Origin of the sequence: Flavobacterium sp. Root186 (genome assembly GCF_001428525.1) — a bacterium.
GTDB lineage: Bacteria > Bacteroidota > Bacteroidia > Flavobacteriales > Flavobacteriaceae > Flavobacterium.
Genome location: NZ_LMHW01000013.1, coordinates 173,015 through 230,685, shown reverse-complemented (window position 1 = coordinate 230,685; position 57,671 = coordinate 173,015). Strand labels below are relative to the sequence as shown.

Annotated in this window: 56 protein-coding genes (2 of these 56 running past the window's edge); 25 read left to right on the top strand and 31 right to left on the bottom strand. The window is 34.5% G+C overall.

What is annotated here, in order from left to right; all coding sequences use genetic code 11:
* The 4 genes from ASD98_RS14245 to ASD98_RS14230 all read right to left on the bottom strand — a co-directional run.
* Nucleotides 1–835, bottom strand: the 5' portion of a protein-coding gene (locus ASD98_RS14245; RefSeq protein ID WP_056205760.1) for a class I SAM-dependent methyltransferase. It extends 773 nt beyond the left edge of the window; 835 of the gene's 1,608 nt are visible here — the first part of the coding sequence; its start codon is at nt 833–835; its stop codon lies beyond the left edge, outside the window.
* A 118-nt stretch (nt 836–953) separates the two neighbouring features.
* Entirely contained in the window at nt 954–4,169 is a 3,216-nt protein-coding gene (locus ASD98_RS14240; RefSeq protein WP_056205759.1) for a TonB-dependent receptor, read from the bottom strand.
* A gap of 693 nt (nt 4,170–4,862) precedes the next feature.
* Entirely contained in the window at nt 4,863–6,230 is a 1,368-nt protein-coding gene (locus ASD98_RS14235; protein WP_082577863.1) for a HAMP domain-containing sensor histidine kinase, read from the bottom strand.
* The gene (locus ASD98_RS14230) at nt 6,220–6,912 is read right to left on the bottom strand and encodes a response regulator transcription factor (RefSeq protein ID WP_056205758.1); all 693 of its coding nucleotides are present in this window, start codon (nt 6,910–6,912) and stop codon (nt 6,220–6,222) included. Before ASD98_RS14230 ends, ASD98_RS14235 begins: the two co-directional genes overlap by 11 nt.
* A gap of 614 nt (nt 6,913–7,526) precedes the next feature.
* On the opposite strand from ASD98_RS14230, the gene ASD98_RS14220 reads away from it, so the two are divergent.
* The 3 genes from ASD98_RS14220 (at nt 7,527) to ASD98_RS14210 (ending at nt 13,124) form a co-directional block, all read left to right on the top strand.
* Nucleotides 7,527–10,709 carry a SusC/RagA family TonB-linked outer membrane protein gene (locus ASD98_RS14220; protein ID WP_056205756.1) on the top strand — a complete coding sequence of 1,061 codons (3,183 nt, stop codon included), beginning with the start codon at nt 7,527–7,529 and terminating at the stop codon, nt 10,707–10,709.
* A 12-nt stretch (nt 10,710–10,721) separates the two neighbouring features.
* A complete protein-coding gene (locus ASD98_RS14215; protein ID WP_056205755.1) occupies nt 10,722–12,146 on the top strand; it encodes a SusD/RagB family nutrient-binding outer membrane lipoprotein in 1,425 nt (474 codons plus the stop codon).
* Between the two features lie 375 nt (nt 12,147–12,521).
* Nucleotides 12,522–13,124 (top strand): murein L,D-transpeptidase catalytic domain-containing protein, encoded by a 603-nt coding sequence (locus ASD98_RS14210; RefSeq protein ID WP_056205754.1) that lies wholly within the window; start codon nt 12,522–12,524, stop codon nt 13,122–13,124.
* A gap of 98 nt (nt 13,125–13,222) precedes the next feature.
* On the opposite strand, the gene ASD98_RS14205 is transcribed toward ASD98_RS14210, so the two are convergent.
* The 5 genes from ASD98_RS14205 to ASD98_RS14185 all read right to left on the bottom strand — a co-directional run bounded on the left by ASD98_RS14205 (nt 13,223) and on the right by ASD98_RS14185 (nt 17,410).
* Entirely contained in the window at nt 13,223–13,759 is a 537-nt protein-coding gene (locus ASD98_RS14205; RefSeq protein ID WP_056205753.1) for a carboxymuconolactone decarboxylase family protein, read from the bottom strand.
* A 41-nt stretch (nt 13,760–13,800) separates the two neighbouring features.
* Nucleotides 13,801–14,376, bottom strand: a complete 576-nt coding sequence (locus tag ASD98_RS14200) for a DUF417 family protein (RefSeq protein ID WP_056206503.1) — start codon at nt 14,374–14,376, stop codon at nt 13,801–13,803.
* A gap of 71 nt (nt 14,377–14,447) precedes the next feature.
* Entirely contained in the window at nt 14,448–15,305 is an 858-nt protein-coding gene (locus ASD98_RS14195) for an AraC family transcriptional regulator (protein WP_056205752.1), read from the bottom strand.
* A 951-nt stretch (nt 15,306–16,256) separates the two neighbouring features.
* The gene (locus ASD98_RS14190) at nt 16,257–16,577 is read right to left on the bottom strand and encodes a hypothetical protein (protein WP_056205751.1); all 321 of its coding nucleotides are present in this window, start codon (nt 16,575–16,577) and stop codon (nt 16,257–16,259) included.
* A gap of 38 nt (nt 16,578–16,615) precedes the next feature.
* A complete protein-coding gene (locus ASD98_RS14185; RefSeq protein ID WP_056205750.1) occupies nt 16,616–17,410 on the bottom strand; it encodes an SDR family oxidoreductase in 795 nt (264 codons plus the stop codon).
* Nucleotides 17,411–17,533: 123 nt separating this feature from the next.
* Between ASD98_RS14185 and ASD98_RS14180 the strand changes: the two genes are divergently transcribed.
* Complete coding sequence (locus tag ASD98_RS14180; protein WP_056205749.1) at nt 17,534–17,914, top strand: helix-turn-helix domain-containing protein; 381 nt, start codon at nt 17,534–17,536, stop codon at nt 17,912–17,914.
* A gap of 31 nt (nt 17,915–17,945) precedes the next feature.
* Here the strand turns inward: ASD98_RS14180 and ASD98_RS14175 are convergent, their stop codons facing one another.
* Nucleotides 17,946–18,416, bottom strand: a complete 471-nt coding sequence (locus ASD98_RS14175; protein WP_056205748.1) for a hypothetical protein — start codon at nt 18,414–18,416, stop codon at nt 17,946–17,948.
* A gap of 2 nt (nt 18,417–18,418) precedes the next feature.
* Nucleotides 18,419–19,399, bottom strand: a complete 981-nt coding sequence (locus tag ASD98_RS14170) for a cytochrome P460 family protein (RefSeq protein WP_056205747.1) — start codon at nt 19,397–19,399, stop codon at nt 18,419–18,421.
* A gap of 190 nt (nt 19,400–19,589) precedes the next feature.
* On the opposite strand from ASD98_RS14170, the gene ASD98_RS14165 reads away from it, so the two are divergent.
* Complete coding sequence (locus ASD98_RS14165; protein WP_056205746.1) at nt 19,590–20,714, top strand: LytTR family DNA-binding domain-containing protein; 1,125 nt, start codon at nt 19,590–19,592, stop codon at nt 20,712–20,714.
* A 28-nt stretch (nt 20,715–20,742) separates the two neighbouring features.
* On the opposite strand, the gene ASD98_RS14160 is transcribed toward ASD98_RS14165, so the two are convergent.
* The 4 genes from ASD98_RS14160 to ASD98_RS14145 form a co-directional block, all read right to left on the bottom strand.
* Entirely contained in the window at nt 20,743–21,267 is a 525-nt protein-coding gene (locus ASD98_RS14160) for a DUF4442 domain-containing protein (protein WP_056205745.1), read from the bottom strand.
* A 31-nt stretch (nt 21,268–21,298) separates the two neighbouring features.
* Nucleotides 21,299–23,668 (bottom strand): FdhF/YdeP family oxidoreductase, encoded by a 2,370-nt coding sequence (locus ASD98_RS14155; protein ID WP_056205744.1) that lies wholly within the window; start codon nt 23,666–23,668, stop codon nt 21,299–21,301.
* A gap of 80 nt (nt 23,669–23,748) precedes the next feature.
* A complete protein-coding gene (gene fdhD / locus ASD98_RS14150; protein ID WP_056205743.1) occupies nt 23,749–24,630 on the bottom strand; it encodes a formate dehydrogenase accessory sulfurtransferase FdhD in 882 nt (293 codons plus the stop codon).
* A gap of 199 nt (nt 24,631–24,829) precedes the next feature.
* Nucleotides 24,830–25,216: a hypothetical protein gene (locus ASD98_RS14145; RefSeq protein WP_056205742.1), complete on the bottom strand. Its 387-nt coding sequence runs from the start codon at nt 25,214–25,216 to the stop codon at nt 24,830–24,832.
* A gap of 441 nt (nt 25,217–25,657) precedes the next feature.
* Here ASD98_RS14145 and ASD98_RS14140 point away from each other — a divergent pair, with 441 nt between their 5' ends.
* The gene (locus ASD98_RS14140; protein WP_056205741.1) at nt 25,658–25,972 is read left to right on the top strand and encodes a hypothetical protein; all 315 of its coding nucleotides are present in this window, start codon (nt 25,658–25,660) and stop codon (nt 25,970–25,972) included.
* 109 nt (nt 25,973–26,081) lie between these two features.
* Here ASD98_RS14140 and msrA read toward each other — a convergent pair whose 3' ends face one another.
* From msrA to ASD98_RS14115, 5 genes are all read right to left on the bottom strand, one after another.
* Nucleotides 26,082–26,573, bottom strand: a complete 492-nt coding sequence (gene msrA / locus ASD98_RS14135; RefSeq protein ID WP_056205740.1) for a peptide-methionine (S)-S-oxide reductase MsrA — start codon at nt 26,571–26,573, stop codon at nt 26,082–26,084.
* Between the two features lie 212 nt (nt 26,574–26,785).
* Entirely contained in the window at nt 26,786–28,078 is a 1,293-nt protein-coding gene (locus ASD98_RS14130) for an epoxide hydrolase family protein (protein ID WP_056205739.1), read from the bottom strand.
* A gap of 342 nt (nt 28,079–28,420) precedes the next feature.
* Nucleotides 28,421–29,302 carry an AraC family transcriptional regulator gene (locus ASD98_RS14125; RefSeq protein ID WP_056205738.1) on the bottom strand — a complete coding sequence of 294 codons (882 nt, stop codon included), beginning with the start codon at nt 29,300–29,302 and terminating at the stop codon, nt 28,421–28,423.
* Between the two features lie 5 nt (nt 29,303–29,307).
* On the bottom strand, nt 29,308–29,775 hold the full coding sequence (locus tag ASD98_RS14120; protein WP_082577862.1) for a nucleoside deaminase: 468 nt from the start codon (nt 29,773–29,775) through the stop codon (nt 29,308–29,310).
* Nucleotides 29,776–29,963: 188 nt separating this feature from the next.
* The gene (locus ASD98_RS14115; RefSeq protein ID WP_056205737.1) at nt 29,964–30,329 is read right to left on the bottom strand and encodes a DsrE family protein; all 366 of its coding nucleotides are present in this window, start codon (nt 30,327–30,329) and stop codon (nt 29,964–29,966) included.
* 260 nt (nt 30,330–30,589) lie between these two features.
* On the opposite strand from ASD98_RS14115, the gene ASD98_RS14110 reads away from it, so the two are divergent.
* From ASD98_RS14110 to ASD98_RS14095, 4 genes are all read left to right on the top strand, one after another.
* Complete coding sequence (locus ASD98_RS14110) at nt 30,590–31,678, top strand: NADH:flavin oxidoreductase (protein WP_082577861.1); 1,089 nt, start codon at nt 30,590–30,592, stop codon at nt 31,676–31,678.
* 507 nt (nt 31,679–32,185) lie between these two features.
* A complete protein-coding gene (locus ASD98_RS14105; RefSeq protein ID WP_056205736.1) occupies nt 32,186–32,776 on the top strand; it encodes a TetR/AcrR family transcriptional regulator in 591 nt (196 codons plus the stop codon).
* Nucleotides 32,777–32,907: 131 nt separating this feature from the next.
* On the top strand, nt 32,908–33,687 hold the full coding sequence (locus ASD98_RS14100; RefSeq protein ID WP_056205735.1) for an SDR family oxidoreductase: 780 nt from the start codon (nt 32,908–32,910) through the stop codon (nt 33,685–33,687).
* 10 nt (nt 33,688–33,697) lie between these two features.
* Nucleotides 33,698–34,699: an NADP-dependent oxidoreductase gene (locus tag ASD98_RS14095; protein WP_056205734.1), complete on the top strand. Its 1,002-nt coding sequence runs from the start codon at nt 33,698–33,700 to the stop codon at nt 34,697–34,699.
* A 317-nt stretch (nt 34,700–35,016) separates the two neighbouring features.
* Here ASD98_RS14095 and ASD98_RS14090 read toward each other — a convergent pair whose 3' ends face one another.
* From ASD98_RS14090 to ASD98_RS14080, 3 genes are read right to left on the bottom strand one after another with little or no spacing between them, the layout of a single operon-like run.
* A complete protein-coding gene (locus ASD98_RS14090; protein WP_056205733.1) occupies nt 35,017–35,463 on the bottom strand; it encodes a carboxymuconolactone decarboxylase family protein in 447 nt (148 codons plus the stop codon).
* A gap of 11 nt (nt 35,464–35,474) precedes the next feature.
* The gene (locus tag ASD98_RS14085; RefSeq protein ID WP_056205732.1) at nt 35,475–35,891 is read right to left on the bottom strand and encodes a hypothetical protein; all 417 of its coding nucleotides are present in this window, start codon (nt 35,889–35,891) and stop codon (nt 35,475–35,477) included.
* 17 nt (nt 35,892–35,908) lie between these two features.
* Nucleotides 35,909–36,232 (bottom strand): hypothetical protein, encoded by a 324-nt coding sequence (locus ASD98_RS14080; RefSeq protein WP_056205731.1) that lies wholly within the window; start codon nt 36,230–36,232, stop codon nt 35,909–35,911.
* 194 nt (nt 36,233–36,426) lie between these two features.
* Between ASD98_RS14080 and ASD98_RS14075 the strand changes: the two genes are divergently transcribed.
* The 3 genes from ASD98_RS14075 (at nt 36,427) to ASD98_RS14065 (ending at nt 39,187) form a co-directional block, all read left to right on the top strand.
* The gene (locus ASD98_RS14075) at nt 36,427–37,899 is read left to right on the top strand and encodes a PLP-dependent aminotransferase family protein (protein ID WP_056205730.1); all 1,473 of its coding nucleotides are present in this window, start codon (nt 36,427–36,429) and stop codon (nt 37,897–37,899) included.
* A gap of 119 nt (nt 37,900–38,018) precedes the next feature.
* Entirely contained in the window at nt 38,019–38,453 is a 435-nt protein-coding gene (locus ASD98_RS14070) for a GNAT family N-acetyltransferase (protein WP_056205729.1), read from the top strand.
* Nucleotides 38,454–38,545: 92 nt separating this feature from the next.
* Complete coding sequence (locus ASD98_RS14065; RefSeq protein WP_056205728.1) at nt 38,546–39,187, top strand: FMN-dependent NADH-azoreductase; 642 nt, start codon at nt 38,546–38,548, stop codon at nt 39,185–39,187.
* Here the strand turns inward: ASD98_RS14065 and ASD98_RS14060 are convergent.
* The gene (locus ASD98_RS14060) at nt 39,179–39,763 is read right to left on the bottom strand and encodes a Crp/Fnr family transcriptional regulator (RefSeq protein WP_056205727.1); all 585 of its coding nucleotides are present in this window, start codon (nt 39,761–39,763) and stop codon (nt 39,179–39,181) included. The two genes, ASD98_RS14065 and ASD98_RS14060, sit on opposite strands and share 9 nt — an antisense overlap.
* Nucleotides 39,764–39,909: 146 nt before the next feature.
* On the opposite strand from ASD98_RS14060, the gene ASD98_RS14055 reads away from it, so the two are divergent.
* A complete protein-coding gene (locus tag ASD98_RS14055; RefSeq protein WP_056205726.1) occupies nt 39,910–40,353 on the top strand; it encodes a carboxymuconolactone decarboxylase family protein in 444 nt (147 codons plus the stop codon).
* A 73-nt stretch (nt 40,354–40,426) separates the two neighbouring features.
* Here the strand turns inward: ASD98_RS14055 and ASD98_RS14050 are convergent, their stop codons facing one another.
* Together ASD98_RS14050 and ASD98_RS14045 are read right to left on the bottom strand one after the other, a co-directional pair.
* The gene (locus tag ASD98_RS14050; protein WP_056205725.1) at nt 40,427–40,876 is read right to left on the bottom strand and encodes a carboxymuconolactone decarboxylase family protein; all 450 of its coding nucleotides are present in this window, start codon (nt 40,874–40,876) and stop codon (nt 40,427–40,429) included.
* 5 nt (nt 40,877–40,881) lie between these two features.
* The gene (locus ASD98_RS14045) at nt 40,882–41,325 is read right to left on the bottom strand and encodes a DoxX family protein (RefSeq protein WP_056205724.1); all 444 of its coding nucleotides are present in this window, start codon (nt 41,323–41,325) and stop codon (nt 40,882–40,884) included.
* Nucleotides 41,326–41,547: 222 nt separating this feature from the next.
* Here ASD98_RS14045 and ASD98_RS14040 point away from each other — a divergent pair, with 222 nt between their 5' ends.
* Entirely contained in the window at nt 41,548–42,228 is a 681-nt protein-coding gene (locus tag ASD98_RS14040; RefSeq protein WP_056205723.1) for a DUF1080 domain-containing protein, read from the top strand.
* Between the two features lie 46 nt (nt 42,229–42,274).
* Nucleotides 42,275–42,715 (top strand): energy transducer TonB, encoded by a 441-nt coding sequence (locus ASD98_RS14035; RefSeq protein ID WP_056205722.1) that lies wholly within the window; start codon nt 42,275–42,277, stop codon nt 42,713–42,715.
* Between the two features lie 29 nt (nt 42,716–42,744).
* On the opposite strand, the gene ASD98_RS14030 is transcribed toward ASD98_RS14035, so the two are convergent.
* Nucleotides 42,745–43,113 (bottom strand): helix-turn-helix domain-containing protein, encoded by a 369-nt coding sequence (locus ASD98_RS14030; protein ID WP_056205721.1) that lies wholly within the window; start codon nt 43,111–43,113, stop codon nt 42,745–42,747.
* A gap of 142 nt (nt 43,114–43,255) precedes the next feature.
* Between ASD98_RS14030 and ASD98_RS14025 the strand changes: the two genes are divergently transcribed.
* The 7 genes from ASD98_RS14025 (at nt 43,256) to ASD98_RS13995 (ending at nt 52,244) form a co-directional block, all read left to right on the top strand.
* Nucleotides 43,256–44,233: a Gfo/Idh/MocA family protein gene (locus tag ASD98_RS14025; protein WP_056205720.1), complete on the top strand. Its 978-nt coding sequence runs from the start codon at nt 43,256–43,258 to the stop codon at nt 44,231–44,233.
* A 374-nt stretch (nt 44,234–44,607) separates the two neighbouring features.
* On the top strand, nt 44,608–46,326 hold the full coding sequence (locus ASD98_RS14020) for an alpha-keto acid decarboxylase family protein (RefSeq protein ID WP_056206499.1): 1,719 nt from the start codon (nt 44,608–44,610) through the stop codon (nt 46,324–46,326).
* Nucleotides 46,327–46,357: 31 nt separating this feature from the next.
* A complete protein-coding gene (locus tag ASD98_RS14015; RefSeq protein WP_056206497.1) occupies nt 46,358–48,352 on the top strand; it encodes a hypothetical protein in 1,995 nt (664 codons plus the stop codon).
* Between the two features lie 20 nt (nt 48,353–48,372).
* A complete protein-coding gene (locus ASD98_RS14010; RefSeq protein ID WP_056205719.1) occupies nt 48,373–49,887 on the top strand; it encodes a ferritin-like domain-containing protein in 1,515 nt (504 codons plus the stop codon).
* Nucleotides 49,888–49,903: 16 nt separating this feature from the next.
* Nucleotides 49,904–50,491: a hypothetical protein gene (locus ASD98_RS14005; protein ID WP_128414845.1), complete on the top strand. Its 588-nt coding sequence runs from the start codon at nt 49,904–49,906 to the stop codon at nt 50,489–50,491.
* A complete protein-coding gene (locus tag ASD98_RS14000; RefSeq protein WP_056205717.1) occupies nt 50,481–51,395 on the top strand; it encodes a DUF692 domain-containing protein in 915 nt (304 codons plus the stop codon). Before ASD98_RS14005 ends, ASD98_RS14000 begins: the two co-directional genes overlap by 11 nt.
* Nucleotides 51,396–51,404: 9 nt before the next feature.
* Complete coding sequence (locus ASD98_RS13995) at nt 51,405–52,244, top strand: DNA-binding domain-containing protein (protein ID WP_056205716.1); 840 nt, start codon at nt 51,405–51,407, stop codon at nt 52,242–52,244.
* Nucleotides 52,245–52,335: 91 nt separating this feature from the next.
* Here the strand turns inward: ASD98_RS13995 and ASD98_RS13990 are convergent, their stop codons facing one another.
* Nucleotides 52,336–53,130 carry an alpha/beta hydrolase gene (locus ASD98_RS13990; RefSeq protein ID WP_056206496.1) on the bottom strand — a complete coding sequence of 265 codons (795 nt, stop codon included), beginning with the start codon at nt 53,128–53,130 and terminating at the stop codon, nt 52,336–52,338.
* Between the two features lie 468 nt (nt 53,131–53,598).
* Between ASD98_RS13990 and ASD98_RS13985 the strand changes: the two genes are divergently transcribed.
* On the top strand, nt 53,599–54,735 hold the full coding sequence (locus ASD98_RS13985; protein ID WP_082577860.1) for an AraC family transcriptional regulator: 1,137 nt from the start codon (nt 53,599–53,601) through the stop codon (nt 54,733–54,735).
* Between the two features lie 68 nt (nt 54,736–54,803).
* On the top strand, nt 54,804–55,862 hold the full coding sequence (locus ASD98_RS13980; RefSeq protein ID WP_056205714.1) for a hypothetical protein: 1,059 nt from the start codon (nt 54,804–54,806) through the stop codon (nt 55,860–55,862).
* Between the two features lie 14 nt (nt 55,863–55,876).
* On the opposite strand, the gene ilvN is transcribed toward ASD98_RS13980, so the two are convergent.
* From ilvN to ASD98_RS13965, 3 genes are all read right to left on the bottom strand, one after another.
* On the bottom strand, nt 55,877–56,374 hold the full coding sequence (gene ilvN / locus ASD98_RS13975) for an acetolactate synthase small subunit (protein ID WP_056205713.1): 498 nt from the start codon (nt 56,372–56,374) through the stop codon (nt 55,877–55,879).
* A 399-nt stretch (nt 56,375–56,773) separates the two neighbouring features.
* Nucleotides 56,774–57,541: a LytTR family DNA-binding domain-containing protein gene (locus tag ASD98_RS13970; protein ID WP_056205712.1), complete on the bottom strand. Its 768-nt coding sequence runs from the start codon at nt 57,539–57,541 to the stop codon at nt 56,774–56,776.
* Nucleotides 57,538–57,671: the 3' end of a sensor histidine kinase gene (locus ASD98_RS13965; RefSeq protein ID WP_128414844.1), read on the bottom strand. The gene runs 970 nt beyond the window's last position; the window shows 134 of its 1,104 coding nt (coding positions 971–1,104); the start codon falls outside the window, past its right edge; the stop codon is at nt 57,538–57,540. The genes ASD98_RS13970 and ASD98_RS13965 overlap by 4 nt, the downstream gene beginning before the upstream one ends.

The window sequence follows — 57,671 nt, the reverse complement described above, 5'->3', positions numbered from 1 at the left end:
CGCTTCCCCATACATTCATTTCACGATCCACATGAATTTCGTTTTCGCCATCGGCTATCATCCTTAAAACGGCCGGATCGCCAAAAATTAATTCCTCAATTTTGGCAAATGTCGGAAGGTAAGAAACCGTAACGCCGTAAGCGCTGGCTCGCTTTGCAAAAAATAAACCCGTTTCTGTAAATTGGTAATTGCCGTTTTTTTCCAAAAACCATCCAAGATGCACGAAAAAGTCTAGTATTTTTTTGAAATTTTCAGGAGATTTATGAAACTCTTCGGGTCTGAAAGAAGTTTCCATAAAATATTTATGAAACATTCCGTTCATGGCTAAACGCACAATTGTAGGACCAATTAAATAACCTTCAACATGTTTTAAAATTTGTTCCTGAATACTATTTTTCCACGGAGCATCAGAAGGTTCGATTCCGTAATTCTTTTTATATTTTTCAAAAATAAGATTGAGTTTTTCAAACGGAACATCTTCAAAAAGACGTGGATGAAACTGAATTGAAAACTGAAGCAGATCGACAACATCTTCATAAAGATAAAACAGCGAAAAAGCAGCTTTGGTTTTTTCATTTACAGCAATTGTAATTTCCTGAGTTTTATTATCAACATCATAATCTATAAATCCCTGAGAAGCCAGAATTCTCAAACCCACATTCAAATACCCTTCATTTGCCTTAAAAACAGTTACAAGTTCTGATAATTGAACTTGTTTTTTGTTTAAGATAAATTCTAAAACTGCATGATTTTTTAGTGCTATTGCAACGGGAGCGACAGCCAAGCCGTCGAGATGTCTGAAAATGGAGCTTCGAAGTTGTGATTTATCGATCATAGTACAAGAGTAAATGTGTATTAAAAATAGTGATTTTTTTTAACTGTATAATAATGAAAATCCCCCAGTTTCAAATTCCTTGAAACTGGGGGATAGTAAAAAAAATAAAACACAATCTTTAGAACGAATACCTTACGCCAAGTTGTCCTTGGAATCTTGAAGCTAATTGATCTATAGTATAAGGTGCAGTTGTAGGTTTTTGGAAAGTGTAAGTAGGGTCGCCAGTAGCAACTCCGCCTAGGTTTCCTGATTTTGTTAAACCTAGATTTGCTGTTGAATTGTAGGTGTTTGGAACAAAATAACTTCTTCCCCAATCTTTATTGATAAGGTTTCCGATATTTGCCATGCTGAATGAAACCTGGAATGTACCAACGTGTGCCACATTAATTTCGTCCATTAATTTTAAATCGGCCTGAATGTTCCAAGGCGTAGTATCGCCATTTCTTTCTGTGAAGTTTCCTCTTCTGCTTTTTAAATAAGAATTTCCGTTGATGAAAGCTTCGTAATCAGCTACTTGCTGCGATGCTGTAGCCGATGGAACTCCTGCTGCATTTACTCCGATATATTTCGCCGCTTCTGCAGCATCTTTAAAGATATAAGCTAATCCTGCTGCTTGACCTGTTCCTGCAATTGTTGAGTTTACAAATCCCCATGAAAACGGATTTCCTGATTGTGCATTAAAATACACATTGGCAGAGAAAGTATTATTATCAGCCAGTTTTACTGCATATCCTACATTAGAAACGATTCTGTGTTTGATATTAAAGTTAGAAGTTGCCAATTGAGGATCATTTGGTGTTAAGGATTGGTTCATTTGGAAGTTACTTTCCATAGAGTTACGAATTCCGTTTGTAACATCACGAGAATCTCCATACGTATAAGCTACCATAAAGTTGAATCCAAAATCATATGTTTTTGAGATCATTTCTGTTATGCTGTATCTGTATCCTTTATTCGTGTTTGATAACAAATAAGCATTTGAAAACGCTGAATTAATATTAGCCGCGTAAATTGGCATTTGATGATTGGTATCGTAAGAGAAGTAAGTAGGATTATCTGTTTTATTTACTTGTTGAAATTCAAGATCACGAATTACTTTTGTATAAATACCTTCGGTCGTAAATTTATATCCATCGATGATTTTATCAATAGCCAATGAGTTTCTTAAAACAGCCGGCATTTTAAATTTATTATCCACTAAATCGGCTTGTACTTTTGGTGTTGCATCATGATATCCGTTTAATCCGTTGTTTGCCAAAGGATCGCCGGCAGCTGCAACCTGCGCCGGAGTTAAGTTGTTTTTATCATAACTTCCGTAACCTACCCCATCATTGTAGTATGCATATCCTAACCAAGCAAATGGAATTCTACCTGTAAATACTCCAGATCCACCTCTTAAAACAAGCGTTTTATCTTCGTCTACATTATAAGTAAATCCTATTCTTGGAGAAACTAAAGCAGTACTGAAAAAGTTATTTCTTATTTGGTTTAAAGGCGTGTAAGTATATGTTGTTCCGTAATTTGGATCTGCTGGAGAATTTTGAACTTGCGGGCTTAAGTTTGGTTTTGTTGGCAAATCAGTATAATCAACTCTCACACCAGGCGTAACTTTCAATTTGTTTCCAATTCTAATTTCGTCCTGTGCATAAACGCTGTAAAGGTTTACTTTGAATTGTGCATACGGATTATTGAAAATCTCATCTCTTGTAGAACCATCAAAAGGATACGTTCCTCGAACACGAGTAGGAAGTTTATTGTAGAAATCAGCAAGAGATTTATACGCAACTCTTCCGTTAAGAGCATTTACAAAACCGTAATTAATGTCGTAGAATTCGTTGTGTGTACCAAACAATAAAGTATGATTTCCTGTTTTGTAGGTAAGGTTGTCTGTAATTTCAGCTGTATTCTGTTTCATATTAAAAACAGTTGCTTCACGATCATTTCCTAAGAAAATAGTTCCTCCGTTATAACCAATTTCTGTTTGGGGAAACATGACATTGCTTGATTTTGGATCACGATAATCTTTAATGGCAGAATAACTGGCAATAAATGAGTTAGACCACTGGCTGTTAAAATGACTTTTTAACTCTAAAACGGTACTGATAGATTGGTTTTTTTGCGTAAAATCCATACTTGAAAACCTGAAATTTGCAGCATCGCGCTCCAAATTTGAAGCTTGTGAAATAACAGTGTTGTTTCTTAACGAAAGAGAATGTTTGTCATTAATTTTCCAATCTAATTTATTGAAGAATTTTTGACTTTTTGAAAAGTTGTTATACGAACCATAGCTTCCCGGATCAAATCCGTAGTTGGTTTTTACGAAATTCGAAATTTGTTCTGCCGTAGCATTATCTACTAATGAAGTTAATTTTCCAGCAGAATTAGTTTCTCCTGCATTGTAAAATAAAGGATCAGTTCGTTCCGCATATTCCATATTGGTAAAAAAGAATAATTTGTCTTTTACAATTGGTAATCCCAATCTGAAACCTACTTGATAATCACCAAAAGAACTTGGCATTTTAGAACCATCACCAGCATTATTAGGACCTGTAATAGCCGCATTTCTTCCGTAGCTGTATATAGATCCGCTTACTGTATTTGTACCGCTGCGAGTTACAGCATTTACACTTCCTCCTAAAAAGTTTCCTAATTTAATATCATAAGGAGCAATATAAACCTGAATATCTTGTATTGCATCTAAACTGATAGAATTAGATCGCGTACTGCTTCCCGGCATTCCTGAAGTTCCGGATTGACCGCCTAAAGAAGGGCTGAAACCAATGGCATCATTGTTTATAGAACCATCAATTGTTACGTTATTGTATCGAAAATTGGTTCCTGCAAAAGAGTTGTTTGAACTCTGCGGAACTAGTTTTGTAACATCCTGAATTCCTCTGTTGATTAACGGAAGACCATTTACTTGTTTCTCGTTAATATTAGTTCCGTTGTTTTTAGAAGATGGCTTAGAACTTGTAATTACTACTTCTTCTAATACAGTATTATCGGTTTTGCCAACCACAATTGTTGGTAAATCATTGTCACCAAGCGCTAAATGTATTTGTGCATTAGAATAATCTTTAGTGTCTGCACTTTTAATTTCGAGTTCATAAGGACCGCCTGCATTTAAATTTTCGAAACTAAACCTACCTTGTTTATCTGTTACAGCTCTGTAAACAGCATTGGTTGGTAAATGTGTTAAGGTAACTTCTGCATTAGTAACCGGGCTTGTACCATCACTAATTTTGGCAGATAATGAAGAGGTTGTAATTTGAGCAAAAATGTTCCCCATAACAAGAAGCATAAATGCCGAAAAAAAGAGTTTGAGTTTTGTCATGTTGTTTTTAGTTTTTATTTGACAAAGTAACTCGGTTTGTTTCGATCAGATTTAACGCTTTTGTTAACTTAAAATCATAAAACAATTCATTGTTAAGGAACAATTACGAACGTGTTATTTTCTTAAAAATGATTTAGCGCTTTAAAATCAATTGTTTATGTAAAACTCTCTAAAATAGTGGATTAGAAACGGATTTAAAGTAGATTAGAAAAAGATTAGAGTGTTAAGCAATTGTTACGGATTGGGAAAAGCGCGTTTTTATTTTCACGCAGATTTGGCAGATTTATGCAGATTTAAATTGATTTTTTTATTTAATTAAATTTAAACTTTGATCTGATAAAATTTCTTAATCGAATTTACACTTGTACCGTTAGGTACTAAATATCGGTAGAAAAAAGTTACCATGTTAAGTTTGTGCCGTTAGGTACAAAATTATAACGAAAATAAATATAGCGTGTCTTCTTTGTGGCGTACCTACGGCACGCTATCGAAATCTAAAATTAAATGCTACCGATATTTTGTACCTAACGGTACAAGTTTTTTTCACGCAGATTTGGCAGATTTTTTTTGTCTGATTGGATTTATAAAATCTAAAATTAATCTGCTGATTTGCAAAATCTGCGAGAGAAAAATTCAACACATATTAAAAAATAAAATCAATTTAAATCTGCCAAATCTGCGTGAAAAAACATTTTAAGGAAATACCAAAGAAAACGAAGTACCTGTTCCGAGTTCAGAATCTACAATTAATTCAATATTATGAAGTTTGAGAATCTGCATAGTTATAAAAAGCCCTAATCCTTGTCCTTGAATATGACGCGTATTGTCACTTCTAAAAAAGAGATCAAAAATAGATTCTTTATCAGCATCTGAAATTCCGGGGCCTTGATCTGTAATTTTGATTATAAGTTTATTATTTTTTGAAAGTGCAAAGACATCAACTTGTGCAGGAAATGAAAATTTTACAGCATTATCTAAAATATTATATAGCGCAATAAAAAGCATATGTTTATTGGCGTAAACAGAAAGTAAATCTTCATAATCTGCAATGGCGTCCAGATTTACGGCAATTTTAGATTCAGGATATTCAATGGCTTTCTTTTCTAGAACATTCCACAGAATTTCATCAATTCTGACCGTTTCCATTTGCTGCGGTTCAGAAAGTTCTAATCCCGATAATACCAAAAGCCCTTCGAGAGTCGCTTTAAGATGCAATGTGTCTTTTCGGAGGGATTTTAATATTTCTTCGTATTGTTCGTTTGTTCTGGGGTGCTGTAGCGAAACATCAATATCACCAATAATAATAGTAAGCGGTGTTTTTAATTCGTGGGAAGCATTTTTTAGAAAATTATTCTGAATCATGATACCGCTTTCCAACCTTTCGAGAAGATAATTAAAAGTAGTAACCAATTCTTTAATCTCATCTTTACTTTTAGTCTGCGGAACTTCTAATCTCGAATGAAGATTTTCGGTTGTTATCGTATTTACTTTGGCAATAACTTCTGCAAAAGGGCGAAAAGTCTGCTTAGCTAAAAATGTTCCTAAAAGATAGTTTAACGGAATTCCGGCCAAATAAAACAGAATAAACATTAAGCCCAGAATTTCTAATTGATGATTCCCGGCACGATCAATTCCGGAAACTACAATGATAAAATCTCCCTGATTATCTTTATAAAATAAGCCAACAAACTGCCTGTTGTTTATTGTAAAATGTTCTATTTTATTTTTTTTTATTGTATTTAAATATTGATCACTTAAATTAATATCAATATTATCTTGTATAAAAAGCTTTTTGGTTTTAACATTATAAACCCGTATAGATTCATTGTTAATCCTGTTGTATTGAATTTCAATCTGGCGATAGCGTTCGCTGTTAATTGCATTGATTTCGTCTTTTTCAAAATAAAATAAAGCCGATGTCATGGCATGATCTTCAAGATTATCAAAATAAAGATCTTTCATGTGACTTTTGAACAAAAGAAAAGAGCCAGCCATAAGAAGCCCAACTATAAAAGCAAATAATAAGGTAGAATTAACCGCTAGTTTATTTTTAAGATTCATGACTCTTTTGTTTGAGCATATAACCAGTTCCTTTTACCGTATGAATCAATGGAGTAGGGAAGTTTTTATCTAATTTATTTCGCAGATAATTAATATAAACATCGACTGTATTTGAGGTAGTATCAAAATCAATATTCCAAACTGCCTGTGCAATTGCAATTCGTGATAAAGCCCTTTCTCTGTTTTTCATAAAAAAGATCAAAAGCTTTAATTCTCTTGAAGACAAATTCAATTCTTTTCCGTCTCTTGATACGCTTTGTTCTTTCATATTAATTTCGACTCCGGCATAGGATTGAAAATCCAGAATCCCGGAACTGAATTCTGTGCGACGCAGCTGCGCATTTATTCTTGCCAGTAATTCTTCAAACAAAAAAGGTTTAGCCAAATAATCATCGGCTCCGGCTTGTAATCCTTTTACTTTTTCCTGTGGTGTATCGAGTGCACTCAAAATAAGAATGGGCACTATTATTTTTCGGCTTCTTAAAACTTCACAAACTTCAAAACCTGTAATGTCCGGAAGCATAATATCGAGAATAATAATATTATATTCATTCTCCATAACTTCTTTTATGGCATCAAAACCTTTTGTAATCGTTTTAACTTCATAAAGATGCTCCTCAAGTCCTCTTGTAATAAAAGAAGCAACTCTTGGATCGTCTTCCACTAATAATATTTTATTCATATAAATTGATGTGCTTACCTATGTCATAAAAGTAATAAAATAATGAATCACGCAAAACAGCATTGGGTTTTTATTACTATTTGACTTTTTGGTAAAACGTTTTAGGTATTTCAGAATTAAAAAACGCCATAATGTAAATAAAGTTCACATTAATTTAGAAAAAATCTTACACGGTAAAAAAATACGGATAACTATTAACTGTCTTGTTTTTAGGTGTTTAAAAATATGTAAAAATTTAATTAACATTTTTTTTGCAAAAAGAACAGTTAAAATTTTTGATTTAAAATTTTTAATTTACTTTTGTTCTATCGAATTAGTAGAGTTTATTGTATTTGCTGATGTTGTAAATATTTTTAACTCAAATCAGCATAAAATTTCTATAAGATGAAATCTAAAAGGTTGAAGCAAAATACTATACAGGCCAATTAAAATAATAATTAATCAAAAAAAAATAAAAATAAAAATGAAAAAACGAATGCGCTGCAGATAAAAAAAACCATCTCTGTTGCAGCAGAAATGGTGAAGCTTAAAGAAATTGTACATCTCTATAAGGAAAGCGAAAGTGGAATAAATCTGTTTTCGGCTCGCCTTATTTTTTAAACCAAAACAAAGTAATGAAAAAAAAATTAAATAGATATACATGGATATGTATTTTGTTGATTTCCATAGGGATTAAGGCTCAAGAAACGAAACCTTTAATCCAGTCAAAACTTGAAGGAACAGTAATAGATGCTGTTACAAAGGAGCCTGTTATCGGGGCTTCGGTAAATATTAAAGGAACTACACACGGTGTTTTGACAGATTTTGATGGGAAGTTTTTTTTCCAGACCGGACAAAAATTCCCTTATACATTAGTAGTAAGTTTCCTTGGATATAAAAAAGCAGAAACTGTAGTTACTCAAAACGTAGTTGTGATTGGTCTGGAACAGGAACAAAATCAATTATCAGAAGTTGTAGTAACTGCACTTGGTATTTCTAAAGAAAAGAAATCTTTAGGATATACTACTCAATCACTTAAAAACAAGGAAATTGTAGATACTAAAGAAACTAATTTTTTAAATAACCTTACAGGTAAACTGGCAGGTGTTCGTATCACGAATTCACAGGGAGATATGGGATCTTCACGTATTATTATTCGTGGAGAAACTTCTATTGCAGGAAATAACCAGCCATTATTTGTGGTAGATGGAGTTCCGGTAGATAACTCTCAGTTAGGAAGTGTTGGTGGAGCTACACGTGATTTTAAAAATGCAATTGCCGATTTAAATCCACAGGATATTGAAACATTAACTGTTTTGAAAGGACCAAATGCTGCTGCTCTATACGGATCGCGTGCGGCGCATGGTGTGGTGCTTATCACAACAAAATCTGGTAAAAATCAAAAAGGACTTGGCATCAGTTTTAGTACTGGTATAACGATTTCTCAGGTTACTACTTTACCTCGTTTTCAAAATACATTTGGACAAGGTTCAAACGGAAAATTCAGTTTTGTAGATGGTAAAGGAGGCGGAATTAATGATGGTGTTGATGAAAGCTGGGGCCCTAAAATGGACGGACGTCTTATTCCTCAATTTTATTCTAATGGAGAAGCAGTGCCATTTGTTTCTCATCCAGATAACGTTAAAGATTTCTTTAATACTGGTGTTACTTACGATAACAGTATTTCGGTAGCTAAATCAGATGAAAAATCAGATTTTCGTTTAGGAGTAAACAATCAAAAACAATTAGGAACAGTACCTAATAGCGAAGTAAACAAAACAAACGTTAGTATTAATTCTAATTACCAAATTTCTAAAAATATTAAAGTAGGAGTAACGGGTAACTACATTGTTACAGATGCTCCGGCTTTGCCGGGTGGTCCATCTGGTAATCGTGCTGCGGGTGTAATGCTGCAGTTTCTTTGGTTCGGACGTCAGGTTGATATCAATCAGCTCCAAAATAACAGAAACGTTAACTGGAATAACAGTTACTACAGCAACCCATACTGGAATGCTTATTATAATACTACAAGTCAGCAGCGTAATCGTTTAATTGGAGATATCCATTTAGATGCAAAGCTTGCTGAAGGACTTAACTTTAGATTCCGTACCGGAATTGACTACTATAACGATCGTAGAAAATACACGATTAAATATGGTACAAACGGAACTCCTTTCGGATCGTATGCTGAAGATGCGTATACTGTAAGCGAACAAAATACGGAAGGTATTTTTACTTATGCTAAAAAACTAAGTGATGATTTTAGTTTAGACGCTCTTGGAGGATTCAATATTCGTACCCACAGCGATGCAAACAACTATCAAAAAGCACCACGTTTAGCGGTACCGGATTTATATACTTTAACGAATTCAAGAGATCCGTTGACTTCATCAAACTCCTATTCAAGATTGAAAGTATATAGTGCTTATGCTTCGGCGCAGTTTGGTTATAAAAACTATGCTTATTTAAACCTTACAGCTCGTAATGACTGGTCATCTACATTACCAAGCAGTAACCGTTCTTATTTTTATCCTTCTGTTAACGGAAGTTTGATTTTATCTGAGGCTTTAAATTTAAAAAGCAATACGCTTGATTTCTTAAAAGTACGCGGAGGCTGGTCTGAAGTGGGTAACGACGCAGATCCGTACCAATTGTCTACAGTTTACAATTTCCAAACTGCATTTGACGGAAACCCGATTCAAACTTCTTCTCAGAAAAAATTGAATGAAAACCTGAAACCGGAAACTACTCGTTCTACTGAGGTAGGTTTAGAAGCTTCTTTCTGGAAAAACAGACTTCATTTTGATGCGGCTTATTATAACACCAATAGTTTCGACCAGATTTTGGAGATCAAAACAACAGCTTCAAGCGGTTATAATTCACAGTTAATCAATGCAGGAAAAATAAACAACCGTGGTATCGAAATTCAATTGGATGGAAATCCTGTTCAAACTGAAAATTTCAAATGGAATGTGGCTTTAAATTATTCTAAAAATGAAAGTGAAGTTAAGATTTTGGATTATGACAGACAGATTCAAAATTACACCATTGGTACCTCTGGAGGTGTTGATGTATTAGCTTCTGTAGGACAAGCTTATGGTGCGCTTTACGGTACTGCTTACCTGCGTGACGATAACGGAAATATTGTAGTTGGTGCAAACGGTTTGCCAAAAGCTGATCCGCAAAAGAAAGTATTAGGACATTATACTCCAGACTGGATTGGTGGTATTACAAATACAATAACCTATAAAAATCTTGAATTATCTTTCTTAGTTGATGCAAGTGTAGGAGGAGAGCTTTTCTCAGGAACAAACAGAACGGGTAATTATACAGGAGTATTAGCTCAAACGCTTCCGGGACGTGATGCTGCAAATGGCGGATTAAATTACTATTTAGCAGGTACTACGAAAACTTTATTGCCGGCAGGTGTAACTGCGCCAGGTGGAGCTGCGGTATACGATGATGGTATGATCTTTAACGGTGTATATGCTGATGGAACTCCAAATACTCAGGTACTTAGTGCACAGGAATATTATAAAGCATCCTACAATATCAGTGAAGCATACATTTACAGCTCAACTTTTGTAAAACTAAGAGAAGTAAAACTTACTTATAATGTTGATAAGAAACTGGCTAGAAAAATTGGATTTGATGGAGCAAGTATTACTGCTGCAGGTCGTAACCTGTTCTTTATTTACAAAGACGCCCCAAATATTGATCCTGAAACGGCTTTCAATACAGGAAATGCTCAGGGATTGGAAAGTTTAGCACTGCCAACAACCAGAAATTTCAGCCTTAATTTAAATCTTAAATTTTAAAAACACGAAATCATGCTAAAAAGAATAGCTTATATAACCCTATTTGCATTGACACTGACCTCGTGCAGTGATAATTTGGATGAGATTAATAAAAATCCAAATGCAACAGAAACTCCACTGGCACCTTACCTTTTAACAGGAACATTAAAACAGGGAGCTGACTTATACTGGGGATCAACAAATAACTTTGATTCGTCTTTGTTATTTGTGCAGCATTGGGCTAAAATCCAATATACAGAACCAGACAGATTTGATGTATCTAATGCTTCTTTCACTACTTTGTGGAATACAGGATATGCAACTTTAATTACAGATTTGAACACCATTTTGAATTTCCCGGCAGATCAGGCAAATTCAAATTATAAAGGAATTGCTCTAACGTTACGTTCATGGACGTTTTTATTGTTGACAGATGCTTACGGAAGTATTCCTTATAAAGAAGCAGGTCAAAAAGTAACTCCGGCATATGATACCCAAAAAGAGGTTTATACAGGATTACTAGAAGATTTGAAACAAGCACAGACTTTGCTAAATACTGCAAACGGTACCGTAACTGGAGATTTAGTTTACAAAGGCGACATTACAAAATGGAAAAAACTGGTAAATTCACTTCGTTTGCGTATTGCCTTGAGAATTTCAGACAGAGAGCCTGCTTTAGCAAAACAAACTGCAATTGATGCCACAAGCGATGCTGCGGGAGTATTAAGCAGCAATAGTGATACTTTTAAGTTTACTTATACTAGTTCGCCTCAGCAAAATCCAGCATCGGCTTGGTTTGAAACTCGTGATGATTATCGTATTTCGAAAACATTGGTTGATAAATTAAATGAATTAGCCGATCCGCGTTTACCAGTTTATGCGCAATTGCCGTCAGATGCAACTGTAGGTAAATATGTTGGTGGAGCTAACGGATTATCAAATAGTGATGCTAATAGTCAGGGTTTTGCTAAAACATCAAAACCGGGAACTTACTTCCTGACTTCATCATCGCCGGCTGTAATCGCTTCTTATTCTGAAACATTGTTCAACCTTGCAGAAGCTGTAGCTCGTGGTTATATTTCTGGAAATGCAGAACAGCTTTATAATGATGCCATTACAGCATCGTTCAATCAGTTTGGTATTACAAATGCAGCCACTATTTCTACTTACCTTAATCAGGCAGTTGTAAAGTATGATGCATCAAACTATGCTAAATCGATAGGTACACAAAAATGGATTGCGTTCTACGGACAAGGTCTTGATGCTTTTACAGAGTGGAGAAGATTGGATTTCCCAGTATTAACTGCTGGTCCGGCTACAGTTTTAGATGGAAAAATACCTTCTCGTTTTTTCTATCCGGGAACAGAACAATCGTTGAATGGTACTAGTTACCAGGCTGCAATTGCTGTACAAGGAAAAGACTTGCTTACTACGAAACTTTGGTTTGATGTAAAATAAGCTGAATGAATTACGGAAAGTGATTCTCTAAAAATAAATTTTTCAATAAAAATTGAAAAAAAGTAAAACGGTTGTAAAGTTTTTCTTTACAACCGTTTTTTATTTTTTGGTAATATAAAAAAGCAATAAAAACCAATAAAACAGGAAGGTTTAAAAAAAATAATTTGTTAAAATGTTACTTTGAGGAATTATTCTTCTCAAATATTTTATGATAAGTATCATTATTTCAGATATTTATAATATATTTAACATTCGAAACATGGGAATTATATAAAATTTGTACATAATTTTGCAAAGTCAAAGATCAAAAGGAAAAATATAATTTTTGACAACTCAAATCCCAAATTTGCTGTTAAACTAATTTTATTGCTATCTATGAGAATATTTTTTATGGCACTTCTTCTTTCTCTAAGTTCCTTTACTACCTACAACGTAACGGATAAGAAAGACTTTTTAAGTGAGCTTGAGCTGGTAAGGCTTAATGAGCACGTAAGCGAAGTTAAATCTTTTACAGCTTCAAACCACGGTTACAGCAGGAAAATAGCTTTTCTTGTTGACATGAAAATCAAATCCGGAAAAAACCGTTTTTTTGTTTACGATCTTGAAAACGAAAGAATCATTGATCAGGGGCTTGTTGCACACGGTTCTGGTTCAGAAACCGGAATTAAAGGCGATATACTGCAATTTAGTAATGCGCCAAATTCTAACTGTACTTCACTTGGACGCTATTCTATAGAGAAGTCTTATAAAGGCGTTTTTGGAAAAGCCTTTAGACTTGCCGGTTTAGATCAGACTAACAATAACGCCTTAAAAAGAGCGATTGTACTGCACTGCTATAAAGAAGTTCCGGATGAAGAAAAAGAATATTACATTATAAACAGCCACGGTTGCCCAATGGTTAGCGAAGTCTTCTTTAAAAGACTTGAGAAAATAATAGACAGTTCTGATTCTAAAATCATGCTTTCTGTTTATTATTAATCAAAGAATTCAAAAGAACTTAGCTGAATACTGTAGTGCGTTAAGAAACGATATAAAAAAAGAGCTTTAAAGCTCTTTTTTTATTACCTGGCTGTAAATTAAAGCGCAGGAGCAGCAGGAAAATCAATCGGGATTTCTGTCAAAGCATATACATAATTGGTAAAAGTACGGACGGTTATAATACCAACAAGATCAATCAGAGCAGCTTCGGTATAACCAGCATCAAAAAATCTTTCTTTTAAAGCTGGATCTGCAGCACCTTTATTTTCTGCAATTGATTTTGCAAGTTGTAAGGCAGTTTGAAATTTACTATTGGCAGAAAAACCTTTTCTCAATTCTATAATATCTTCATTGCTAATTCCTTTAAGGCCGGCAAGCATAGTATGAGCGGCAAGACAGTAATCACAGTTATTAACCTGAGAAACTAACAGATTTATGCCTTCACGTTCTTTTGCTGTAAAAGGACTGTGAGCAAAGGCTTCATCGAATTCTAATATTCCTTTAAGGGCATTAGCAGAATAACCTATCGTGGCATACAGGTTAGGTACTTTACCCATTTTTGCAGTTATAGCTTCAAATATTTGTTGAGATTGTTCACTTACCTGATTTTTTGATGGTACATTAATTGTTTTCATGATGTAATATTTTTTTAAGATTTATATTTTAAATGTTATAATTAGAGATGAGGACGATTAGCATTCTTTAAATAGATTTGTGCTGTTTGGCTCAAGGTTATTAAAGCCCCGCCCAGAATTACTATATCTTTTAGAACAAGTCTGCCGCGGCCGGATAAAAAAGGAAAACCATAATCAGAATCGCCAAGATTGGGCACCCAGCTTTCGGGCGTTGTTATCAGAAAAGAAAGGGTTCCTAGGGACATAATAACGATCAGAATACTTCCCGCCATACTCCATAAAGGCGCAGCTTTATACAATGCTAAAAGAATACCGAGAGCAATTAAAAAAGCACCTAAACCTTCTGAAAATCCGTAAGTATTGTTTTGAACATGCCATTCGTAGTTGGCTGCGATTAATTCACCTTCCTTATTTTGGTGTGTTTTATACGCATTTGGAGTATTGTAAAAGAAGCTCATAAACGGACTATTGGCTACAAAAGGCGTAATTCCGTCTGCTTCATAAGTGAAGAATTTTAGCGTCCCTATCCAGATAAAGACTACTACAATACCAAAACGGGTTATAGTTTTGGCTAAATTTTCTAATTGTGCAAACTGCTGAATGATTGAATGTTTCATGATGTAATTTGTTTTTTGTTGAGACAAAGTTACATCTGGCATGGAAGCCGAAACATGGATAAAAAAGGATATTACCTGTACAAATCTGCTACGATAGAAATTCCTGTTTTATCTCTGAAAGATTGTGGAGATTCATTCGTGAATTTTTTAAAGACTCGGCTAAAATAGAACTCATCTTTAAAATTAAGTGCAAAAGCAATTTCTTTAATACTCTTTCGGGTTAAGTGCAATTGCTTTTTTGCTTCCAGCATTATTCTTTCAGTAATAAGCTGCGAAGGTGTTTTTTTGAAGTATTTAGAGCATCGTTTAGTAAGATTATTGGTTGACATTCTCAAAAGATCTGCATAATCAGATGGTTTGTGAAGTGTCAGGAAATTATTGTCAAGTAAATTTTTGAAACGTTCCATTTCATCATCCCGAATCTGAGAGTCTGTATTTTTCTCTAGTTCGCGTATTTTAATTTGACTGGATTTTGCTAAAAAAAGCTGTAGTAATGATTTTAAAACAATATCTGAGGGAGCAGGATTAGAGAGTTCCTCTGTAATTTGATCGTTGAGATTGGCAAATATAGCCTGATCAATAAGTTCTAATTTAAGAGATGGTTCTATATAGACATTATTAAAAAGCAAACCATTGCAGGCAACTTCTTCACGGTGATATTCTATGCAGTAAAAATCACCGTGAAATTGCAATATATCATATTGAATCGCATTAATTTCTTTAATATAAATCAATTGCAGAGGAGTTGCAAAAAGCATCATCGGTCCTTTAAACGGAAATGTTCCAAAATCTGAATAAAAGATTCCTTCGCCTTCTTTTATGACAATTATAGTATATTCACTAAATTGTACAGGCGTGCTTAAAATGTTTTGCTGTACTTTTTGGAGACTTATTAAGTTAGTGCCTGATTGCGATTTTAATTGTGTCATAAAAATGTCTGTTGTTTTCCTGAAGACAGATTTTTTTAGATTTTAAAATTATATATTTTATCAATACTAAAGGTCGGATCGTATAAAATTTCCAGTCCTTCTGCATGTTCGGGATAATTAGCATATGTTGGATTTTCATTGCTTCCTACTAAATAATCAACCTGAGTATTTTACGCCGGGATGTACTCGAAATAGATATCTTCCATTCCCCAAAAACATCCTCCTGCGATATAGGCTTTTTTTTAATTTTCCATATTTTATATATTAAATAAAGTATTATTAGTGTGCGGTTATTTTTCTTCAAAAATAAAGCTAAAAATAAGATTGATACTAAAGTTGAAAACTAAAAGGCTAAAATTTATGTAAAGTGTGGTACGAAGGGATTAAAATAAGATTTGAGATATACCAATTTTACTATTTGTATTTAATCAGGAAGCCCTCGGTTAAAATCTACATATGCCTGTAAAATTGCGACGATATTCAAAATCATCTTCTTTTAATTTAATGAGTTTGTTCTAAGAGTTATTATGTCTTTCATTTTGGATGGTTGACCATATCATTTTGATAAGTATTTATAAAGGATATAATAATTCTGTTATTGCATTTGATTCTCAGCCAATACTTTGAGGTTTTTTTAATGTTTTGGCATATCGTTTGTTTTATTGTTCTCGTGACTGTCATAATAACAATAACATTGAAATAAAACATTTTTAATTTAAAACAAATATGAAAGCAAATAAAACAAGAGAAAAGGAGATTACGAAACTATATATGTCAAATAAATCTTTGCAGAATAAAGATAGGGTAATAAACTTAATGGTGTTTACTATTGTTTTCTTTATTGCTCTTTTGCTGATCTCTCAAATAGTTTAAATCATATTAAATTTTGAGTATACAATAAATGATAAAATTTTATCATTTATTGTATAAAACTTGAAAAAGCATAATAAACTAGTTGATTTTCAACGATCCAATATATCCTCCATCAAACTCAAAATCATAAGTAAGAACCAAAGGGCTGCCTGGAAAAGTTCCTGAAACTTCTGCTTTTAACTCACCTTTTTCAGCATCACCTTCAAAACTTAGAGCCTTCATTTTTGCATTATATTCCTTGGTGGCTTTTTCTATCCAGCTTTTTATTTCTGTTTTACCTTTATGGTTTTTGCCCTCATCAAATACAATTGCAGTTTCTGAAAAGCAATTGGTATAAGCTGAGCTGTCAAAATTGTTCTGTGCGTTTACTAAGTCTTTTATTACTTCTGGTAAGTTCATAATTTATCTGTTTTATTGTTCCTAATTCTTTTGAGAAATTAAATTGTTGGAATTGTTCCTCCATCAATTATATATTCGGTTCCTGTTAAATAACCCGCTCTGGGCGAAACAAGAAATCCAACAAGTTCCGCAACTTCTTCCGGCATTGCAGGTCTTCCGTAAGGTATTCCGCCTAAGGCATGCATTACGCTTTTCTCCGCTTCTTCAACAGATATGTTGCTGCTTTCAGAAATACGTTCCATCATTCTTTTGGATGCTTCGGTCATAATCCAGCCAGGAGAAACAGTTAACACACGCACACCTTTAGGAGATACTTCTTTTGATAAACCTTTGCTGTAATTAATGAGCCCGGCTTTTGCAGCCGCATAGGGCAGGGTAGAATCATACAAAGGCAATTTTCCCTGAATAGAGGCAATATGAATAATTACGCCGCTTTTGTTTTCAAGCATTTGAGGAAGAAACGCCTTGTCCAATCGAACTGGAGCCAGTAAATTGGTTTGTATTGTTTCTTCCCAATCAGTATTGGTTAATACGGCAAATCCGCCGCCGGGAGTTTCAGAGCCTCCAAGATTGTTTACGAGAATATCTACCTTACCGAATTTCTCCAATATTTCTGAAGCAATTTTATTGGCACTTTCTGGTTTACTTAAATCTGCCGAAATGAAATATAAATTTTCATCGGGCATTTCGGGTTGGTTTCTGGCACTGATAATTACTTTAGCACCTGCGTTTTTTAAGCGTTCCGCAATGGCTATTCCTGCACCTTTTGTTCCGCCTGTTACCAGCGCAATTTTGCCTGATAGTTCGTTCTGATAATCGAATTGTTGTTTCATCTTGATTTCTTTTGTACAAATTTCAGAAGTATGTAACTTTCTCACAAGTACGGAATTACGATTCAGATAGGGATAAATTTTTCCCCTATTGTACAAATCAGGACATAGGTTTACTTTTGTAATATGTATGAAAGAAAAACAATACCAAATTTAAACTGCGGACTCGACCTGATAGGGGAAGTGCTATATGGAAAATGGAAGATACGTTTGCTTTGGTTTATTAATGAAGGCCATAAAAGACCAAGCGAATTACAGCGTAAAATACCAGATGCTTCGCGCAGGGTTTTGAATATCCAGTTGAACGAATTGGAAGAACATGAACTTGTTGTAAGGAAAATATATCCCGTAGTACCGCCAAAAGTAGAATACAGCCTTACTGAATTTGGGAAAACCCTGATTCCTGTAATAGGCACTTTAGGAGGCTGGGGAGATGAACATCAGGAACGGTTGAAGAAGTTAATTATTAAAAAATTTTCTAGTCTAACCGATCCCGAAGAACAATAAGATTTTTTCTAAAAATAAAAAGGACTTTATTTTAAGGCGTTTCTGACATACGTTTAGAGAGTATTAAAGCTACTCTTTTGTTTTCATCATTAGAAGCAACTTTTTTTAGCGGATGTCCGGAATACAATTCGTATTTAGGAACAGAATTTCCGGTAAATTGTACTTTTTCGACACTAATAATCTGATCGGGAATATTCGCGCCATACCATAGTGAATCTGCTTTTTGTTTCCAGTTAACTTCATATAAAACAGCTCCATTAGGATAAGAACTGTCTGCTTTTGTTTTTGCATGCTGAAAAGCAATTTTATTACCATATAAAGTAGACATAACAGCTTTATTTGGATTAATTGAAAATGTAATAGGTGATAATAATAAAGGATTTTCAGGCAGCGCATCTAATGCTGATACAGATGCTTTTTCATTAAGATTATCTTTATTATTTCCATTACAACCAGAAAGTATAATAATAAGCGCGATTATAATAGAGTGAAGTGGTTTCATATTTATTTGGTTTTATTGTAAATATTAAATTTATTGATATCAAGATGCAGAGGAGTCGTAAAAACGTAATCATTGTTTTTGACAGGATTATGACACGAAATACATTCCTGGTCAAAGTTGGCATTATCGCCGTACGGTTTTAAATCATTTCCTTTCCATCTTGCCCATCCCCATCCTTTTGTAGACTCATATTTTTTTGAATCTTTTATCATAAATTCAACCTGAATAAAAGCTCCGGCTGATACAGTTCCATCGGCTTCTGTTTTTTGTTTCCAGGCTGTTTTGGCAAAAATAGCACCATCGGGCCAAGGATTAGTTTGATGTTCTGCAATAGCTTTTACGGCGATTTCGTTTCCATAAATGATGCGCATACTGCCGTTGTCAAAACGATCTGATGTACTGACAGCTTTCCAGTTTCTAAAATCGGGTATGTATGAAATATTATTTAGTGTAGGTTTAACTTTAGAGTAATCTGTTATTTTTTTATTTGGAAGCACTTTTTCAGCATCCTTTGTAATAGAAACAGGCGGTATTCCCTGATTTGGGTTTCGGACCGCTATTGTTGTTAAATAATTTTTTAAAACAGCGATAGAGCGATCATCTAATTTGGCAGAAGGATGAAGGGCTGTATAGCTTTTAAGCGGCATTTCGCCCGACAGTATTTTATTAAAAGCATAAAAAAGTGTCGCACTTTGCTTTGGCTTTTCTAATTTATCCCAATCCGAAAAATTCAGTGCTTTTCGACCATCCGTAATATGAGAAGCGACTATAAAGTTTGCAGGCGTTATTTTGTCAAACCACGCAATGTTTACGGTGTTAGAATGACAGTCAAAACAAGAGTTTCTTAAAATAGTATTTACCTCTGCAGGAACATTGGTTAAGTCCTTTGTTGGTGTACTATATTCAATTTCTTCAGGTTTCCAAAATTGTAAAGCAATAAATGCAACCAGTAAAATTGCGAAGATTTTAAGTCCTTTTTTCATTTGTTTTATTTTTTAGATGAAATAAATAATCAATTCAAAATTAGGCCTAATCCCAGTGTTTAAAAGATTTAATTGGCTCAAAGGGGATTTTTTGACCTTGAAGCCGAAATAGTATAAGCTAAATAAATTGCTTATTTTAGCCTAAACAAAATTTTTTAAACGGGTTTCATTTTAAGGACTATAAATTTACATGAAAAAAGCACGCCTTTATACTTTGACTCTTATAGGCATTAGTATTGTTGTCCTAATTATTAGTTTGATTTCTTCCAGTTATCTTTATTTATCTGCCAAAGAAAAGTTGTGCAATAGTAAATTAGAATCGGGCGAGAGGGAAGTTAGGGAAATTTCCCGTCTTTTAGAACAGCAGCTTCGCAGCGGATTATCTAAAGATCAGGTAATCCGTAATCTTCAGGTAAGTATTGAAAATACAGATATAAAGAGTGATTTTATCTGTATGTACAACCAAAAAGGAATTGAACTTTGCCATCCTAATCCGGCATTAATTGGGCTTAAAATTCAAGAGAACAATTCTCAGGTAAATGGAATAGGTAATAAAGAGTTTAAACCATTAAGTACTGTTTTAGAACAAGGGGAAAAAATAGGAGGTATGCGTACATTTCCCAATGATCCAAAAAGAAAATCGGAAATAATAAATATAAATCCCGTTGCAGGAACAGACTGGATGGTAGCTTCGCATGCTAACTTAGCTGTTTTAGAAGAAGAATTATCAGATTTGTATCTGCAGTTTATTGTGAGTCTGTTTTTAAGTACAGTTTTCATAAGTGTTTGCTGCTACTTAATGATACGACTTATTTATCGAAAATATGAACGAGCTTTTGATCTTGAAAAAGAGGATTTAAATTACCGGGTAAATGAGCTTCAGATTTTGAATTTGCAGTTGAATTCAAATCAGCAGAAATTACAAAATCTGGCAGATAACACTATCCTAAATGATACATCAAAAGAGTCAGAAATTCCAAAGAAAAGAATACTTACGTATCATAAAGATGAACTTATAAAATTAGATATTGAAGAGATTGCCTACATTTTACTGGATACCGGGATTACTTATATCTATACTTTTGACAATCGACAATATAACAGCAATAACAGTCTTGATGAGGTTATGAAATGGCTTGATCCAACTATTTTTTATAGAGCAAACAGGCAGTTTATAATTAACATAAATTCCATTAGCAGTATTTTGCTTTATGGAAAAAACCAATTGAAACTAATTATAAAACCCGATCCAAAAATCGATATTATTATCAGTAAGAATAAAGTAGCGGAATTTAAAAACTGGCTTGATCAATAAAAACACTGTATAAATTTCAAGCTAAACTTTATAGCTTTTTATTTTCTCTTTTCTTTTTAAAATAGCTTTTATCAGCAATGTAAATTGTTTTGCGAACCTCACAGTACGTGATCGATTTATCTTTATTTGTAAGCAATGTAGTTTTTACAATTTCTAATTCATTTTGTTGATTAATCTTATCCTTAATTTCGTCGAGCTCTTCTAAAGTAAAAATAAAATCAGCATATAAATTCTCTTTTGCAGGTCTCCTAAAATAAATTTCAGCTGCTTTATCCCATACTACAAAATTTTCATCTAAAAGGTTTATCAATTGTACCATCGGAATTGGGTCTACTGCAGCAAACATGCTTCCTCCAAAAATTGAGTTTACATAATTTTTGTTTTTATAACTTATAGGAAGCTTTATTTGAATTTGCAATAAATCCTGCGATACATTTACAATTCGGGCAGTGCTTCTTCGGTACATTGGAGACAGATTAAATCCGTATTTAAAAAGTTTTGGTTTCCCAATATACTTTGAACCTACTGCTGCTATTTTTTGATATATCGACATTTAAATTTGATTTTAGAGTGGTTGGTTATTTTTACAATCGATTTATTCTTTCATAAATTTTGGGATCGTGTTTTCTAATTTTAATTTTCACATATTTTGAGGCCGGCATATTACTATCCTTGACAACATTATTAACAGAGACCAGAACGTTTGTTTCGGGAAAATAAGTAACAGTGTTTTTCTCAGGAATTTGATACGAAACAATGACAAATAAAGGTGCAATTCTTTCGATATCATCATCATAGTTAAATAAATCGACCTTATCGCCAGATTTGAATCCGGCCTGATCAATATCGTTTTGGTTCATAAATATTACCCTACGTTCATTTTTTATACCGCGATAACGATCATCAAGACCATAAATTGTGGTATTAAACTGGTCGTGAGTTCGGGTGCTTGCCATCATATACTCATCTGGAGCAAGTTCATTTTTTGGAATTGCAGTTAACGTAAATGGCACCCTGTCTCCAAAATCTTTAGTGATAAATTTTCCATCACGTGCGGCATTAGGCAAATAAAAACCTCCTTTTTCTCGTACTTTGATATTATAATTTTCAAAACCGGGAATACATTTTTCAATGGCATCTCTTACATCATCATAACTATCATGATAACGCTGCCAGTTAATAACCGATTTATTTCCCAGCGTTGCCATAGCCAATTTACATACAATCTGAGTTTCATTTATAAGATTATCAGATACAGGTTTGAGCATTCCTTTTGATGATTGTACAACACCCATTGAGTTTTCGGTAGTTATAAATTGCGCTTCACCATTGACAATATCAATATCGCTTCGGGATAGTGTAGGTAAGATGATAGCTTCTTGTCCATGAATCAAGTGACTGCGATTCAGTTTTGTAGAAACATTTACGGTTAAGTTTAGTTTTCTTAATGCACTTGCGGTATAAGTTGTGTCCGGTGTTGCCGATAGAAAATTACCTCCCATACAAAATAGTAATTTTACTTTTTCTTCCTTCATGGCTTTAATGGCCCTCACAACATCATATCCGTGTTTACGAGGCGGATTAAATCCAAAATAAGCCTGAAGACGGTCCAGTTGTTCGTTAGTAGGTTTTTCATCAATCATCATGGTTCTGTTTCCCTGAACATTGCTATGACCACGAACGGGACAAACACCTGCACCCGGCTTACCAATACTTCCTTTTAGCAATAGAATATTAAGGATTTCTCTAATCATTTCTACCCCGTTGGGCTGCTGTGTAAGTCCCATTCCCCAGCAGACAATGATTCGTTTTTTGTAAGCGATGATTTCCACAGCTTCATAAAGCGCTTCTTTAGAAACGCCCGAAAGTTGCACAAGTTCATCTAAATTATAATCTTCAAACTGTTTTAGAAAAGCATCATATCCGATAGTTTTTTCTTTGATGAAATCATAATCAAAGACTTTTCCGGGATTTTTGTTTTCAAATTCCAATAATATAATTTCAAGAGCTTTTAACAGCGCCATATCGCCATTTATTTTTACCGGCAGAAAAAGATCGGCTAGTTTGGCACCGCTTCCAATAATTCCGTTGATTTCCTGTGGATTATGAAATCCCATTAAACCAGCTTCCGGTAATGGATTAACAGCAATAATTTTTGCTCCGTTTTTTTTACCTTTTGCTAAAGCAGTCATCATTCTTGGGGCATTAGTTCCGGGATTTTGGCCAATAATTACAATTACATCTGTATCATAGAAATCATCCAAGGTTACGGTACCTTTTCCAATTCCGATTGTAGTTCTTAAAGCCGATCCAGATGTTTCATGGCACATATTAGAACAGTCAGGCATATTATTGGTCCCAAATTCTTTTGCAAAGAGCTGATAAAGAAATGATGTCTCATTGCTTGTTCTTCCCGAAGTATAAAACGCAGCTTCGTCAGGTGATTCTAATGCGTTGAGATGTTCTGCTATTTTTTTGAATGCATTATCCCAGCTTATAGGCTGATAATGTGTACCATTTTTAGGAAGATACATGGGTTCGGTCAATCTTCCCATTTTTCCTATTTGGTAATCATCTAATTGGGCAAGATCGTAGACAGAATTTTGTTTAAAAAATTCAGCTGTAACTTTTTTGGTAGTAGCTTCCTCTGCTAATGCTTTAACTCCGTTTTCGCAGTATTCTCCTAAAGGAGATCTTTCATCATCGGGATCAGGCCATGCGCAGCTCGGACAATCAAAACCACCAGCCTGATTCATCTTAAATAAAGCTTTTGTCCCTCGAACAACCGTTTTTTCTTCAATAAGATCAGTAAAAGCCGCCACGACAGCAGGAACTCCGGCAGCCCATTTTCCTGTTTTTGTAAGCTTAAGATTTAAAAGTTTATACGGATTTTCGGCATTGGGTTCTCTAGTAATTTTATTGTCGATGTCTTCTGGAGATTTATCTTCTTTCATGACTTTTGCATTTAATTGGCTTATTCGCAGAAATTGGAATAATTATGATTTTACTATGAGTTATAGAGATAACAGTTGTTTTAATTTTTATCAGAAGTTGGTACTACTACCTGATCACTGGAATTATATATATTAAATCGGTCTTCTTTAAGAAATCCCAAAAGGGTAATATTAAATTCTATAGCCAATTCTACAGCAAGACTTGATGGAGCACCAATAGCAGCAACAACGGATATGCCTGCCATAGCCGCTTTTTGAATTAACTCAAAACTGGCTCTTCCGCTAAGAAGTAAAATATGTTTATTTAAAGGCAGTAAATTATTTGCTAAAGCACTGCCAATTAGTTTATCCAATGCATTATGACGCCCAACATCTTCCTGTAAAAAAACTAAATCACCTTCAATAGTAAAAAGTCCTGATGCATGAATGCCGCCAGTAACAGCAAAACTGCTTTGAGCTGTTTTTAATTTTTGTGGTAATTGATTAAGTACAGTTGTGGAGATATTTAGTTTAGGATTGTCTAAAGGGTTATAAGTGCTAACCGTTTTGATGGATTGTATAGAACTTTTTCCACAAACGCCACAGCTTGATGTGGTATAAAAATTTCGGTCTGACGACATTAAATGTGGAATGAAATTTTCTGCTAAATCTACCTGAACAATATTTTTCTTTTGAAAGGAACAGTCTGTTTTTGTGTGATATACTTTTTTAACGTCCTGATAAGAAGTTATGATGCCTTCGGTAAATAAAAAACCAATTGCAAGATCAAAATCATTGCCTGGCGTACGCATTGTTACAGAGATATTCTTGTATATTTTTTCAGCTTCGGGGCCGTAAGAAATTCGTATCTCAAGCGGCTCTTCTACAGAAAGAATGTCTAATAAGGAAGAACTTTCAAATCCATTCACTTTTGTAATACAAACCTCTTTAATGGAAACTAATTCCAAATCATTCATTTCCATGTAAAATCATTAAATGTTGATACGTAAAATTAGTAAAAAATGATTTATAAGAAGACTTTTCTCTCAGCAATTAAACCGTTTTTAAGGAATGAAATTACTATGATTTATACTATTTAATAGAAATGAATAATTTAAATAAAAACAAAAAAACAGCTCAGAAAAGCTGTTTAGAAGATTTTGTTGGGACAAAAAAGGGGATTTATAGGCTAAAAGCAGGGATTTGATTTAGACTTTCGTCTAATGGTAATGTTCTCTCTTTTTTAGCTGTGACTTTAATCTGGTGTTTTGCAGCTTTTCCATTTTCTATTATCTCTAAGAAATAAATTCCGGATGGATAACCTTGTAAACTAATTGTTTTTGATATCTCAAATTTGTTTATTTCAGGTTCTCCGGAGTAAATTAAATTGTGATTTTGATCACATATAGTAAAAGATGCGTTTTCAGCACCATCTAGAGTAAAGCTTACCACTTTTCCGTTTCCAGCATCGATCATCAAAACGTAGTCTCCTTTTTCTTCATCAGCATAAGTGTAAAGTGATGATAGTAATAAGGTATCAGTTAAAACTGTTTTACTAAATTTTGTCATTTTTTAATTGCTCGATTGTCAAAGATTATTGAGGCGCAAAATTATAAAAGAAATTCAATTTTATTCAAAAAAAACTTATTTATTATTATGTAAATTGCTGAATTACAGATGTTTTAGTGTTTTTGCTAAAATATGTATTAAAAATGCAACCCTTCAATGTTCTTTTTATATATCTTAAAAAAAAATCGACTGATTATCAGTTTATTAATATTTTTTAAAAATGCAATAAATAAGAAAATATCCTGCTTTTTATTTTTTAAGCACTTTAAAGAGGTTTATTATCAGGTATTTACATTCTTTTCTGTCAAAAAATATTAGCCTCAATTCTTCTTTTTGAATAAAAAATGATCTTATTGATGTAAAAAGCAGAAAATGCACAAACTATTTTAGCAACCAATAAATCAAGAGTTTGAGTTTTTCTTTTCTCTATAAATAAATGGAATGGGTGATGAATGGTTATTCATATCCGTTTCTTTACATATTTTGGTTGTAAAAAAATCAGGAACGCAAGGTTCTCCATTTAAAGAATTCCCGGAACAGACTATAAATGAAAACAGTAACAATATAAAAGTTTTAAAACCAATATTTAGTGCTGTTGAAGGAAATGAATGGTATTGTGTGGATATGCTGCCTTTAAGAAATAAATTAGAGAATAAAGAAATAATTGTAAAGGATGTTACGCTGTCAAGAATAATAAATGGATTTGATTTTGTAGTGGTTATTCCTAAAGTTACGGCTTCAAAGTTTCCTGAGTAGAATGATACTTTGAATTCTTAAATGTCTTCATATATTTAATTAGGCTGATTAATTATCAGCCCAATTATTATTGTGGTCATGGCTTATTGATTTTTATAAGCAGTGTTCTTTACAAAAAAGTACCGAACCTTTCAAAATGACAAGTGTAACCATTAGGATTTTTTACCAAATAATCCTGATGATATTCTTCTGCAGGCCAGAATTTTGTAAAGGGTTCAAGCGTAGTAACCACTTTTCCCTGCCATCTTCCTGAATCTTCAACTATTTTAATGATGTCTTTCGCAGTTTCTTCTTCCTCCTTGTCCTGAATAAATATAGCAGACCTGTAACTTTCTCCAATGTCATTTCCCTGTTGATTCATAGTTCTGGGGTCATGTACCCTGTAAAAATAATCTAAAAGTTCGGTGTAGGAAGTTTGGGTCGGATCGTATGTAATTTCTAAACCTTCTGCATGCCCGGGATGATTAGTGTATGTTGGATTTTCATTATTTCCTCCCAAATAGCCAACCTGAGTATCTTTAACGCCTGGACGCACTCGAAATAAGTCTTCCATTCCCCAAAAACATCCTCCTGCGATATAGGCTTTTTTTAAATTTTCCATATTTTATATATTAAATAAAGTGTTATTAATGTATACGGTTATTTCTCTTTATAATGAAAGCTAAAGATAAACCAGTAAATCCAGATAAAGTTAATAAATATTGCTATTAAAGTTAGAAACGAAGCATTACATAACTTTTCCCATCGTAATAAAATAAATTAATGGAATAGAAATCAGCCAACATTTGCATGTCGGCTGATGGACTGAATATTTTATTTGCGAACTGATTTAAAAGCCGCTCTGATTTCGTTTGTAAAAATTTCAGGCTGTTCCCATGCAGCAAAATGTCCTCCTTTTTCTACTTTGTTGTAATAGATTAATTTTGGATATGCTTTTTCTGCCCAGGATTTAGGTGCCGGATAAAGTTCATCAGGAAATACACTTACAGCTACGGGTACTTTAACACCTTTTACAGTAAAATAACCTTTCCCCCAATATTCCCAGTAAAGACGTGCTCCTGAAATTCCTGTATTAGTCAGCCATGTAAGAGTGATATTATCCAAAACATCATCTTTGGTAAGCCCTTCAGATTGTCCTTGGAAAACACGTGAAATTAAAGCATAGCTTCTTGCATCATGATCAAGAAAGTAAGCCGCAAGACCAATAGGAGAGTCGGCGATTCCATACATAGTTTGTGGACGAAGACCTAATTGAAATCCGTATGCAATTCCTTTTTGGTAAACATTTTGTACACGGTCATAAGCAAGTTTTTCATCTGTAGAAAGACCTGCTGGCGCTGGTAATCCTGAAAAAGCAGCCCCATTGATATCATCAGGAATAACACCGGCCATATTAGTATGGATAGCAAGTAGTCCTTGTGGGGCCTGTACTCCCTGTTGGTCTACAACAATGGCTCCCCAGTCGCCACCCTGAGCAACGTACGTAGTATAACCAAGACGTTTCATAAGTATATCCCATGCTTTAGCAATGTGCTCAGGACCCCAGCCTGTTGCAGTTGGTTTTCCAGAGAATCCGTAGCCTGGCATTGAAGGAATAACAACATCAAATGCATCTTCTCCTTTCCCTCCGTAAGCTGTAGGATTTACAAGCGGATCAATAATTTTCATCTGTTCGATTATTGAACCTGGCCAACCGTGAGTAATTATAAGCGGCAGTGCATTCTTGTGTTTTGATTTCACCTGAATAAAATGGATATCAAGACCGTCAATGTTTGTGATGTAATTTGGGTAAGAATTTAGTTTTTTTTCAATTTTACGCCAGTCATATGTGCTGGCCCAATATTTTGCAAGTGCTTTCATTGTTTCAAGCTGTACTCCCTGAGAAGCGTCTTGCACCGTTTCTTTCTCTGGCCAGTTTGTTGCCAGAATACGCTTTTTTAAATTATCCAAATCGGCTTGTGCTGCGTGGTACTGAAAAGGACGAATTGATTCCGTATCAGTGCTAGTTGTTTGTTTTTTCTGAGAAAAACCTGTGCCGAACATCATAAAAGCTCCTATAGTTAAAAAAGAAACTAGGCTGAATTTGTTGAATTTAATTGTTTTCATTTTTTGTCAATTTTAATGAATATTACTTTGATTTAGGGAGCAAAGGTATTTTGGTGATACAAAAATTTCATTATAGAAAACGGTAAGACAGGCGAATAAGGAGTTGAATAAGGCAATCATACAGTTAAAAGGAATTTTAACTATAAGAAATGTTGGATCAAATTATAGTACACACAAGATCAGGCTGAGATGTAAAACAAACCATCGGTACATTGTTAAAGATAAATCTTAAATTTTAAGAATGGGTTTCAGGTTAATATCAGACAAGGAAGTATTTTCAAAATATAGAGTGTGGCGTGAAAGGATTAAAATAAGATTTAAGATATATCTATTTATATACAATTAAGAAGCCCCTCGGTTAAAACCTATTGTGTCTCTGTAAAACTGCGGCGATATATCAGCTTTGCCTTTAAATACCCGGCTAAAATAATACTCGTCATCATAACCAAGTTCATAAGCAATCTCCTTGATTGTTTTATCTGTAAGATATAATTCCCTTTTTGCTTCGACAACGATTCGTTCTGTAATCAGGTCCGAAAGTGTTTTGTTGAAATGGTTTTTTGTAATTCTTGCAAGGGCAATTGGCGTTACATGGAGTATATCAGCATAATCACTTGCAGAATGCTTCATACGGAAATTTTCCTCAATTGCATTTCTTAAATTTTGTATGATTGTCTTTTGTTTGCCATCATGTGTCTTTGTCTCTTCAATCGACTGCTGTTCAAGCTTTATTCTTGTAGCGAGTACTAAAAATATTTTAAGATAGGAAACGATAACTTCATCTTTTCTCAAAGCCTCCATTTTCAATTCATTGACTATTTCAATGACAATATTCAACAGTGATTTTTTTGTGTTTTCCTGAAGCCAGATAAAGGGCTGTTGATAGATATTATTAAACAAAATACCATTGGCAGCTATCTCTTTATGATGCCTGTATATACAGAAGAAATCATGATGAAACTGAATACATACGCCTAATAATGGTCCTTCCGAAGCCAGCATGAATGGCTGATAAGGATAGAACGCAAATAGTGTATTTTCTTCGAAGGTATACTCACAAAGATCAACTTTGGCTAATCCTTCACCAGCGGTAATAATGATTAAAGTGAAATAATTATTGCGCTGAATATGATCAAAATAACTGCTGTTGTCGAACTCGAAAACTTTGAACGACAAGTTGCCGTTCTGCTGATTAACAAGTGTGTAAACGGACTGTGCTAACATGTTATTTATAATTTATTTAGACGTTCTAAAAATTGTGTATTGAGGGCATTACATTCGTCAAAACATATACCGCTGATAACTTTTGGTTTATTTCCCCATTTCGGTACATCTTCAGTAGCAAGAACATTAAATTTTGAGGTGTATCCGCCAATATAAGGAACAGATGTACCATAAATTACTTCAGGTATTCTGTGATGTCGTATCATATAAGAACACATAATGCATGGCTCATGTGTAGTATACATAGATGCCAGATGGAGTTTATCCGAATAACCATTTTTGAGAGCGTCTCTAATGGCCATTATTTCTGCATGATTGGTGATATCTCCGGTTGATTTTCCAGATTCAATACCTGTACCAATTACTTTTCCATCTAAAACAATTAGCGCGCCTACAGGAGGGTTGCCAGCTTCCAAAGCATTTTTGGCAAAGTTCAGGCATTGGTGCATATAATTTTCAGGTTTCTCTTGCATAAATTATAACTTAATCTTCATTTTTTCTTTTGATTTTTATAGGCAGGTTTCACCATAAGAATTACGCTAAAATACTCAAAAAATACGTAACTGCATTAGTATTTGCCTGCTGTTGTGAGAGCTTTTTTTATGATTTTAAGATTAAAAAACTGCCCTGAGTGAAAACACGAGGGCAGTTGAAAACGGGTTTAGAAAATCAAAAGCTCGTAGCCTTCGTTTCTAAGATTAAGGAAACTTGGCAGACCAGGAGTTCCAGGTACTTCATTGTCGTTTAAAAGATCATAGCCGGATATTTCAGTGCCGAATACAGCAACACAACCTTTAGAAAGGCCATGAACATGATCTTTTACTTCTTTATAAAGTCCATTAACCGGATGATCTTCTTTTTCAAGTTGTTCAGGCCATCTTATACCTGCACCCTGAAAAATAATTTTTACATCTTCATTTGCATGTTTGAATTCATATGCTGATGCTAAAGCATTGAATACACGCCCAAGAGCTTCTTCTGAACCAGCTTTCGGATCAGAAAGAATAATAATAGCTGTTTTTTTCATTTTAAATAATTTATTAACACTGCAAAGATCTGACGGTAATGATTTCTAAAGAATGGAAGATTTTTACTTTCTGATGGAGAATTTTACTTCAAGGTAATTTGCCATTCTATTTTTGAATTCAGAGTTATTAACGTGCCTTGAAAGATTAGCATTAAAACATCCATCAGAAAGTAAAAATCGTCCATTTTTCACGAACGAATCTCAAGAGATCTTTGCAATCAATAATAATTATATAAAGTAGAACCTTAAAAATTAAAAAAATGTCTGTTTCTGATTTATTTAAGCCTCTCAGTATGCTGCATGGTCCAGCAATGAGAAATCGTTTCATGCTGGCACCATTAACCAGTCAGCAAAGTGATTATGATGGTACGGCATCTGAATATGACCTATTCTGGATCGAACAGCTTGCGCAAAGCGGTTATGGATTAATCCAAACCAGCGCATCTACCGTAGAAGCAGGAGGGATAGCGTTTGAGCGTCAATTGGGTATTCATAGTGATGACCATTTACCAGGCCTGACCAAGATGGCAGCGGCTATTCGTGAAGGAGGAGGGCTGTCTGCGGTTCAGTTACACCATGCCGGACATCGTGCTAAGTCTTTAATTGGAGGAATTCCGGCTCCAGCTTCGAGCAACACATTGCCGGACATAAAGGCGATAACGACCGAAGAGGTCGAACGAATTCGTAACAGTTTCATCGCAGCGGCAAAAAGAGCTCAACTGGCAGGATTTGACGGAATTTCCGTTCACGGCGCTTTCGGATGGATTCTTTCAGAATTCATGTCTCCAAATTTGAACGATCGAACAGATAAATATGGAGGAAGTCTGGAGAACCGAGCGCGATTTACCATTGAGGTTATTGAAGGTATTCGTTTGGCTTGTGGTCCTAATTTTCAGATAGGCTGGAGATTGTCGATTGAGCGATACGGACTTCGTTTAGAAGAGCTGCGTGAAGTTACTGCCGATATTTTTGATCGTGAGCTGATTGACTATTTGGATCTTGCTTTGTGGGATTCGGCTCAAATCGTTCGTGAAGGAACTTTTCAGGGAAAGACTATGCTCAGCGTTTTTACAGAACTTCCTCGTAAAGGTGTACGTTTAGGTGCAGCTGGAAAAATTATGAGTGCCCAGCGTGCCGGAGAACTTCTTGATGAAGGTTGTGATTTTGTGCTTATCGCCAGAGCGGCCATTCTTCAACGTGACTTTCCTTATCAGGTAAAAGCAAACCCAATGTACGAAAGCCCGCAGCTTCCTGTAATGGCAGATTACCTGCGTCAGGGGGGACTAAGCGAACGTTTTATCGATACCATGCGCGGCTGGCAGACTTTTGTAAAGGCTGGTTCGCTGTAAAAGATTAGTGGCAGCTAAAAATGGTTTAGCTGGGGACTATTTTATCTTATTAAAAATTGGATTGTAACAGTATTAATACAAGAATCAAAAAAAAGTTATTCAAAAATGGGATTAATAAAGTCATTTCACACGGCTATAAGGATTATGATAACCTAAAAATAGCTGTTGACGATTGGCTAAAAAGCATAACAGTTTCTCTGTTTAATAATGGCAATCATGCAAAGGCAGTGCTTGCATAAACTAAAAAGATGAAGGGGCTATATCTTTATTTGAAGATTTAGCCTCTCTATTATATATTCTATATATTCCAAAAACAAATAGCTTTTTTTAGGAAACAGCTTAAAATCAAATCATTTGACTGTCTTTTATTCAAATCATCTTCTTTAAATTTAATAAGTTTTCTCCAAAAGTTTATTGTGCCTTTCATACTAAAACTAAAAAAAAATTTTATTATTTTTAGTTTAAAATATACTTTTTAGTATATTTGCAATTAATATTTTAAGTGTAATGTTAACAAAAGCAGAAAAAACCAAGCAATTTATTTTAGAAACAGCAGTGCCTCTTTATAATGAAAAAGGTATCTCTGGTGTACATATAGATGATGTGCTTGCAGCTACAAAGCTTACAAAAGGCTGCTTATATGGTCATTTTGAAAATAAAGATGATCTTTCGGAACAAGTTATTGACTTGGCACTTAAAATGACTTCTGACAAGGTTAGAGCGGCAGTTTATAAAGGAAAAACGGCAAAAGGCAAAATATTTGCATTTATGGATTTTTATAAAAATCCAATTGAGACACAAATTCCGGGTGGATGTCCAATATTTAATAATGCTGTAGAATCTGATGATAATTATCCTCTGGTAAAGCAGAAAGTTGCCCAAATATTTAGAGCTGGTCAGGAAGAGCTTACTGCATTGCTCCAACAAGGAATTGCTTCTGGAGAGTTTTCCAGTGAACTCGATGCTGCTGTTTTTGCTTTTAAAATGGTAGCAGCAATTGAAGGAGGGGTTGTAATGTGCAGGGTTATGGATACAGCAAAGCCTCTACAAGGTCTGATTAAAAGCTTAAAGTCTGAATTAGAGCAATATTCAATTTGATTTTTTTTGACTAAAAATAAACTAAAAAGTATATTTTAAAAAAGACTAAAAAGTATAATTTTAATTAAAAGCGATAAAAGAATAAATAATTAAGAATACAGAATTTTAATTTAAATAAAATAAAATTTAACATGGATATAAAAGGTAAAACAGTATTAATTACCGGAGGGGCTTCCGGAATTGGACTAGAATCTGCCAGACAGTTTTTAGCAGAAGGTGCCAGCGTAATTATTACGGGGAGAAATGAAGATAAATTAAATGATGCTAAAAAAATGCTTCCAGCATTGACAATCATAAAAAGTGATGTTGAAAATGAAAATGATGCATTATCTCTTTTTGAAAAAGTAACTTTTCTGGGCGGAATTGATATTTTGTATAACAATGCAGGAGTTGGAACTCCAGCTCTTAATCTTGGTATTGCAAACGATCAAATTTTAAAGAACGCCGTTTACGAAATGAATGTAAATTACTTTGGTGTTATAAGACTCAATAACCTTTTTATTGATATGTTGAAATCCAGAAAAGAAAGCGCTATTATTAATACCACATCTATCTTAAGTTTGGTACCTGCCTTAGAAGAACCAACATATTCTGCAACGAAAACGGCCTTAAGCTTTTATACAAAAATACTTAGGAAGAATTTAGAAATAATAAAAAGTACTGTAAAGGTATTTGAGTTACTGCCTCCTGTTGTTGCAACAGAGATGACTGCAAAAAGAACGGATAAAAAAATGACCCCCGAAGAACTGGTAAGAATACTTATTAATGGAATAAAAAAAGATCAGTTTACCATTCGCGCCGGGAATACAAAAGCATTGTATATCGTAAGCAGATTTTTTCCAAAATTAGCTTTTGATTTAGTAAATCCTAAAAAGATTTATCAAAATTTAAAACCATCCATAAAATTATAAAGTATACAATATGAAAGCATTTATAATCAATAAGTACAGTAAAAAAGGAAGTCTGCTGTCTGCCGATATGCCGATGCCAAAACTAAAGGACAATGATATTTTAGTTGAAGTTTATGCAGCAGGAATTAACCTTTTGGATTCTAAAATAAAATCAGGTGAATTTAAACTTATTCTGCCTTATAAACTACCTTTAATTTTAGGGCACGATGCTGCTGGAGTAGTAGTGCAGGCTGGTAAAAATGTAAAGAAATTTAAAATAGGCGATCAGGTTTATGCAAGGCCGTCTGATCATCGTATAGGTACATTTGCAGAGTTTATTGCCATAGATGAAAAAGATGCGGCACTTAAGCCTAAAAACCTTTCAATGGAAGAAGCAGCATCTATCCCTTTAACAGCACTTACTGCATGGCAGGTTTTAATAGAAAAGGCTCAAGTTAAAGCAGGACAAAAAGTGTTTATTCAGGCTGGTTCAGGGGGTGTAGGGACTATTGCAATTCAGCTGGCCAAACATTTAGGAGCTGTGACTGCTTCTACGGCAAGTGCAAACAGTTTCGATTTACTTAAAGATTTGGGTGCTGATATTATTATTGATTACCAGAATAGTGATTTTGAAAACATTTTGAGTGATTATGATGTAGTACTAAACAGTCAGGATCAAAAAACACTCGAAAAATCACTTAAAATATTAAAACCGGGAGGGAAACTTATTTCTATTTCCGGACCTCCGACACCTGATTTTGCAAATGAAATTGGAGCTTCGTGGTTTATCAAAATGATACTTTCTTTAATAAGCTCAGGGACTCACAAAAAAGCTAAAAATAAAAATGTTGACTATTCTTTTTTATTTATGAAGGCAGATGGGCAGCAGTTAAGCGAAATAGCTGCGCTTATTGAAGCAGGTATAATTAAACCGGTAATAGATAAAATTTTTCCATTCGATAAAACCAACGAAGCATTATCACATGTAGAAAGCGGGCGGACGAAGGGTAAAGTGGTAGTTAAAATAAAATAATAATCTCTTTTTTAATATATAAATCAACACTTTTCAATTTAAACGAGCACCTAAATTACAGAATAGTTATAGATGATTCTTCATTTATTGTAGCCCTATAAAGTAGTTTTAACGAAGATCACTTATGATCTAAATTCGGAGATGGAATTTAACTGATTTAAGCCAAAACCGAATGCTTGTTTTAAATTAAGAGTGCTGAATAAATAAATTAAAAGAGATAATCTCATCGTTTAATCTCTTTTAGGATTATACTCAGTTAAAAATTAAAGAACTGGTACTGCTGGAAAATCAACAGGAACTTCTAAAAAATGAAAAAATCATTGTTCAAAAAGATTCATCTTTAAGGAAACACCAATTCTGTTCCATCCATTTATATTTGCTACAGCCATAATCAGTCTGCTGGTTTTCTCTTTGCCAAAAGTATCCAGTGCTGAGTTGTAAACCTCATTACTTAATCCATGACCTGATACCGTGGTTACTTCTTCTATTAAAGCCAGAATAAGCTGATCCTCTCTGCTGAACCATTTTTTTGCTTCCCTCCAGGTACTCAGCATAGAAATTCTCTTAGGATCTTCGCCATGTTTTATGGCATCATAAGTATGTAACTTTACACAGAAATCACAGCTGTTAATCTGCGAGGTTCTAATTTTTATCAGTCCCTGCTGCAATTTGTTTAATCCTGAATTAGAAATTAAAACGTCGAGCTGACTTAAAATTTGGTAGAAATCCAGAATAAAACTTTTGAAATCTAATGTACTTTCCATAATAACCCGAATTAAAATTTAGAATATTTATTCAATCTTCGTGAAGCCGTTATTACCGGCTCAAAATTATCCCAATGTTCAGCAATTTTTCCATTCTCAAGTCTGAACAGGTTATAAAATGAGGTATGTTTATAATAATGATATCCTTCGCTCATTGCCAGGACAAAGTTGCCTTCACCCAGAATTTGATGAATTGCCTGATATTCTGTTTTTCTTCCCTGTTCCGCCCACCTGCGTAAAACATTCTGCACAGAGCTTACATCATCTGAGAGCCGTGGATTATGCTGTATATATTTGTTCTTGTTAAAATAGGACGCTATATTGTAAGTATTGCCATTAAAGAAAACATCTATAATATAGCTTCTTACAATAAGTTTATTTGCCTTCGAATTTTGTATTTCTTCGATTTCAGTAGTCCCGTCAATCATACTTCTGCCGCTTGGATTTACTGTTCTTTTTCCTGATAATTATCCCAGTGTTCTATAATTTGATCTTCCTGAAAGCGAAAAACATCAAATCCGATATATTCATCGTCGTCAATAAATTCACTATGGGCAAAAACATAATCCCCATCCTGAAAAATACGTTTCACATTTCGTCTGGTATTAATGGATCTGGACATTAGATTTTCTACAAAATGTCCTTTGTTTCCCAGAGTATATTGGTTATGGTCTTTAAAATCAGGGTGCAGGTGGTCAGCAAAAGTTGTATAGGTAGTTTCATTAAATAACAGCAGATCTTTTACCAGCTGTTTTCTGATGTTGTTCATATCACTTGTATTTTATTTGTTTAAGCATATGAGAAACCTGATTTTAATAGCAAGGATCTTATTTGCTTTTGGTAATGCAAAATTATTATACATAAAAACGGGAATCATAGGCCAGAAAATATTTAATAAGTAGTCCAGTTTTATTATATTTGAATTACTTTCATAGAATAATAAAAAGACATCAAAACATTCCTATGCTTCCCTATAAAAACCTTATAATAATTGATAAAAAAGACAGTCTGCCGGTTTACAGACAGATTTCATTGCAGCTTATTTCATTAATTCAGGAAGGAAAACTTCCTCCCGGAGCTGTACTTCCAAGTACACGAACCCTTGCTTTTGACCTGCAGCTTCACAGAAAAACAATAGTGGCGGCATATGAAACCCTTGTGTCTGAAAACTGGATCGACAATCTGCCTCGTAAAAGCTACACCGTATCGCCAAATCTTCCAGTGGTAAGGCCAAGATCCTATAATAGTAAAAGAGTGAGTCCATTTGCAGAAGCAGGAACTTTTGATTTTGATCCTTATGAACTTGTAATGCCTTGGTCACGTTCACTAAATAACCACCGTATAGAGATTAATGACGGTTTTCCGGATATTTCGCTGCTTCCTGTACAGGCCCTATCCAAGCAGTTTAAGAAAGCTTTGGAATCTTCCGCCTCTGGCAGACGTTCAGGAGTAAATTTAGATGGTGGCTCCTCAAATTTCAAGACTTCGCTGCGATCATTTCTTAATCAGACACGCGGAATTGATATGGGAGAAGAGAACTTATTTACAACACGCGGGGCTCAAATGGCAATTTATATTGCGGCAGCACTTATTATAAAACCCGGTGATAAAGTTGTGGTTAGTGAGCCGAGTTATTTCATAGCTGAGGCACTTTTTGAGAAACTGGGAGCCGAACTTATTAGAGTGCCGATGGACGGCGAGGGGATGTGTACAGACAGATTAGAAGATATTCTTAAAAAAAATACAATCAAAATGCTTTATATCATTCCGCATCATCATCATCCAACAACAGTTACAATGAGTGTGGAAAGAAGAAATCATTTGATGAAACTTATCACCTCATATAACTTTGCAGTTATCGAAGATGATTACGATTATGACTTTCAGTTCAAATATGACCCTTATCTGCCTTTGGCAAGCGGTGATCACGGAGGCCGTATAATTTATATAGGCTCGCTTACAAAAGTTTTGGGATCTCCTTTTCGTCTGGGCTACATGATTGCTACTTCTGATTTTCTGCAGGCCGCTGCAAGAATGAGAACTCTTATTGACTTGAGAGGAGATTTTATAATGGAAGAAACTATTTCGGGTATGATAGCTAATGGTGATCTTGCTCGACACATTCAAAAAACCAATAAGCTGTATTCGCAAAGGTGCAATTTTTTATCTGATCTGGTAAGTACAGAACTGGGTGATATAATTGACTTTACAAAACCCACGGGCGGAATGGCTTTATGGCTGAGAGTAAAACCCCAATATGATTTATCAAAAATTATTAAAAAGGCCGATCTCAAAGGTCTTGCCATAAAAGGCAGTGCATATTCTACAGGAAAAGATGCTCATTTTAATGCCTTCAGGTTTGGTTTTGCTTCCTTAAATGAGCAGGAACTTGCCGAAGCGGTCCATATTATCAAGACTGTTGCTCAAAGTCTGTAATACGAAGTTTTATCATTCTATTTTATTTTCGTCGTGGACTAGCTTATTATTCTAATCTGGTCTCTGTACGGCGTTCTTTCCGCATCTAATTTTGCTTCGTTAATCAATAAAATAAAATTATGAATATACTAAATGTTCAGACAACAGCAGAAATAGAATTTGCAAAAGAGGCAATTTTACAATTCAGAACTAATGTAGAACCGGATCATGTAGTGGAACAGGTTCTTGAAATGATTACCAGTGGAGGTTTTGAATTGGCCTGCATTCCATCAGACGACAACAGTAAAGCCGCTGCGTTTGTAGGCTTTAGGGTTATAAACATGTTAAGAACCGGAAAGATGATTTATATTGATGATCTTTTTACACTTCCTGAATACCGAGGACGCGGCTATGCAGGAAAACTTTTAGATTATGTAGATCAGCTAGCAGTACAAAGAGGTATAAAATCTGTACACCTTGACAGCGGTTTCGCGCTGCATCCTGCTCACAGACTTTATTTGAGTAAAGGGTACTTTTTGGCCTGCCACCATTTTGCCAAAATGATGAAAGAATAATCAAATTAAAATTAAGAGAAGTATTCCGCTTCTTCAACTAGATTAACTTTTAAAATGTGCTGAGAGGCTAGATTTGCATTAAAATTAGCAATATGAAAAAAATACTAGTAATTAACGCAAGCCCTCGCGAGGAAAGATCCCACAGTAGAAGGCTTACGGATGTTTTTGTTGAATATTACAAAGAGTGTAAACCGGAATCTGTTATAAAATTCAGGGATTTAGGGAAAAGTAATATTCCGCATGTAAACGAAAAATGGATCGCTGGTGCCTTCAAACATGAATCAGCGAGAACGCCTGAAGAAATTGAAACACTAAGATTTAGTGCAGAGCTTATAAAAGAGTTGAAAGATGCTGATGTAATTGTTCTGGGTTCGCCAATGTACAACTGGTCTGTTCCAAGTTCACTAAAAGCCTATATAGATCAGGTTTTAAGGGTAAATGAAACTTGGGAAGTCAATCATGAAGATCAGCGTAATCCGTACATTGGCCTGCTAAAAAATAAATCCTTGTTTCTGCTTCTATCAAGAGGTGCGCAGGGATACGAAAAAGGAGGCTATAATGAGCATATGAATTTCCAGTCTGATTATTTGAGAACGGTCTTCAATATCATTGGTATAACTGATATTCAGGAAGTAAGTGTTGACGGCGAAGCTTTTGGAACGGAAGCATTTGAACTTGCAAAAAATAATTCAAATGCAAGAATAAAAGTGCTTATCAAAAGACATTTAATATAGTTCTTTTTTTGCCCGCAACATACTCATGAACTGCGGTGTAAAACCTAAAAATGATGCAAGCATATATTGCGGAACAATCTGTACGAAATCAGGAAAGGAATTTATAAACTGTAAATATCTTTCCTCAGCAGATTCACAAAGAATTAGTTCCATTTTCTTCAAGGACGCAGTATATGCTTTCTGCATCATTAATCTGAAATAAGTATTAAGTTCAGGAAGTTTAGTAAATAGTTCCTGAGAATCTGATCGGTGCAGAATCAGCATTTCTGTATTTTGAACGGCTTGTATAAAATATTCTGATGCCTTTTGGGTTTCAAAACTTTGGAAATCGCTTAGCCACCATCCCGGAATAGCAAACTGCAATATCTGCTCAAATCCATTGTCTGTATTTCGATAAAACCGAAGGCATCCTTTGGTTACAAAATAGTAGCAGGAGCACACTTCATATTCTTTAAGCAAAAAATCTTTACGGTTTACTTTTCGATATTTTATTTTCGAAATCAGCAGTTTTTCCTGATCTGGACTCAGGCTTGTAAATCTTTTAATGTGGCTGAATAATAGTTCGTGTGGGTTCATAATGCTGGATGTTATTTAAAGGTTTGCCTTAAAGTTTCTTTGGCGAAAATATTTTTTTTATAATTCTTATTTCTTCAAGTACTTTAATTTTTTAGAACTCTGCTATAATCAATTTTGCGTCATTAATAATTTAAATACATAAAACAATGAGTAAAAGAGTAGTTATCAGTGAAGTGCAGCCTCAGGCTTATGAAGTAATGTTTGGATTTGAAAAATATCTTGAAAAATCCAATCTGGATGCATCAATAAAAGAGCTGATTAAAATTAGAGTATCGCAAATTAACGGCTGTGCATATTGCATCAATCTGCATACAAAAGATGCCAGAAAAGGAGGAGAAACAGAACAAAGAATTTATGCCTTAAATGCATGGAGAGAAACTTCTTTTTTTAGTGAGCTTGAAAAAGCTGTATTAGCACTTGCTGAAGAAATGACTTTCATAAATAAAGGGGTTTCTGAGCAGACTTATAATAATGCGGCCAATCTCATGGATGAGGTTACACTTTCTCAGACAATTACGGCTATCATTACCATAAACGCCTGGAACAGAATTGCTATTACTACGCATCAGCAGCCGGCTCTTGATAAATAGTTTTCAGCATTCAGTCGCAGTTTTCAGTATTTATTGTGACTGAAAACTGTGACTGAAAACTGAATACCGTGATTTAAAGCTTATATTTTACAGGATGAAGATGCTGGCTTACACCAACTCTTGTCCAGCTGTTTATGCTTATGGCAGCGAGAATTAAACGGGCCAGTTTTTCTTCTCCAAACAATTCAACTGCTCGATCATAGACTTTATCACTTATTCCGTGTTGTCCAATTAGAGTAACTTCTTCAGTCAATTGCAGAATAACCTGTTCTTCTTCTGTAAACCAGTTTAGAGCTTCTCTCCATGCCGACAGAACATTCAGACGCTGAGGATCTTCTCCAAGTTTTATGGCATCTGTAGTATGCATATTCAGGCAATACGCACAACCGTTAAGTTGTGAGGTACGGATTTTTATCATTTCGATATACAATGGTTCAATGCCTACTTTTGCGACAGCATCAATTTCCTTCATCAGTTTATATGCCTCAGGCAGGTAATCGTGAAATAACAATCTTTTTTTCATATTGATTAGTTTGGTTTATTTATATAATTATCAAGACTCCATTTAAAATTATCTAATGTTGAAAGCAATAGTGCGCCTCCTGTAAAAACAAATACCGGATATTGGAAGGGAGCACCAATTCCTGATGCGAAAATCATGAATACAGCAAAAGTTACTGTTATAAGGGCCGCGCCAAGAGCTGCTAATTTTATCTTAAGCCCTGCTATTAAACAGATTCCTATAATAACTTCTGCAATAGTAGCCGTAAGTCCAAATATGTTAGCGACAGATCTGCTGGCAAATGGAATAAGAGTGTTAGTATAGTTTATAAAATGTTCCCAATCGCCCCAAGCTACTTTTCCTGAGCCAGGTAATCCCATTAATCCAATTCTGTCCATGACCGGTAAAATAAAACCTAGTCCTAATGCGATACGAAGAAACAATTGTGGTATTCCGTTTGAATTTTTCATTTATTGATTTTAAAATAGTTAGGAAATTTGTTGCTTTTTTACTTTGGCAGTTCAAAATTAAGAAGGCACTAAGGGAGCATTTTAGACCAGTTTTGGTTTGTTAAGTAGTCCAGTGTATATTAAAAATAGATGAACGTTTTTTGGGTATCCTTTTTTCAGTATATTTAAAGATATTTCTTAGGAGTTATTTATCAGATTCAATTAATTTAAAAAATTAAACAAATGAAAAAAGTTATAGCTGCAGTTTTGATTTTATCTTTTACACAAATAATTCAGGCACAGAAAGGTTTTAAACCCCTTTTTGATGGAAAAACAACAAATGGCTGGCATACTTACGGTAAAGATTCGGCTTTAGCCGGATGGAAAGTTGAAGACGGCCTTTTGCATTTCAATCCAGATGCGGCAAAAGACGGACAGGGAGGAGATTTAGTAACCAATGCTGAATTTGAAAATTTTCATTTAAAGCTAGAATGGAAAATATCTCCAAACGGAAACAGCGGGATTATTTTTTATGTGAATGAAGATCCTCAAAAATATCCAAATACATTTAGTACAGGTTTAGAAATGCAGGTTTTGGATAACGACGGACATCCGGACGGAAAAATTACAAAACACCGCGCAGGAAATTTATACGATTTAATTCAAAGTAAATCAGAACCAGTAAAACCGGTTGGAGAATGGAATAAAGCCGAAGTAATCAGCAATAAAGGAAAATTAACCCTAATTTTAAACGGAGTTGTCGTAGTAGAAACGATACTTTGGGACGAAAACTTTAAAAAATTAATAGCAGGAAGTAAATTTGCCGACTGGGCAGGATTTGGAACATTCAAAAAAGGAAAAATTGCTTTACAAGATCACGGAAATAGCGTATGGTACCGCAACATTGTACTAAAACAATTATAAATAAACAGGAATAAAATGAAGAAAACGTTTTTTTTTACTTTTTAATTTGATCATAATTACAAGCTGTCAAAAAGAGAGCAGTAAACCTGCAATTGTTAATCCTCCTTTAAAAGTTAAAAAAGAAGCTCCAAAAAAGACTGTATTTGAATATGGTGTTGATGAAAATGATAAGGAAATTTACAATCGGACATTGGTGGATTCTTCACCTGAATATCCAGGAGGCATAAATAAGTTTAATATTTTCTTAACGAAGACTTATGTTATGCCAAAAGAAGCAGTTGAAAACGAAGCGATGGGCGGCATTTTCACAAGTTTTGTAATAGAGAAAGATGGAACATTGTCTCAAATAAAACTTCTTCGCGATTTTGGCTATGGATCAGGAGAAGAGCTGGTAAGGGTTTTGAAATTATCGCCTAACTGGACGCCTGCATTAAAAGGAGGAAAACGAGTAAGATATATTTACAGCTTTCCCTTTTATGTGAAGTAGGTAAAATTTTTAATAAGCAAAATTGCCTATTAACTGCGGTGTTTTAAAAAACAGCCAAAATTTCTCAAAGCAATAATAACAGGAATAATGCCTTTGCCGTTTTCGGTGAGGCTGTATTCCACTTTTGGAGGTACAACTGGATATACAGTTCTGTACACTAATCCATCATTTTCAAGATCCTTAAGCTGATTGCTGAGTACTTTTTCTGAAATAGATCCCAATTCTTTTCTTAATTCTGTATAGCGTTTAATAGGTTGTAATGACAATCTATAGAGAATGAGTATTTTCCATTTACCACTGATGCTTTTGTTCGCAAGTTCAACATGGCAGGAAAAAAAGCTGTCACCATCGGTGTAGTTTTCCGGACTGGTATTTTTTTCTAATTTTTTTTCGTCCATAACGATCTAATTTTCTACAAATCTAACCAATATGTTCATAGCTAACCAAATGGTTAGTACTTTTCTGCGTGAAAATCAGCACTTACATTTGTCTAAATAATCCGGCTTAATACTTTAAAAAAGTCGATAAAATTTAGAAAATATGCTAAGAATAGGAATTATGAGTACTGCAAATATTGCACGCTCCTTTACAGAAGCTTTAAAAGGTTCTTCAGAAATAAAAATTACAGCAATTGCAAGCCGATCTTTAGAAAATGCAATAGCATTTGCAAAAGAATTTGATATTGAAAAATCATATTCTTCTTATCAGGATCTTTTGGATGATCCTGATTTAGATGCCGTATACATACCACTTCCAAATTCGATGCATGCAGAATGGGTTATCAAAGCTGCAAAGGCAAAAAAACATGTTTTATGTGAAAAACCAATTGCTTTAACCATCGAAGATGTAAAGGAAATGTACGAAGCGGCAATGTTCAATAATGTATTCCTGATGGAAGGATATCCGTATAAGTTTCAAACACAGACCATTTTACTGTTGAAAATGATTCAGGGAGGGGAGATTGGTGAAGTATCACAAATCTATGCTGATTTTGGATTTACGGTTGATGATGCTGAAAATAACATACGTTTAAAACCCGAGCTTGGAGGAGGCGTAATGTGGGATGCAGGCGCTTATCCTGTAAGTATGATTCGTGCGATTACAGGCGAAAAAGCTAATGAAATAATGGCTTTCGGTAAGTTAAATGATGAGCAGCTTGACATTTCTGTTTCTGCAATGCTGCGATTTAAAAGCAAAATAACGGCACAATTAAACTGCAATTTCAATGCCGCACCACATCGTAATATCCGCGTAATTGGTTCAAAAGGAATAATTACCTGCGGATATAACAATAATACAAAACCAAATACAGCCTTTGTAGAAATCAAAAAGGGTTTAGATTGGAACTATGAGTTAGAAAAGATCGAAGTTGATTTTGGAAGCGGTTTTCGTTTTGAAGCAGAAGCTTTTGCAAATCACATTAAAAACTATAATAAAAAGGAACAGATTTTAATGATGAATGAATCTGTAGATAACATATCAACTATTTTGGATATTTTGAAGATTATTAAAAAGTGATAATTTTTCTAATCCATGAATCAAAAATAAATACTAAACTTTTCCATAAAAACCCGCTGCTATAGCGGGTTTTATATTTTATATCATTTTAAAAGATTTCTGTTTTGCTTGTTGACTACCGCGCTGAATTATTACTTAAATAAAGCATGTTTAAATAAAAGTAATATCCCAAAATGCATCGAAATAATCTTATGCTTTTATTTCGACCTCTCATGGATAAAAATCCCGTACTCATGCCTTTTTTTTAATTTGAACTATGGCGACACATTAATTTTATTACAGAAATGAGATAATATGCACACGCCAATGTACCTCAAAATCACTTTTCTAAACCAGACATAACTAAATTGAAAAGAACCAAAACACATAACAAAATGAAACCTACAAAAGAATTTACGGTCGCAGATTATCTGCTTACCCGACTCAAACAATTAAATGTTACCGAGGTTTTTCAAATTCCGGGCGACTATGTAAAACATTTTACACAAGCTCTGGAATACTTTGATGGAATTGAAACCATTGGAACTTCAAACGAATTAGACGCTTCTTATGCGGCAGATGCCTACGCACGTACCAGAGGTTTAGCTGCCGTATCTCTACAATATGGAGTAAGTACTTTCAGTGCATTAAATGCTATTGCAGGAGCTTATGTAGAACGCAGTCCTGTTGTTGTAATTAGTGCCACACCCGGAGCCGATGCACGACAAATTGGGAGTATGTACAATGTACTTTACCATCATTCTACCGGTAATCTCAACGCAGATCAGGAAGTTTATGAAAGGGTAACTGTTGCTGCCGAGACCCTGAGCACTTCTGCAGGTGCACCTGAAAAAATCGATAAATTACTTATCGCAGCACTTACACATCAAAGACCAGTGTACATAGCATGTTATAAAGAGGTCTGGGGCGAACCTTGCCCTAAACCTTCCAATAAAAAACTGGAGCCTGAAATAATAAAAAGTGAAGCAGCGGCACTTGAAAATGCTGTTTCTCAAGCTTGGAGCCAAATTAGTCAGGCAAAAACACCTCTAATTTTTGCAGGTGTAGAGCTTTTGCGACACAAACTAACAAAGCAATTAGAAGAACTTATAAAAGCAAGCGGGATGTTGTACACTACAACTTCACTTGGAAAAACGGTTCTGGATGAGAAAGGCGATAAATTCATCGGCACCTATTCTGATCAGGCCTCAATACCCGAAGTTATAAAATTAGTCGAAGCTTCAGACTGTATTTTATCCTTAGGAACTATTATTACCGATGATTATTTATGGCTGGTAGAAAATAAATTTTCGGATATGATTCAGATAACTACTCAGGAAACAAGAGTTGGTTATTTTACCTATTCTAATGTAACTTTAAAAGACTTTATCGAAGCCTTAACAGAACGTTTCAAAAAAGCTTCAGGATACCCTTTAAAAGCAATAGCTCCGGCTCAGCCAAAATTTCCCGAGCCATGGCGATCAAACTCAGATCCTAAATACGATCTAACTCCCGAAGTAATTACGTTTAACCGCTTTTTTGAGCATGCAACATCATTTCTGCAAAAGCAAAAAATGCTGGACGATATTGTAATGACTTTCGGTGTAAGTTCATCAATGTATGTGGCTACGAATATTTACGGATTATCTCAAAACGCTTATATTTCTTCGGCTGCCTGGCAGTGTATTGGTTTTGAAACCGGTGCGGCTTCAGGTGCTCAGTTGGGAAGCGGTAAACAGGCATGGACTGTAGCCGGTGACGGTGGTTTTATGATGTTGGCACAATCACTTTCGACTCTTGTAAAATACAACATCAACTCCGTAATCTTCGTGATGAGCAATGGAGTATATGCTATAGAGCAGGTATATGTAGACATGGACTCGTTTAAAGCTGGTCCGAATCATAAGTTTGACGAATTTGATATTCTTCCAAAATGGGACTATCAGGCACTTGCCAAAGCATTTGGAGCAAACAGCTACCGTGCTGAAACTGTTTCAGAGTTAGATGAAGTACTTCTAAAACTTAAGAAAAAAACAAATCTTCCAACCCTGGTAGAAATTGTAATTCCTCAAAAAGATCTGGCACAGCAAATGGCAAGACTGGGAAATGAATAAAACGACTAAAAAATTTAAAAAACATACTATTATGAGCAAGAAAACATACTCTATTTTTGGAGCAGGTGCAGCGGGACTCTATACGGCATGGAGATTACTTGATGGAAAATCTAAACTCGCCAAAAACGAAAAAATGCTCGTTAAGGGCGATGTATTAGAACTCTATGACTGGGGTAAATACGATTTTTCTAAAAAAAATCCAGGAACCAGAGAACCAGGTGCACGTGTTTGTACATGGCATTATAAAGATGACAAAGACAATTCGTACCTTGAATTAGGAGGTATGAGATATTTATATTGGGATGGCACTCCTGAAGGTCCGGGACATCGTTTAGTGACTAAAACCATAGAAGAATTGGATTTAAAGAAAGATTCAGTTCCGTTTAATGAATCAGCAGATCCTTTAATGTCTTTGCGTTCTAAAAACATGTATATCTCAGATATCAATTCTAATCAGCCAGCTCCATATTTCGCAAACAATTACGCTCAGGATGCTCCGCCAGATGATGGTTTTACAACGATACAATCTGTAGCAATTACTCAAACATCCGGGCCAACTACCCGAAGAGAATGGTGCAAATTTTATGAAGAAGGAAGGATCAATATTGACATGCCTGATAGTTCGATCTACCAAAAAGGAGATTTGCTAAAGGAAATTGGATATTGGAACCTGGGTTATGATATGCTTGGACAAGATGGGTTTAGTTATTTATCCGATGGAAATGGCTATAGTTCAAACGTAGTAAACAGTAATAGCGCCCAGTCTTTTAATGTCAATGATGAGTTTCTTCCGGGAACGGAATATAAAACTTTAATAAAAGGATATTCCAGTTTATTTGACAGCTTATTTGAAGAAGTTGAAAAATTGGCAAAACAAAAAGGGATTACTCTGAATTATTATCCAAATGTTAGGCTGCGTTCTATTTTGCACACCAAATCTGGAGTGAATTTTACAACTGCAACACGCAAAGATCCAGATACACTTGCAGAAAGAAAAAAATGTGATGCCGCATTTCTGGCTATGCCAAGAGCTGCAATTGACTTAGTGGCGCAGGCAAGCAGATACAGTGATGATGAAGGAACGGATGTATTAAATCATGAAAAAGTACAGTTGTATTTAGAGTCTGTATTGATGGAACCTTCATACAAAATAGGTATGTTTTTCGATACACCTTGGTGGAGAACTACCGAAGCCGGAAGCCCAACTTATCCTGCAAAACTTACAAGTTATTTCCTGACACAAGAAGGAATTGAGAAATTAAGAAAAGAGGGTTTTCCTTCTAACTATCTTAAAAAAATAGAATCGGCTAAAAATCCGCTTATTATTTCTAATTCTTTTAACGATAAGTTAAGCTTTATAACTGCTGTAGAAAATACAATTGAAGAACGTTTGACTTTTAAACAAGAAAAACAAATTTCGACTGTAGCCGAATTAGATACTATTGGACCAAGTATTACAGATATGCCTATTCGCCAAGTAGTTTATTTTGGCGATAATGCAAGAGACGGAAAAGGGAAAAAAGTATACGGTATTTTGGCCAGTTATGATGATATTCTATACGCAACATTCTGGAAAGCTTTAGAACTTGGACCAGGTACAACACGTGAAATTCCTGAATCAAGAGATGTACAGCCGCTTGAAGGGCCTAGAGAAGCCACTCCGGTAATGGTAAAAATGCTTCGTTCACAATTAGCATCATTGCATTTTGGACCGCAGGCTGATTATTCGTATGTGCCAGAACCTTTGGAAACAAAATATATGGACTGGTCACTTCCGCCATTTAATGCAGGATATCATGCCTATAAATCACACTATGATTTAGGCGATGTACAAAGAAAAATTAGAAAACCTTCACAGCTTGTTCCAAATACAGACTGCGAAATTTTTATCGTAGGAGAAACATATTCAAACGATCAGGCTTGGGTAGAAGGTGCATTTTGTACTGCCGAATCCGTTCTGAATGATTTTTTCGGTATCGAACCTATTATTGACGAAAAATACTATCCATTTATCAGTCCGGAGTAATCTATTTTAACCAAAAACAAATGAAAAACAAAAAACTTTTTACCTTTTCTACTTCGGTAACAAAAGAGAATATCAAAGAAGTAATGCAACAGGCAATTGCGTTGGAGCTTGCTACTATTCCCACCTATTTATCGACTTATTATTCGATAAACAGGGCACAGGATCAGGATAAACTGTACGCAAAAATTCACGCACAGCTTTCTCAATCCGGTGAACGCACCGCTGCCGAAATCAACGAACTGGCGCAAGAACTAAAACTCGATATATTAGTTTATTCGAATAAATCGGCTGCTTTAATTATGAGTGTTGTTATCGAAGAAATGCTGCATCTGGCACTTTCATGCAATGTGAAACAAGCAGTTTGTCAAACGGCACCGGATCTGATGGGAATTGGAAAAGTATTATCTTTTCCAACACAATTAGACGGGCATATTCCTGAATTTCAAATTGATGCAGCAAAATTGTCATTGAAGCAATTGACTACATTTTTGCAAATTGAAAGCCCTGAGCCGTTTAAAGATCCTTATGCAAATGAACAATTGCTGAATACGGTTGAATATCATACAATCGGACTTTTATATAAAATGATTATCGAATGTATAAAAGAGGATTTTCCAGGGCCTTATGAATATAGGCCGCAATTGCTTCCACCAGATAACCCAAATCGTCCGAGACCGTATTATTCTCAAAATTCAATGAATACGGTACATTATGACAGAGAGCACAATCCTCAATTTGCCAATACAGATGATAGTGAAGGACTGGTAGGCGTACACGATGCTCACTCGGCAATTGAAGCTATAGAGCGCATCATTGATCAGGGAGAAGGAAAAAGTAAATACAAGCAGCATACCTTAATTTGGGGTGAAAATAAAATGCCGGTACCAATGGATATTGTCGACGGTAAGGTAGTTTTTTGGGAAGGAGATTATGATGATTCTGGAAAAGAACCCGCTCATTTTGCCAAATTTCTCGAAGTCTATACTTTTGGCGGACATTATCAGCAAAAATTTCGCAACATTCAGGGACTGGATGATTTTTTCAGCTATTTTGTATATGATACAGATGCAAATCCCAAAACAGCCGATTACACAGCTTCAGGTAATCAGGCATTGGCACTATGTTCAGAATTAGGGAATGCAGTTTTCGCTTATATTCTTTTAATGATTGAAGCCTGTTACCATAAAGACGAAAGTACACAATACGATTTATTCATTTTTGGTATTCATAAATCAATGATCTGGCTTTTGAGTGGTGTTGGAAACCAAATCAATCAATACACTTATACTAAAGGGCATCAGGCATATAAAGGAGCTCTGACATTTGAACCTTTTTCGTTTGAGCAAAGTTTTTTAAGACCAAAAGCACAAATCATGAATCTGGTAGATCAATTGGCCAAAGCCGATCCTAAAAATTGGGGCTGGGCAATTAAAAGCGAAAATTATTTTCCGTCTTTACCAGACGTAGGATTGGATTATAGCATTGAAGCTGATATTCCTAAAGTACCAAGTACACCTTATAGACATAATCATTAATATAAAAATATACAACATGTCAGAATTAGTAACCAAAGAGCTTCATGTATGCATGGGGCTTAATTCATGCAAAAATGCGGGATATTCAGGAAATAATGATTGTGCAGGTAAAGGCGATTGTTCAACAGCAGTTGGTCATCCCTGCCACACCTTAAATGCTTGTAAAGGGCAGGGAGGCTGTGGGATTTTTGGAACTACAGAAGAACTTTGCCATCCCGGTGAAAATGATTGTCGTTATCAGGGCAGCTGCGGTGTGCCTATTTTATCTTCTCGTTTTATGGCACAAGGTCCTAATAAAGGGCTTAGTGTTTGGCAATTAGCAAGAATACGTTTTGAAGAAAAAAGAAAAGAAAACGGAGAATCTTTTGGAGAAGCTCCGCAGCAATATGGTCCAAGCGATGAATACGTAAACTCAATTCGCGGCACCTCAGGTGTAGATTATTCTTCTTGCGGACAAAGCGGTTCAAGATCTTGTTCCTACATCAACAACCCTGCTGAAAGAAAAATTGCGGCAGAGCAAAGAGTTTTGAAAATGGAAGAAGAAAGCGCTAAAAAATTACCAGAGAGTCTTTCAAATTGTCAACCCAAAAATAATGGACACTAGGCTTGGATTACCCAATTTAGGATTGGGCTTAGGACTCAGAAGCCAGCACTTTGAGCATATTTTGGAAAAGAACCCTGCCGTAGATTGGTTTGAGGTAATTTCTGAGAATTTTATGGATTCACACGGACGTCCGAGATATATTTTACAACAAATAGCAGAAAAATATCCCGTGGTAATGCACGGGGTATCACTTTCTATAGGCAGCACTGATCCTCTAAATTTTGATTACCTGAAGAGTTTAAAACAACTGGCAAGTGAAGTCAAGCCAGCCTGGATTAGCGATCATTTGTGCTGGACAGGAGTTTTAACGACCAATTCGCACGATTTGCTTCCGCTTCCGTTAAATGAAGATTCATTAAAACATGTTTGTAACCGAATCAGACAAGTTCAGGATTATTTAGAACGACCGCTGATTGTAGAAAACCCAAGTACATACGCATCCTTCAATAATTCGACACTTCCGGAATGGGATTTTTTACGAATCATGACCGAAGAAACAGGCTGTGGATTACTTTTAGATGTAAATAACGTATATGTTTCTTCTTTTAATAATGATTTTGACCCTGTAGCATACATCAACGGAATTCCTCATGATAAAGTAGTACAAATGCATTTGGCGGGCCATCAAAATTGCGGTAATTATATTATAGATACGCACGATAGGGAAGTAACCAGTCAGGTTTGGAAATTATTTCAACAGGCTTATCAATTGGCTAATCAGGCATCAATTTTATTGGAATGGGATGGAAACATTCCTGCTTTTGAGGTGTACCATTCTGAATTGCTTAAATCAAAGCAATATATGGATGCAACATTTGTAGGAGTTGAAAAAGAAGTTTTTTCTATTGATAAAGAACAGGTTTCAAACCCATTGAATCTATTTGCTGTGAACAAATTTTTATAGACTCCAAAGATGCAGAAAACGGTAAAAATACCATTAAAAGACTTTCAGCAGTGGATGCAGCAACTGTTGCTGGATCCTTACCAGCAAACAGGAGTGAACCCTAGTGATTTACTTTTGAATGGAGAAAATGCAGCTTCAATTGAAGATGTAATTTGTCATTCAGAAAAACTTACTGCCCAGGAACATTTAGCCATTTACCAACGGAGTTATATTGCACGATTGCGAAATTGCATGTCACAACAATTTAGTGCTTTAGAATATGCTTTAGGCGAAGCTATTTTTTGCGCTTTCGCCGATGATTATCTGGCTTCAAGACCTTCTTATAATTATAATTTATCTTTTTTGGGAGCTCATTTTGCAGACTATCTGGAAAATAACAGACCCGATGCCAATGACGATGTGAAAGAAGATTGGATTGATTTTATGATTGAACTCGCCCGATTTGAATATGCCATTGGAGTTCTTTTTGATGAAAAAGCGGAAGAAAATTACCAATTAGCCACAATCGATACACCTGAAAATGTACTAAAATTGGTGCCTGTATTTGCCTTATTTAAATTCCAATTTCCTGTTCGAAGGTACTATTATGAATTCAAAAATGACAAGAATCCCAACCTGCCTCTTCAAAACGAAAGTTATTGCGTGGTTTTACGACACAAATTTAAATTAGCAATTTATGATCTGCACAAAGAGCAATATGATTTTTTATGTTTTTTGAAAGAGGATAAAGATATTGCTGTAGCAAAAGAATCGTTTAAAATTCATTATAAAGAAAATGATGTTCAATTTGAACAAGTGTGGAACAGTTGGAAAGAGCGTTGGATAAACGCTAATTTTTTTAGAGTTTAATAAAATAACAAAAGCCTGACTGCAAAGTCAGGCTTTTTCTATAAAAATCCATTTGTAATTTGGAATTTCAAATATTGGAATTTCAAATTTATTATTTTTTAGTTGCCGCTATCACCACTTTAGCAACTGCTTCCGGCTGAGACATAAATACTACGTGGCTTCCTTTTACTTCAGTAACTTTAGTATTAGAACGTTTGTACATAGCACGCTGAATAGAAGGATCGATACTTTTATCATTTGTTGCCACAACTGCAAAGGCTGGTTTATCTCTCCATGCAGCTTTTGTAATTGGAGTTGCAAAACCTTTAGCATAAAATGCTCCTTGAGATGCATACATAAAATCAGCTTCTTCTTTGCTGATATCAGCACAAAAACCTGCATGATATTTAGCCTGATCATAATAAACAATTCCTTTTTCATCTGGTGCTAACACACCATTTTCTGGAGCAGGAGGTGCAGATTGTATCCATTGTAAGGCAGATTCACCATTATCAGGCTGAAAAGCAGCTACATAAACCAAAGCAGCAACTTTTGGGTGATTTCCAGCTTGTGTAATAACAGCTCCGCCCCAAGAATGCCCTACCAAAACTGTTGGCCCGTCTTGTTTGTCTAAAACTACATTTGTTGCCGCTACATCATCTTCAAGAGAACTTAACGGATTTTGTACAATAGTAACATGATATCCTTTTTTAGTAAGAACCTCATAAAGGGCTTTCCACCCAGAACCATCGGCAAAAGCGCCGTGTACCAATACAACGTTTTTAATTTGTGCTGCGTTTGCCGCTGTTTGAGCGTTAGAATTTACTGATGCAAATAAGAAACTAAAAATTAATGCTGCGAACATGAAATAACGATTCAATTGTTCTTTTAAAGATGTTGTTTTCATTTTTGTGGTTTTTAAATTGTTGTTATAAAGTTGATTAAGCAAAACTTATATTTTCAAATCAATTGTTTGATTTTGATGAGACAAATTTAAGGCAGGATGTTTTATAAATCAAATTAATAATTTTTAGTATTTATTAAATTAATTTATAATAATAGATTTTTATAAGGCAGATATTGGGCTGAAACTATAATATAGAGACAGCATTAATTTTTAATAATTTAAAAAGCGCAGGTGGAAAATAAAGAAAAGGGAGAAGTATTCTAATTGAGTTTTAAAAATTCAATTGGGAATTACACTTTTTCAATTGGGAATACACTTTAAAGATAAAAAATATTTTAATAGCCTTTACAGGAATATAACAGATAAAGCGGGCTATTTATGATTCATTATCAGTTTTTTGTGAAGGTGATTTGAACAAAATAAGATCTAAAATTTTACATTTGATGAGATAAATTAAAAATCAGTTAAATGCCGGAGATTATTCTTAACTCATTTTCAGTCGCGGTTTGCTTTCTAATAGGGATGTTAGCCATTTTTTATATCCCGTATAATAGAAAAGGGAATTTGTGGTTTGGTATTTTTCTTTTATCACTGGGATTTGCCTTGTTGAGCAAAATAGTATGGGAGGAAGAGCTGGATATAAAGTTTCCCTATATCATTCCAGTTTCTGAATTATCTCGTTTTGTTGTTGCTCCAAGCTTTTATTTAAGCATTTGGTACTACACACATTTGGGCAAAATAAAGTTTGGAAAAAAATGGATGCATTTTATACCAGCAATAGTATTTATTCTTGTGGTATCGCTGCCTTATTTTCTTTCACTAGGAAATATTTCTGATCTAATAGGACACCGCGCAAGCCATATACTTGGAGGTTTGATGGCGTCAGTATTCCCCGTTCAACTAATTATCTATTGGGCTTTGTCGTATCAATTATTAAAAAAACACAGAAGCAGTATATTGTTGTTTTCATCTCAAAAAAAAGAAAGAGATTTAAAATGGCTGTTAAGCATATTAGTTTGGATACTCTTTATGATTGTCCTGTCTATGATAATGAAAATAAAAGAAAATGACTTTCTTAATTCCGTTGGTACTTATTTGTATTTGATACTTACACTATTTATGGTTTATAGTCTTTTGAGACAAAAAGAAGTTTTCTTAACTAATAAAAACGAAAACATTGCACTTGAAAATATTATATATCCTAATCTTAGCTTTGAGACAGAAAAACCTATATCCCGATTGCAAGATGATGAGCTATTAAAATATAAATCAATTTTGAATGATCTTTTAGTACAAGAAGAAGTGTTTACAGATCCTGAGATTAATTTGGCTTCGCTTGCTGATAAAGTTGGAATTTCAATGAATAATTTGTCTTTTGTAATCAATAACAGTTACAATATGAATTTCTACGCATTAATTAATAACTACAGAGTAGAAAAAGTTAAAGACATGCTGGCAAAAAAACAATACAGTCATTTAACCATTTTGGGTATTGCTTATGAAGCAGGATTTACCTCAAAATCAACTTTTAATAATGCCTTTAAAAAAGAAACAGGACTTACTCCAAGTGAATACATGAAAATAAACACACCAAAAGAGGTTTGAATGGGTACATCAGGACGACTTAAGTTCTGATAAAATGTTTTTTTGCTGAGAATTTAAACAGCAAAATTATGTATTCAACATCTTTAAAAAACAAAATTTGGTTAGGTTTATGCTTTGGCTTAGTTGTCGGTGCAACCTTTTTACGATTATCTATTAAGTATTTTTCTCCCTGGATTCCTCCGCCTTTTTTAATTACTGCTACGATTCTTTTTTTAATTGCATCTTTGATTTTGCGTTTTGTGTGGCATTCTATGGAAAAACAAAATTCTATAAATGGCAGCGAATTAAAAACAAGACTTGAACATCGCATCATTTATGTCTTTTCATTAGATATGATTATGTTTGGTTTTCATAAAATTGAAGGACTTCAAATGATAGTGCCGCTAGGTATATTAGATACACCTTTTAGTAGTTTATCGGGTGAAACTCTACTATGGGCATTTTTCAAATATTCATATCCTTTTACTGTTTTCATTGCCTTATTGCAAATCTTAACTGCAGTACTTTTACTCTTTTCAAGAACAAGACTTTTCGGATTGATTCTGTCAGTACCTATGTTAGTTTTCATAAACTGTCTGGACATCTTTTATCAAATGCCGGCAGGTCCGTTGATTCATGGTATAATATTATTGTTGGGCGTGTTTTATTTTTTATCTCAGGATTCAAAAAGGTTAATCAATTTTATTTTTAAACCTTTAGAAGGCACTAAAAGTTTAAATATTTCCAATCATTATAAAAATATATACCGAATATCTCTATTTGTTTGGCCTCTGTTTTTTTATTTCATTTATGATTACCCCAATAAACATCCGCAATTAACTGGGAAATATCAGGTTCAAAATTTAAAAATAGATAATATTGCCCAGAAAGCAAAAAGTCCTAAAGACAGCGTATTGACAACCGTTTATATGGATCTCGACGATGAAATAGTTTTTGACTTTAATGATTGGAGGTACAGATATATTGGAACATACTTTCTGAACGAAAAAAACGATTCAATTACCATTCGCTGGCGATATCCTTCTGATAAATTAGATAATTTTAAAGGCAAATTGATAAGATCAAATAATCGGTTGATTTTAAATGGAAAAATGAATGGAGAAACACTTCAAATGGAATTGAAATAGTTAGTTTAATAAAACTATACCTGAAAAGCATCACTATTTAGAGTAACGGCAATTCTGGCACTTTTTATAAATTCGATCAATTCAAATTCCTTTAATTTGGCAGCCAGATTATTGATTTCGTCCTCTATTCCTGTTGACTCAAAAACCGTAAAATCTTTTTCGATAGTTATAAATCGGGTGTTATATTTTCTAAATAAATGATTCATTTCTTCGTTGAGAATACTTGAAGTCTTTACTTTAAATAATCCCATTTGTTTCCATACGATCTCGTCGTTTGTACTGTAGTAACATTTAAAAACCTCGATAATTTTTTCGATTTGAAGTGCTATGTTTCTAACAATTTCAAGAGTATCATTTATAACGAGAGTGCATCGGTACATTTTGTCAATTTCGCAAGTAGAGATATTGAGGCTTTCCAAACTGATTTTTCGTCGTGAAAGTATAATGGTTATTTTATTCAGTAATCCCATTTGATCTTCTGTGTAGGCGGTTAAAGTATATTCTTGTTTCATTGTAAAGTTTAATAGTATTTGAATTATTTGTAAGTAGAGTTTTTTAGAAATAAAAAAGCCTTTCTCATTTTGACAGAGAAAGGCTTTTATTATGCAATAGAATCCTGCCTCGTCATGGTAGACGAATAATGATAATTGTGCTGATAATAATTTGTACTGAATTCTTCATGTATATTTTAAATAAAAAAACCTCCCAAAATAGGGAGGTTTTAAATTGTATCTGTGTACTTTTTATATAACATCCCTGATCATTATCGAATGATAATAATGCTGCTAATAGAGATGTTAATTAAGTTTTTCATTTTCTGTTATGGATGAGCAACAAATGTATTGATTTTTATAAGACTACAAAAAGTTTTTTTTGAAATGAAAGTATTTGTTTTAAAGAAGGATGAGGTTTTAATAATCTAACCACAGTTTTAATAATGAAGCTTTTGTTCTGCTCACAATTACAGCTTCGTCTTTGTTGTGTTTTATCTTGAGCTGCAATTTGCCGTTAAAATAATTATTTACTTTTTCAATTGAGTTTATATGAATGATATACTGCCTGTTTGCTCTGAAAAAACTTTTTGGGTTTAATTCTTGTTCAAGAGCTTCCAGCGTATGCGGTACGACAACTTCTTCACCATTAAATAAATAAGCATAATTAATATTCAGGTTAGAATAAAAACAAGCAATATCCTCTGCATCGATTTTTCTGTAACCGTCCCTGTAAGGAATAAGAAAGCGATTTCTGTATTCTTTTGGCTGTATATAAGCAAGAAGTTCTTCAATTTGTGAATTTGGATTGACAGGCTGTTTTAAAGAATTTTCTAATTTTATTATAGCAGTTTCAAGTTCGTTTTTTTCAATAGGTTTAAGAAGATAATCAACACTATTGTATTTAAAAGCTTTAATCGCATATTCATCATAAGCTGTTGTAAATATAATAGGGCAGGTGAGATTTGCCAGATTAAAAATTTCAAAGCTGAGCCCGTCTGCTAATTGTACATCCATAAGGATAAGATCTGGAATTTGGTTTTCAGACAGCCAGGAAACGGTTTTTTTAACGCTCGACAAAACACCTACAATTTCTGCATCGGGTCTTATTTTGACAATCAAACGTTTAATTCTTTCCGAGTTCAGTTTTTCATCCTCAAGGATCAATATTTTTTTTATAGTATTCATTTGATAAGCGGTACTTTAATTGTAAAAGTCTCTGCATTTTCTTCTATAGAAACTTTTCGATCACTTAATAAAGCATAACGATTTACAATGTTTTTTAATCCAATTCCGGTAGAATAGGCTTTTTTTATGA

Bases quoted from the DNA above. Each gene is read 5' to 3' on its own strand.
- ilvN (WP_056205713.1), bottom strand. From the start codon at position 56,374: ATGAAACAAGAATATACTTTAACCGCCTACACAGAAGATCAAATGGGA.
- ASD98_RS14160 (WP_056205745.1), bottom strand. From the start codon at position 21,267: ATGTCGATATATCAAAAAATAGCAGCAGTAGGTTCAAAGTATATTGGG.
- ASD98_RS14240 (WP_056205759.1), bottom strand. From the start codon at position 4,169: ATGACAAAACTCAAACTCTTTTTTTCGGCATTTATGCTTCTTGTTATG.
- ASD98_RS14165 (WP_056205746.1), top strand. From the start codon at position 19,590: ATGAAAAAAGCACGCCTTTATACTTTGACTCTTATAGGCATTAGTATT.
- msrA (WP_056205740.1), bottom strand. From the start codon at position 26,573: ATGGAAAATTTAAAAAAAGCCTATATCGCAGGAGGATGTTTTTGGGGA.
- ASD98_RS14040 (WP_056205723.1), top strand. From the start codon at position 41,548: ATGAAAAAAGTTATAGCTGCAGTTTTGATTTTATCTTTTACACAAATA.
- ASD98_RS14095 (WP_056205734.1), top strand. From the start codon at position 33,698: ATGAAAGCATTTATAATCAATAAGTACAGTAAAAAAGGAAGTCTGCTG.
- ASD98_RS14015 (WP_056206497.1), top strand. From the start codon at position 46,358: ATGAGCAAGAAAACATACTCTATTTTTGGAGCAGGTGCAGCGGGACTC.
- ASD98_RS14025 (WP_056205720.1), top strand. From the start codon at position 43,256: ATGCTAAGAATAGGAATTATGAGTACTGCAAATATTGCACGCTCCTTT.
- ASD98_RS14140 (WP_056205741.1), top strand. From the start codon at position 25,658: ATGGGTGATGAATGGTTATTCATATCCGTTTCTTTACATATTTTGGTT.
- ASD98_RS14065 (WP_056205728.1), top strand. From the start codon at position 38,546: ATGAAAAAAATACTAGTAATTAACGCAAGCCCTCGCGAGGAAAGATCC.
- ASD98_RS13985 (WP_082577860.1), top strand. From the start codon at position 53,599: ATGCCGGAGATTATTCTTAACTCATTTTCAGTCGCGGTTTGCTTTCTA.
- ASD98_RS14190 (WP_056205751.1), bottom strand. From the start codon at position 16,577: ATGAACTTACCAGAAGTAATAAAAGACTTAGTAAACGCACAGAACAAT.
- ASD98_RS14215 (WP_056205755.1), top strand. From the start codon at position 10,722: ATGCTAAAAAGAATAGCTTATATAACCCTATTTGCATTGACACTGACC.
- ASD98_RS14180 (WP_056205749.1), top strand. From the start codon at position 17,534: ATGTATGAAAGAAAAACAATACCAAATTTAAACTGCGGACTCGACCTG.
- ASD98_RS14230 (WP_056205758.1), bottom strand. From the start codon at position 6,912: ATGAATAAAATATTATTAGTGGAAGACGATCCAAGAGTTGCTTCTTTT.
- ASD98_RS13970 (WP_056205712.1), bottom strand. From the start codon at position 57,541: ATGAATACTATAAAAAAAATATTGATCCTTGAGGATGAAAAACTGAAC.
- ASD98_RS14185 (WP_056205750.1), bottom strand. From the start codon at position 17,410: ATGAAACAACAATTCGATTATCAGAACGAACTATCAGGCAAAATTGCG.
- ASD98_RS14195 (WP_056205752.1), bottom strand. From the start codon at position 15,305: ATGACACAATTAAAATCGCAATCAGGCACTAACTTAATAAGTCTCCAA.
- fdhD (WP_056205743.1), bottom strand. From the start codon at position 24,630: ATGGAAATGAATGATTTGGAATTAGTTTCCATTAAAGAGGTTTGTATT.
- ASD98_RS14210 (WP_056205754.1), top strand. From the start codon at position 12,522: ATGAGAATATTTTTTATGGCACTTCTTCTTTCTCTAAGTTCCTTTACT.
- ASD98_RS14100 (WP_056205735.1), top strand. From the start codon at position 32,908: ATGGATATAAAAGGTAAAACAGTATTAATTACCGGAGGGGCTTCCGGA.
- ASD98_RS14000 (WP_056205717.1), top strand. From the start codon at position 50,481: ATGGACACTAGGCTTGGATTACCCAATTTAGGATTGGGCTTAGGACTC.
- ASD98_RS14200 (WP_056206503.1), bottom strand. From the start codon at position 14,376: ATGAAACATTCAATCATTCAGCAGTTTGCACAATTAGAAAATTTAGCC.
- ASD98_RS14020 (WP_056206499.1), top strand. From the start codon at position 44,608: ATGAAACCTACAAAAGAATTTACGGTCGCAGATTATCTGCTTACCCGA.
- ASD98_RS14170 (WP_056205747.1), bottom strand. From the start codon at position 19,399: ATGAAAAAAGGACTTAAAATCTTCGCAATTTTACTGGTTGCATTTATT.
- ASD98_RS14155 (WP_056205744.1), bottom strand. From the start codon at position 23,668: ATGAAAGAAGATAAATCTCCAGAAGACATCGACAATAAAATTACTAGA.
- ASD98_RS14235 (WP_082577863.1), bottom strand. From the start codon at position 6,230: ATGAATCTTAAAAATAAACTAGCGGTTAATTCTACCTTATTATTTGCT.
- ASD98_RS14145 (WP_056205742.1), bottom strand. From the start codon at position 25,216: ATGACAAAATTTAGTAAAACAGTTTTAACTGATACCTTATTACTATCA.
- ASD98_RS14080 (WP_056205731.1), bottom strand. From the start codon at position 36,232: ATGAACAACATCAGAAAACAGCTGGTAAAAGATCTGCTGTTATTTAAT.
- ASD98_RS13980 (WP_056205714.1), top strand. From the start codon at position 54,804: ATGTATTCAACATCTTTAAAAAACAAAATTTGGTTAGGTTTATGCTTT.
- ASD98_RS14050 (WP_056205725.1), bottom strand. From the start codon at position 40,876: ATGAAAAAAAGATTGTTATTTCACGATTACCTGCCTGAGGCATATAAA.
- ASD98_RS14125 (WP_056205738.1), bottom strand. From the start codon at position 29,302: ATGTTAGCACAGTCCGTTTACACACTTGTTAATCAGCAGAACGGCAAC.
- ASD98_RS14115 (WP_056205737.1), bottom strand. From the start codon at position 30,329: ATGAAAAAAACAGCTATTATTATTCTTTCTGATCCGAAAGCTGGTTCA.
- ASD98_RS14205 (WP_056205753.1), bottom strand. From the start codon at position 13,759: ATGAAAACAATTAATGTACCATCAAAAAATCAGGTAAGTGAACAATCT.
- ASD98_RS14030 (WP_056205721.1), bottom strand. From the start codon at position 43,113: ATGGACGAAAAAAAATTAGAAAAAAATACCAGTCCGGAAAACTACACC.
- ASD98_RS13990 (WP_056206496.1), bottom strand. From the start codon at position 53,130: ATGAAAACAACATCTTTAAAAGAACAATTGAATCGTTATTTCATGTTC.
- ASD98_RS13995 (WP_056205716.1), top strand. From the start codon at position 51,405: ATGCAGAAAACGGTAAAAATACCATTAAAAGACTTTCAGCAGTGGATG.
- ASD98_RS14105 (WP_056205736.1), top strand. From the start codon at position 32,186: ATGTTAACAAAAGCAGAAAAAACCAAGCAATTTATTTTAGAAACAGCA.
- ASD98_RS14055 (WP_056205726.1), top strand. From the start codon at position 39,910: ATGAGTAAAAGAGTAGTTATCAGTGAAGTGCAGCCTCAGGCTTATGAA.
- ASD98_RS14075 (WP_056205730.1), top strand. From the start codon at position 36,427: ATGCTTCCCTATAAAAACCTTATAATAATTGATAAAAAAGACAGTCTG.
- ASD98_RS14220 (WP_056205756.1), top strand. From the start codon at position 7,527: ATGAAAAAAAAATTAAATAGATATACATGGATATGTATTTTGTTGATT.
- ASD98_RS14090 (WP_056205733.1), bottom strand. From the start codon at position 35,463: ATGGAAAGTACATTAGATTTCAAAAGTTTTATTCTGGATTTCTACCAA.
- ASD98_RS14060 (WP_056205727.1), bottom strand. From the start codon at position 39,763: ATGAACCCACACGAACTATTATTCAGCCACATTAAAAGATTTACAAGC.
- ASD98_RS14130 (WP_056205739.1), bottom strand. From the start codon at position 28,078: ATGAAAACAATTAAATTCAACAAATTCAGCCTAGTTTCTTTTTTAACT.
- ASD98_RS14005 (WP_128414845.1), top strand. From the start codon at position 49,904: ATGTCAGAATTAGTAACCAAAGAGCTTCATGTATGCATGGGGCTTAAT.
- ASD98_RS14085 (WP_056205732.1), bottom strand. From the start codon at position 35,891: ATGATTGACGGGACTACTGAAATCGAAGAAATACAAAATTCGAAGGCA.
- ASD98_RS14110 (WP_082577861.1), top strand. From the start codon at position 30,590: ATGTCTGTTTCTGATTTATTTAAGCCTCTCAGTATGCTGCATGGTCCA.
- ASD98_RS14010 (WP_056205719.1), top strand. From the start codon at position 48,373: ATGAAAAACAAAAAACTTTTTACCTTTTCTACTTCGGTAACAAAAGAG.
- ASD98_RS14120 (WP_082577862.1), bottom strand. From the start codon at position 29,775: ATGCAAGAGAAACCTGAAAATTATATGCACCAATGCCTGAACTTTGCC.
- ASD98_RS14045 (WP_056205724.1), bottom strand. From the start codon at position 41,325: ATGAAAAATTCAAACGGAATACCACAATTGTTTCTTCGTATCGCATTA.
- ASD98_RS14070 (WP_056205729.1), top strand. From the start codon at position 38,019: ATGAATATACTAAATGTTCAGACAACAGCAGAAATAGAATTTGCAAAA.
- ASD98_RS14175 (WP_056205748.1), bottom strand. From the start codon at position 18,416: ATGAAACCACTTCACTCTATTATAATCGCGCTTATTATTATACTTTCT.